At 60.5% G+C, this 57671-nt stretch carries 43 protein-coding genes (2 of these 43 running past the window's edge); 9 read left to right on the top strand and 34 right to left on the bottom strand.

Translation table 11 applies throughout. The features are described from left to right. The 5 genes from AA098_RS07640 to AA098_RS07620 all read left to right on the top strand — a co-directional run. Positions 1-88: the end of an LTA synthase family protein gene (locus tag AA098_RS07640; RefSeq protein ID WP_082916866.1), read on the top strand. The gene continues 1460 nt to the left of window position 1, outside the view; 88 of the gene's 1548 nt are visible here — the last part of the coding sequence; the start codon falls outside the window, past its left edge; its stop codon occupies positions 86-88. Positions 89-92: 4 nt separating this feature from the next. Further along, entirely contained in the window at positions 93-659 is a 567-nt protein-coding gene (locus AA098_RS07635; protein WP_054888761.1) for an N-acetyltransferase, read from the top strand. Continuing rightward, a complete protein-coding gene (locus AA098_RS07630) occupies positions 659-2803 on the top strand; it encodes a capsular polysaccharide biosynthesis protein (RefSeq protein ID WP_064614027.1) in 2145 nt (714 codons plus the stop codon). The genes AA098_RS07635 and AA098_RS07630 overlap by 1 nt, the downstream gene beginning before the upstream one ends. 3 nt (positions 2804-2806) lie before the next feature. Next, positions 2807-3850: a phytanoyl-CoA dioxygenase family protein gene (locus AA098_RS07625; RefSeq protein WP_004577660.1), complete on the top strand. Its 1044-nt coding sequence runs from the start codon at positions 2807-2809 to the stop codon at positions 3848-3850. Positions 3851-4208: 358 nt separating this feature from the next. After that, a complete protein-coding gene (locus AA098_RS07620; protein ID WP_054888756.1) occupies positions 4209-4664 on the top strand; it encodes a transposase in 456 nt (151 codons plus the stop codon). A gap of 9 nt (positions 4665-4673) precedes the next feature. Here the strand turns inward: AA098_RS07620 and AA098_RS07615 are convergent, their stop codons facing one another. From AA098_RS07615 to mtnA, 27 genes are all read right to left on the bottom strand, one after another. Further along, entirely contained in the window at positions 4674-6026 is a 1353-nt protein-coding gene (locus AA098_RS07615) for an aminotransferase class I/II-fold pyridoxal phosphate-dependent enzyme (RefSeq protein WP_054888755.1), read from the bottom strand. A 9-nt stretch (positions 6027-6035) separates the two neighbouring features. Further along, complete coding sequence (locus AA098_RS07610; protein ID WP_064614026.1) at positions 6036-13574, bottom strand: type I polyketide synthase; 7539 nt, start codon at positions 13572-13574, stop codon at positions 6036-6038. Positions 13575-14410: 836 nt separating this feature from the next. Continuing rightward, the gene (gene rfbA, locus AA098_RS07605; protein ID WP_004577194.1) at positions 14411-15292 is read right to left on the bottom strand and encodes a glucose-1-phosphate thymidylyltransferase RfbA; all 882 of its coding nucleotides are present in this window, start codon (positions 15290-15292) and stop codon (positions 14411-14413) included. Then, entirely contained in the window at positions 15289-16194 is a 906-nt protein-coding gene (gene rfbD / locus AA098_RS07600; RefSeq protein WP_064614025.1) for a dTDP-4-dehydrorhamnose reductase, read from the bottom strand. The genes rfbA and rfbD overlap by 4 nt, the downstream gene beginning before the upstream one ends. Beyond that, positions 16191-17261 carry a dTDP-glucose 4,6-dehydratase gene (rfbB, locus tag AA098_RS07595; protein WP_064614024.1) on the bottom strand — a complete coding sequence of 357 codons (1071 nt, stop codon included), beginning with the start codon at positions 17259-17261 and terminating at the stop codon, positions 16191-16193. Before rfbB ends, rfbD begins: the two co-directional genes overlap by 4 nt. Before the next feature lie 144 nt (positions 17262-17405). Then, positions 17406-19403 (bottom strand): nucleoside-diphosphate sugar epimerase/dehydratase, encoded by a 1998-nt coding sequence (locus AA098_RS07590; protein ID WP_064614023.1) that lies wholly within the window; start codon positions 19401-19403, stop codon positions 17406-17408. 65 nt (positions 19404-19468) lie between these two features. Continuing rightward, positions 19469-20479, bottom strand: coding sequence for a glycosyltransferase family 4 protein (locus AA098_RS07585; RefSeq protein WP_064614022.1), 1011 nt, complete (start codon positions 20477-20479; stop codon positions 19469-19471). Then, the gene (locus tag AA098_RS07580) at positions 20476-21441 is read right to left on the bottom strand and encodes an SDR family oxidoreductase (RefSeq protein ID WP_064614021.1); all 966 of its coding nucleotides are present in this window, start codon (positions 21439-21441) and stop codon (positions 20476-20478) included. The genes AA098_RS07585 and AA098_RS07580 overlap by 4 nt, the downstream gene beginning before the upstream one ends. Further along, complete coding sequence (locus AA098_RS07575) at positions 21441-22691, bottom strand: glycosyltransferase family 4 protein (RefSeq protein WP_064614020.1); 1251 nt, start codon at positions 22689-22691, stop codon at positions 21441-21443. Before AA098_RS07575 ends, AA098_RS07580 begins: the two co-directional genes overlap by 1 nt. A 14-nt stretch (positions 22692-22705) precedes the next feature. Then, on the bottom strand, positions 22706-23836 hold the full coding sequence (wecB, locus tag AA098_RS07570) for a non-hydrolyzing UDP-N-acetylglucosamine 2-epimerase (protein ID WP_064614019.1): 1131 nt from the start codon (positions 23834-23836) through the stop codon (positions 22706-22708). 22 nt (positions 23837-23858) lie between these two features. Next, positions 23859-24977 carry a capsular polysaccharide biosynthesis protein CapF gene (locus tag AA098_RS07565; RefSeq protein WP_064614018.1) on the bottom strand — a complete coding sequence of 373 codons (1119 nt, stop codon included), beginning with the start codon at positions 24975-24977 and terminating at the stop codon, positions 23859-23861. 4 nt (positions 24978-24981) lie between these two features. Continuing rightward, positions 24982-26016, bottom strand: coding sequence for a polysaccharide biosynthesis protein (locus tag AA098_RS07560; RefSeq protein ID WP_064614017.1), 1035 nt, complete (start codon positions 26014-26016; stop codon positions 24982-24984). After that, complete coding sequence (locus AA098_RS07555) at positions 26009-27220, bottom strand: glycosyltransferase (protein WP_064614016.1); 1212 nt, start codon at positions 27218-27220, stop codon at positions 26009-26011. The genes AA098_RS07560 and AA098_RS07555 overlap by 8 nt, the downstream gene beginning before the upstream one ends. 66 nt (positions 27221-27286) lie before the next feature. Beyond that, a complete protein-coding gene (locus tag AA098_RS07550; RefSeq protein ID WP_064614015.1) occupies positions 27287-28312 on the bottom strand; it encodes an EpsG family protein in 1026 nt (341 codons plus the stop codon). Positions 28313-28315: 3 nt separating this feature from the next. Continuing rightward, positions 28316-29317, bottom strand: coding sequence for a hypothetical protein (locus AA098_RS07545; protein WP_064614014.1), 1002 nt, complete (start codon positions 29315-29317; stop codon positions 28316-28318). Between the two features lie 48 nt (positions 29318-29365). Next, positions 29366-30616 (bottom strand): oligosaccharide flippase family protein, encoded by a 1251-nt coding sequence (locus tag AA098_RS07540; RefSeq protein ID WP_064614013.1) that lies wholly within the window; start codon positions 30614-30616, stop codon positions 29366-29368. A 48-nt stretch (positions 30617-30664) separates the two neighbouring features. Next, positions 30665-31708, bottom strand: coding sequence for a Wzz/FepE/Etk N-terminal domain-containing protein (locus AA098_RS07535; protein ID WP_064614012.1), 1044 nt, complete (start codon positions 31706-31708; stop codon positions 30665-30667). Positions 31709-32101: 393 nt separating this feature from the next. Continuing rightward, positions 32102-33535, bottom strand: a complete 1434-nt coding sequence (locus AA098_RS07530; RefSeq protein ID WP_064614011.1) for an MBL fold metallo-hydrolase — start codon at positions 33533-33535, stop codon at positions 32102-32104. 102 nt (positions 33536-33637) lie between these two features. Further along, the gene (locus AA098_RS07525) at positions 33638-33901 is read right to left on the bottom strand and encodes a lipopolysaccharide assembly protein LapA domain-containing protein (RefSeq protein WP_003252676.1); all 264 of its coding nucleotides are present in this window, start codon (positions 33899-33901) and stop codon (positions 33638-33640) included. A 21-nt stretch (positions 33902-33922) separates the two neighbouring features. Next, positions 33923-34219, bottom strand: a complete 297-nt coding sequence (gene ihfB / locus AA098_RS07520; RefSeq protein ID WP_003252675.1) for an integration host factor subunit beta — start codon at positions 34217-34219, stop codon at positions 33923-33925. Between the two features lie 603 nt (positions 34220-34822). Then, positions 34823-36499 (bottom strand): 30S ribosomal protein S1, encoded by a 1677-nt coding sequence (gene rpsA / locus AA098_RS07515; protein WP_003252673.1) that lies wholly within the window; start codon positions 36497-36499, stop codon positions 34823-34825. A 124-nt stretch (positions 36500-36623) separates the two neighbouring features. After that, the gene (cmk, locus tag AA098_RS07510; protein WP_003252672.1) at positions 36624-37301 is read right to left on the bottom strand and encodes a (d)CMP kinase; all 678 of its coding nucleotides are present in this window, start codon (positions 37299-37301) and stop codon (positions 36624-36626) included. A gap of 5 nt (positions 37302-37306) precedes the next feature. After that, on the bottom strand, positions 37307-39514 hold the full coding sequence (locus AA098_RS07505; RefSeq protein ID WP_033725821.1) for a bifunctional prephenate dehydrogenase/3-phosphoshikimate 1-carboxyvinyltransferase: 2208 nt from the start codon (positions 39512-39514) through the stop codon (positions 37307-37309). A 191-nt stretch (positions 39515-39705) separates the two neighbouring features. Further along, positions 39706-40800 carry a prephenate dehydratase gene (gene pheA, locus AA098_RS07500; protein ID WP_004575796.1) on the bottom strand — a complete coding sequence of 365 codons (1095 nt, stop codon included), beginning with the start codon at positions 40798-40800 and terminating at the stop codon, positions 39706-39708. Between the two features lies 1 nt (position 40801). Continuing rightward, complete coding sequence (gene serC / locus AA098_RS07495) at positions 40802-41887, bottom strand: 3-phosphoserine/phosphohydroxythreonine transaminase (RefSeq protein WP_003252667.1); 1086 nt, start codon at positions 41885-41887, stop codon at positions 40802-40804. Positions 41888-42034: 147 nt separating this feature from the next. Beyond that, positions 42035-44806: a DNA gyrase subunit A gene (gyrA, locus tag AA098_RS07490; protein WP_003252665.1), complete on the bottom strand. Its 2772-nt coding sequence runs from the start codon at positions 44804-44806 to the stop codon at positions 42035-42037. A gap of 362 nt (positions 44807-45168) precedes the next feature. Then, positions 45169-46245 carry an S-methyl-5-thioribose-1-phosphate isomerase gene (mtnA, locus tag AA098_RS07485; protein ID WP_004575797.1) on the bottom strand — a complete coding sequence of 359 codons (1077 nt, stop codon included), beginning with the start codon at positions 46243-46245 and terminating at the stop codon, positions 45169-45171. Between the two features lie 110 nt (positions 46246-46355). Between mtnA and ubiG the strand changes: the two genes are divergently transcribed. The 3 genes from ubiG (at position 46356) to AA098_RS07470 (ending at position 48625) form a co-directional block, all read left to right on the top strand. Then, positions 46356-47054 (top strand): bifunctional 2-polyprenyl-6-hydroxyphenol methylase/3-demethylubiquinol 3-O-methyltransferase UbiG, encoded by a 699-nt coding sequence (gene ubiG / locus AA098_RS07480; RefSeq protein ID WP_003252662.1) that lies wholly within the window; start codon positions 46356-46358, stop codon positions 47052-47054. A gap of 2 nt (positions 47055-47056) precedes the next feature. Then, positions 47057-47728 carry an N-acetylmuramic acid 6-phosphate phosphatase MupP gene (gene mupP, locus AA098_RS07475; RefSeq protein ID WP_003252659.1) on the top strand — a complete coding sequence of 224 codons (672 nt, stop codon included), beginning with the start codon at positions 47057-47059 and terminating at the stop codon, positions 47726-47728. A gap of 156 nt (positions 47729-47884) precedes the next feature. Continuing rightward, a complete protein-coding gene (locus tag AA098_RS07470) occupies positions 47885-48625 on the top strand; it encodes a YciK family oxidoreductase (protein ID WP_003252656.1) in 741 nt (246 codons plus the stop codon). A gap of 105 nt (positions 48626-48730) precedes the next feature. Here the strand turns inward: AA098_RS07470 and AA098_RS07465 are convergent, their stop codons facing one another. The 7 genes from AA098_RS07465 to AA098_RS07435 all read right to left on the bottom strand — a co-directional run bounded on the left by AA098_RS07465 (position 48731) and on the right by AA098_RS07435 (position 56743). Continuing rightward, the gene (locus AA098_RS07465) at positions 48731-49516 is read right to left on the bottom strand and encodes a TenA family transcriptional regulator (protein WP_003252654.1); all 786 of its coding nucleotides are present in this window, start codon (positions 49514-49516) and stop codon (positions 48731-48733) included. 30 nt (positions 49517-49546) lie between these two features. Continuing rightward, positions 49547-52003: an EAL domain-containing protein gene (locus AA098_RS07460; protein WP_003252652.1), complete on the bottom strand. Its 2457-nt coding sequence runs from the start codon at positions 52001-52003 to the stop codon at positions 49547-49549. A gap of 288 nt (positions 52004-52291) precedes the next feature. Further along, the gene (locus AA098_RS07455; protein ID WP_064614010.1) at positions 52292-54124 is read right to left on the bottom strand and encodes an ABC transporter ATP-binding protein; all 1833 of its coding nucleotides are present in this window, start codon (positions 54122-54124) and stop codon (positions 52292-52294) included. Then, positions 54117-54749 carry a DsbA family protein gene (locus AA098_RS07450; RefSeq protein ID WP_003252648.1) on the bottom strand — a complete coding sequence of 211 codons (633 nt, stop codon included), beginning with the start codon at positions 54747-54749 and terminating at the stop codon, positions 54117-54119. Before AA098_RS07450 ends, AA098_RS07455 begins: the two co-directional genes overlap by 8 nt. Before the next feature lie 3 nt (positions 54750-54752). After that, the gene (locus AA098_RS07445) at positions 54753-55685 is read right to left on the bottom strand and encodes a rhodanese-related sulfurtransferase (protein WP_003252646.1); all 933 of its coding nucleotides are present in this window, start codon (positions 55683-55685) and stop codon (positions 54753-54755) included. Between the two features lie 226 nt (positions 55686-55911). Next, on the bottom strand, positions 55912-56208 hold the full coding sequence (locus AA098_RS07440) for a BolA family transcriptional regulator (protein ID WP_060539165.1): 297 nt from the start codon (positions 56206-56208) through the stop codon (positions 55912-55914). A gap of 10 nt (positions 56209-56218) precedes the next feature. Further along, positions 56219-56743, bottom strand: a complete 525-nt coding sequence (locus AA098_RS07435; RefSeq protein WP_003252642.1) for a DUF2059 domain-containing protein — start codon at positions 56741-56743, stop codon at positions 56219-56221. Positions 56744-56897: 154 nt separating this feature from the next. On the opposite strand from AA098_RS07435, the gene AA098_RS07430 reads away from it, so the two are divergent. Continuing rightward, positions 56898-57671 carry the 5' portion of a class II fumarate hydratase gene (locus AA098_RS07430; protein ID WP_014860619.1) on the top strand. Its footprint extends 621 nt past the window's final position, so the window shows 774 of its 1395 coding nt (coding positions 1-774); its start codon is at positions 56898-56900; its stop codon lies off the right edge, out of view.

Here is a 57671-nt window from a genome sequence, read left to right as displayed (position 1 = left end):
GCAGCAGTTGTCGAGCACATTGCTGGCCCATGCCCTGGCGCCGGCAACCCGCCAGGACACGCCCATGGCCAGTGCCGGGGTAGCCTGACAACGTGGTGCGTATCGTTTTGGGATCGGATCTGTCGCCCGAGCGTGCCGCAGACCCTGCCTTGGCCCGCTTGCTGACCGAGGGGCGGGGGTCGCTGGCGTTCCTGATTGGCAATACGGCCTGCCGCTATCGCTTGCTGGGGGCGGCTATCCACTGGGACCGTGTGCTGCTGGCTTTCGACGGCGAGCAGGCACTGGGCTTTGCCGCATTCAAGCATGGCCGGCGCGGGCCGTTTGCCTGGCACTGGCGGCCGTTCGTGCGTGAGTTTGGCCTGTTGAGCGGCTGGGTGCGGTTTATCGGGTTCTGCCTGAGCGAACTGCGCGAATGGCGCTACCCGTTCTTGCTGTACGGGCTGCGGGTCAGCAAGGCCGCACGCCAGCACGGCGTAGGCTCGGCGCTGGTGCAGGCGTGCTGCGCGCACGCCGCCGGCCAGGGCTTTACCCAGGTAGAGCTGGAGGTGCCGCTGAGCAATCATCGGGCGCAGCACCTGTACCTGCATAATGGCTTTGCCCTGCGCCGCAAGCGCTGGGTGCCGTTCCCGCCGGTGCGCAACATGTGGCGGGCCGTGTAATGCACAACACGCCTCCCTTTGTACCCCACCCGCCCGAAGGTTACTCGCCACCCGATGCCCTGGTAGACGGCACCGGCTGGGTCGGCATCATGTCGCAATGGGTGGCCTGGAAGGTCCTGCACCTGCCGCAGTTCCTCGGCCCGGAAGGCCCGCCCTTCTGGCTGTGGCGCCGTGGCCGCAAGGCGCCCAAGGGGCTCAAGGCCATTGCCGGTATCGGCTACAAGCAGTCGTCGGCCCATGCCCGGGTGCTGTGCCAGCGCTGGGGGCTGCCCTACATTGCGCTGGAAGACGGCTTTTTGCGTTCTTCTTCGCTGGGCATCGAGGGCGATACGCCAATGTCCATGGTGGTCGACCCGGTGGGCATCCACTACCTGGCCGACCGCCCTTCGCTGCTGGAAAACATCCTGCAGCAGCCCGAGGCGCTCAGCGCATACGAACTCAATTGCGCCCGCGAACTGATTGCCTTGATGCGCAGCAGCGGCATCGGCAAGTACAACAACGCCCAGGACCTGCCCGACGACGACCCGCTGGGCCGTGAACGACCGCTGGTGCTGGTGGTGGACCAAACTGCCGGGGATTATTCGATCCCGGGCGGCGGGCTATGCGAAGCCGACTATGTGCGAATGCTGGATGAGGCCCTGGCAGAAAACCCGGATGCCGACGTGCGCGTTCGCATTCACCCAGATTGCCTGGGCGGGCAAAAGCCCAGTTGTCTGCTGGATGCCGCGCGGGCCCGTGGGGTAACGCTGGAGGCGCGGCCGGTAGCCTGGGCGTCACTGGCCCGGCGTGCCCGGCGCGTGTACGTGGGTACCAGCCAGGCCGGGCTGGAGGCGTTGATCCAGGGCGTGCCGGTCACCTGCTTCGGGCTGCCGTTCTATGCGGGCTGGGGGCTGACCGATGACCGCATGGCCATTGCTCGCCGGCAGGCACGGCCAGACCTTGTGCAACTGGTGGCGGCGGCCTATGTGCGTTACTGCCGTTATGTCGACCCATTGAGCGGCCAGTTGACCGATGCCTTGACCGTTGCCCGCCAATTGGCCAGCAAGAAAGCCCGCGATGCTGCGTTTGCCGGCCCCACCACGGTGCTGGGCGTGAAGCGGCACAAGCAGCACAACATCCGGCGTTTTTTCGCAAGCCGTTGGGGGCAGCTGCGCTTCAGCGTGGACAGCCCGCAACTGATAAGCCAGGTAGCGGCCGAACAGGGTCGGCTGCTGGTATGGGCTGCGCGCGAGCCGGCCGGCCTGGCCGAACGTGCGCGCCAGGCGGGGGTGCCAGTGTGGCGGGTCGAGGATGGTTTCTTGCGCTCCACGGGGTTGGGGGCGACCAACAGCCCGGCGCTGTCACTGGTGCTGGACCGGGGTGGCATTCATTACGATGCGCAGTCTGCCAGCGACCTGGAGCAGCTGTTGCAGCATGGCGAATTTGACGCCCCATGCCTGGCCGAAGCGGCGCGCTTGCGGGCGCAGATCGTTGCCAGCGGCACCAGCAAGTTCAACCTGCGCAGCAATGTGCGCCCGGCGCTGCTGGGGCAACCGGGCCAGCGGCGGGTACTGGTGGTGGGCCAGGTCGAGGATGATGCCTCGGCGCTGTGCAGCGGTGGCGGTGCCGGGTGCAACCTGCGGCTGCTGCAACAGGTGCGCGCGCGGTTGCCGGATGCCTGGATTCTGTACAAGCCGCACCCCGACGTGGAGGCCGGCAAGCGCCGTGGGCACATCGCCCCGGCACAGCTGGTGGGGCTGGCCGATCAGGTACTGGCGGGTGTGGACATCGCCAGCCTGTATGGCCCGGTCGATGCGCTGCATACGCTCAGTTCCACCGCTGGTTTCGAGGCCTTGCTGCGCGGGCTGCCGGTGGTCACCTATGGCACGCCGTTCTATGCCGGCTGGGGCCTGACCGAGGACCATCAGCCCTTGCCCCGCCGCACCCGGCGTTTAACTCTGGACCAGTTGGTAGCCGGCGCCTTGTTGCGCTATGCGCGCTATGCCGACGTCCAGCAAGACCTGCCCTGCGATGCCTGGCACGCCCTCGCCTGCCTCAGCGCGCCCCACCCGGCGCCGGTGGCCTATCGACGAGTGGCGCCGTTGCTCAACTATACCCGGACCATGCTCGGCTGTGGCCGGCCATTGGCCCCATCAAAGGACTAGATCATGCCTGTTTCGATCAAGGACATCGGCCGTTACGCGGCACTCCCCTGGCATTGCCTGCAGTTGGCTACCCATGCCAAGTCGTTCGAGAACAACCCGGTGCTGGGCAGTGCCCGGCTCAATGCCTTGGGCCTGCATGTGCAGCGTCGTCAGCTGGCGATGGCCATGGCAGGTTACCGTCGCAATGCGCTGGCCTCGCGGCTGGATGCCGGTGAGCGCGCGCATTTTGAGCAGAACGGTTTTTTCATTCGCGAAAACGCCCTGCCTGCCGAGCAGTTTGCGGCCTTGCGCGCCGAGCTGGGTGCATTGCGCAGCACCGGCTGGGAAATGCGCCAGGGCCGCGCGGTTACCCGCCGGGTCAGCCTTGACCAGGACGTGCTGGCGCAAAACCCGGCCAGTGCGGCGTTTGTGGCGGACCGTGGGGTGCGCGACCTGATTGCCTATGCGTCGTCCAATACCGGTGGCATTACCTACCAGTTGCAGTCGATCGTGATCGACGCCGCCAATGCCGACCAGGACCCGCAGACCCGCCTGCATGCCGACACCTTTCACCCCACGGCGAAGGCGTGGTTGTTTCTGGACGATGTGGCGGATGACCAAGGGCCGTTCAGTTATGTGCCGGGGTCGCACCGCCTGACGCCGGAGCGTTTGGCCTGGGAGTACCGTCAAAGCCTGGGGGCGGCGCGCTCCGGCGAGCAGATGCACCGTGAGGGTTCGTTCCGCATCGACGAGCCCGAGCTGGCGGCCCTCGGCTTGCCGCCGCCCCGTCGCTTTGCCGTGCCAGCCAACACCTTGGTGGTGGCGGACACGTCTGGTTTCCATGCCCGTTGTGCAAGCCATCAGGCCAGCCACCGCGTCGAGATTTATGCCAGCCTGCGGCGTAACCCGTTCATCCCCTGGCGCGGGGCGCACCTGTTTGCATTGCCATGGATTGCCAACCACCACATGCGTTGGGATATCCGGTTGAAGCGGTTGATGGGGTTTGGCAAGAAGAGCCATTGGCGGTTTGTGGAGCAGTTGAATGCGTATGAGGCACCGCATATCTGACCCACGCCCAGTCCCCGGCCCGGTGGCTGGACGCAGGCCGTCGTGTAGGAGCGGGTTTACCCGCGAAGAGGCCGGTCCTGCGGGCCAATATCCCTGGCCGTTCACCGTTGCTGCCGCCACCGTATTCGCGGGTAAACCCGCTCCTACGCCGATCGGGGGGGGGCACAGATCGGTGGTTGGGCGCAGACCGTCGTGTAGGAGCGGGTTTACCCGCGAAAGGGCCGGGCCTGCTGGCCAATATCCCTGGCCAATCACCGCCCCCCTGGTCGGTGGGCACATTCTGCAATGGTTGAATCGCTGCTGGCGTCATGTGGGCGTCTACGCTGGCTCGAACTATCGAAGCCTCAAGGATGACCCCATGCAATACGCCCACGCCCACCATCTGCGCCGCCACCGGGTTTCACACCCCGGCAGGCTATACATGCTGACCACAGTCACCCACCAGCGCCGCCCCCTGTTTCACAACTTCAACCTGGCCAGGCTGGTGGTCAATCACCTGCGCCAGGCAGACCGGGAAAACAGCTGCGCCACGCTGGCCTGGGTCGTCATGCCCGACCATGTGCACTGGCTGATAGAACTGAAACAGGTGACGCTGGCCACGTTGATGCGCCGCTTCAAATCAAGGTCCAGCCATGCCTTGCACAAGGCTGGTGTAACAGCCACCCCCATCTGGCAGGCGGGCTACTGCGATCGCGCCATGCGCAAGGATAATGATCTGCTCAATACCGCCCGGTACATCATTGCCAACCCGGTCAGGGCCGGCCTGGCACCCAATGTCGGCGAATACCCACACTGGGATGCCATCTGGCTGTAAGCGTGGCCCTCACCCCAGCCGCGCCATCTCCTGCGCCACCACCGCAACGGTATGCCTGATCTGCTCTTCCGTATGCTCGCAAGACACAAAAAACCGCACCCGCGCCGAATGCTCCGGCACCGCGGGGTACAGGATCGGCTGGGCATTGATGCCACGCTCGAACAGGGCGCTGGACAAGCGCCCGGCTTTGAACGAACTGCCGGTAATCACCGGGATCACCGCCAACCCGGTACTGGTCGCCGTGTCCAGCCCAGCTTCACGCGCCAGGCGCAGGAACAGCTCCCCGCGCGCCTGCACTTGCGCTACCCGCTCGCTGTCAGCAGCCAGCAGCTTCAACGCTGCCAACGCAGAGGCCGTGACCGCCGGCGGCATGCCAACACTGTACAAGAAGCCCGGCGCCAGAAACTTCAGGTGCTCGATCAGTGCCGTGCGGCCCGCAATGTACCCACCGCAACTGGCCAGGGTCTTGCTCAAGGTCCCCATCCAGATGTCGACGTCATCGCCAGCCAACCCAAAATGCTCACGAATACCTTTGCCCGTCGCCCCCATCACCCCCAGTGAATGGGCTTCATCCACCATCAGGAAAACCTTGTGCTTATGCTTGAGCTCGACGAACCGGGGTAGCTCGGGGTAGTCGCCGTCCATGCTGTAGATGCCTTCCACCACCACCAGCACCCGCTCGAAGTGCTGGCGTTGCTCGCCCAGCAGGCGGTCCAGCGCCTGCCAGTCGTTGTGGGCAAAGCTCAGACGGCGGGCACCCGACAGCTGGATACCCTGCAACACGCTGTTGTGAATCAGCTCGTCATGCACCACCAGGTCGCGTGGCCCGAACAGGTAGCCGATGGTGGTGACGTTGGTGGCATGGCCGCTGACCATCACCACCGCATCGTCCACCTCGTACAGGCGCGCCAGTTCGCGCTCGAGTTCGCGGTGCAGCGGGCGGTCGCCAGAAACGGGGCGGCTGGCCGACACCGAGGTGCCGTAGCGGTCGATCGCCGCCTTGGCCGCTTCGGCCACGGTCGGGTGGCCGGAGTAGCCCAGGTAGTTGTAACTGGCAAAGTTGAGAAACTCGCGCTCGCCAATCTGCGTCTGAGCACCGGCGGTGCCCTGGTGCATACGGAAGAACGGGTTGCTCACGCCCAACTGCATGGCGCTTTGCTGGATTACCCGCAGTTGCTGGTACCCCGGGTGCTGATCAAAGCGATAGTGCGCTTCGGGCACCTTCAGGGCAGCCTGCTGTACCTGCTCCAGGGTGGCGCCCTGCTCGCCCTCGGCAGCCACATGGCGGCGCCGGGCGAGGGCTTGCTGGATCAGGCGTTGCTTGGCATCACCACCAAGGCCGGTCGGGGTTCTGGCTGTCATCTGGCACTCTTAATCAATCAGTCGGTTGGGTGCCGCGTTGCTGTCGGCCAAGGCTGCGTTCAACTGCGCCAACTCTTCGGCACTGTGTTCGCTGCCATGGCGGGCAAGCACATTCTGCGCCAGTTGCTCTTCGCCGCTGCTCGCTTCACCGCGCAGCAGCTCCAGCAAGCGTGCGGCAAGCTTGTCGATGCTGGAGCTGTCGCTCAGTTCCATCACCGGCAGGCGAATACCGAAACGCTCTTCCAGCGCCACCACCAACTCAACGCTCATCAACGAATCGAGCCCCATTTCCTGCAGCGGGCGCTGGGCATCCAGGCGTGCTGGCGGCAGGCGCAAAATCTCGCACACCTCGTGCTTGAGCATGTCTACGAAGCGTTCGAGCAGTTCGCCATCGTCAAGCTCCTCCAGCATGCGCTGGATGTCCTCACCGCCACCTTCATCCTCATGGTCGCCGCCATAGGCACGGGCCAGTTCGCTGAAGCGCGGTGTAGTGGCGCTCGGCAGGAAGCGCGCCAGGGCCTTGAAGTCCAGCTCCAGCACGCCATGGCCGTTATCACCCTGCAACAGCATGGCCTCGAGCTGTGCCAAGGCTGCCTCAGCCCGCAGCGCCGAGCCCCCCATGCGGCTCTGCAGGGCGTCCTTGATCTGGCTGTTGCGCGCCAGGAAACCGACATCGTCGATGGCGCCCCACAGCACGGCGGTGGCTGCCTGGCCCTGAGCACGACGGTGCCGCGCAAGGGCTTCGAGCCAGTGGTTGGCCGCCACGTAGTTGGCCTGGCCGGGGTTGCCGAACAAGGTGGTGGCCGAGGAGAACATCACGAAGAAGTCCAGCGCCAGGCCCTGGGTCAGCTCGTGCAGGTACTGCGCGCCCTTGGCCTTGGGCTCCAGCACGCGACACAACTGGTCGCCGTCAAGGTTGCGGATCAGGCTGTCGTCAATCACCGTCGCGGCGTGCACCAGGCCACGCAGTGGCCATGGGCTGGCGGCAATGCGATCAAACACCCCGCGCAGTTGCTCACGGTCAGTGATGTCGCACGCCACGGCCTGCACATCGATACCTTGGGCGTGCCACAACGCCAACTGCGGCTGGGCCTCTTCACTGGCCGGGCCACGACGGCCCAGCAACACCAGGTGACGGGCACCTTTGTCGATCAGCCACTGCGCAGTACGCAAGCCAAAGCCACCCAGGCCGCCAGTGACCAGGTAGCTGGCATCGGCGGCAAGCTTCAGTGCCCGCACCGGCTGCACGCGGGTGTCGACGGTTTGCTGGATCGGGTTGGCGTACGTCACCACGACCTTGCCAATCTGCCGCGCCTGCTGCATGTAACGGTAGGCCTCGACCACCTGGTTGGCGTCGAACTCGCGGAACGGCAACGGGTGCAGGATGCCCTGCTCGAACAGTTCCATCATCTCGGCGAACAGGCGGCGGGTGAGCGCGGGGCGCTCGCTCATCAGTTGGTCAGCGTCGATACCGAAATAGCTGATGTTGTTGCGGAACGGGCGCAAGCCAATACGGGTGTTCTGGTAGAAGTCGCGCTTGCCCAACTCCAGGAAGCGACCAAACGGCTTCAGCACCTGCAGGTTGCGGTTGATGGCCTCACCGGCCAGCGAATTGAGCACCACGTCCACGCCACGCCCACCGGTGGCTGCCAGCACCTGGTCGGCATACGCCAGCGAACGGGAGTCGTAGATGTGGCTGACGCCCAGCAGGCGCAGGAAGTCGCGCTTCTCGTCGCTGCCTGCGGTGGCGTGAATTTCTGCGCCCAGCCATTTGGCGATCTGGATGGCCGCGATGCCCACGCCACCGGCAGCGCCGTGGATCAGCACCTTCTCGCCCGGCTCCAGGCGCGCCAGGTGATGCAGCGCGTAGTACACGGTGAAGAAGGTACTCGGAATGGTCGCCGCTGCTTCGAACGACATCCCTTCGGGGATGCGTGCAACGGCGTTGGCGTTGGTGACCAGGCGGTTGGCGAAGCTGCAGGGGCCAAAGCCCACCACACGGTCACCCGGGGCGAAGTCGCCCACTGCCTCGGCGCCTTTGCCCTGCACCACACCGGCAAATTCGAAGCCCAGGGTAGGGCCGGAGAAGCCATTTTCGATGGCTTCATCCGACAGCAGGCCGAGGGCGAACATCACGTCACGGAAGTTAAGGCCCGTCGCGCGCACCTGAATGTCCAGCTCATCCGCCGCCGGTTGACGCGGCTCACGCACTTCCCAGCGCAGGTTGCGCAACTGGCCCGGCAGGTCGAAGCCCAGGCACACCCACTGCGCATCGCCCACTGCGCGGCGCGGCTGGTCGGCCAGCACGCGCAGGCGCGGCACGTAGCGACGGCCTTCGGCGTCCAGGGCCAGCTCGGTTTCGCTGTCGGCGTGCAGCAACGCTGGTACCGCCAGCTCGACCGCTGCCGCGTGGGCCAGATCGAGCAGGCGAATACGACAGTGCGGGGATTCGTTGGCCAGGGTGCGGCCAAAGCCCCACAAGGCGGCGTCGCCGATGGCCGCAACCTCAGCGGCGGTGTCGACGCTGTACAGGTGCTCGGCAGCGCCACGGCTGAACAGCCAGCACTGCGGGGCGATCGTCAGCGACTCACAGGCCTGCACCAGCGCGGCCGCTTGCATGCAGCGCTCGGCCTGGCCATCGAGGCCTGTGCCGCTGTCGAAACCGGCCAGGTGCAGCACATGCTCAGGGGGCTGGGCAAAGGCGCCAAGCTGAGCCGCCAGCGCCTGGGCGTCACCCGGCTGCAACAGGTCAACCTGCTGGCCCTGGGCGCGCAGTTGCTCTGCCAGGCGCAGGGCAGCGCCCTGCCCGGCTTCGGCGAGTACGGCCCAGCGCTGCACGGCCACGGGTGCAGCAGTGTCAGCACCGGCGGGCTTGTCCGCCAGCAACAGGTAGCTACCACAGGCGTTACCCGGCAACGCCTCCAGCGTGCGCAGCGCGGTCAGGCCATGTCGCTGCAGCTCATGGCTCCAGAACGCCGGGCCTTGCTGGCGCGACAACGCCTGCTGCGGGCCGGCCAGCCACCAATCTGGCTGGGCACCGAAGACGAAATCGGCCCAGCGCGCCGGGTACTGCCCAAGCAGCGCCAACTGGCCGTGCGGGTTGAGCCGGCCACTGGCCAGGCGCAAGGCGTCACCCACGGTACCAAGGGGGCCGAAGTCGGTAGGCACCAGGACCCAGTCGAACGTACCGGCTTCGGCCAGTTGCTCCAGACCAAGTACCTCCAACGCCGGGCAATCGTCACGCAGGCGCTGCTCAAGCTCGGGCTCGGCGACGCAGTAGGCATAATCGAGGCGATCGAAATCCAGACCGGCGTACAACAGCTCGGCAAACGAAGCGCCACCAAAGCCGAATTCCAGTACCCGCAGGCGCTGGCCGGGCGGCAGCTGCGCCAGGCGCGCGGCCAAGGTCTGGCCAATGCCGCTGAGCAGGTGCTGCTGCCCTGCCGCACCCAGCACCAGCCGCGCCAGGCTGGCGCCGCTGGTTTCGCGCGGTAGCAGGGTGTCGAAGGCCTGGCTGCCATCCAGCAACGCCGACAGATGACGGCCGATACGGCCAACGGAATGGATAATCTGGAAGTACTCGGGGTAGCTCTTGAACAGCTCTTGCCAGATAGCCTGCGATGTGTAGCTCCTGAACAGCTCTTGCCAGATAGCCTGCGATGTCGGGCGCTCGCCCTGGTCGACCAGTTGCCAGCCGCCGTCAGCGCTACGCTGCAGGCCGCCGTCGTGCTCGGCATAGCGCAACAGCATCGCCAGAAAGTCGCCCTGGCCCTGCGACCACTGCGCGACCTGCTCGGCACTGATGCGGCCGCCGGCCTGTTCCACCGCATCGAGGACAAAGCTGCTGCACAGCACATCCAGCAGTGGCTCCACTTCATTCAGGTAACGCACCTGTGCCGGCTCGTCGGCCAGGCACTGCAAGGCCTCGGCCAGCGGCGAGCAGGCCACGGCGTTACGCTGCACAGGCACAACTGCGCCTGGCGCGGCCTGCCCCACATGGGCCATACGCTTGATATCGCCACTGCGGTCGTACTGCAGGCGCACGGCACGCATGCGCGCATCCTTGATTGCCAGCACGGCAGCGCCGCTGGCATCGAACAAGGTGAAGTCGACCAGCAGCGAATGCGCGGTGCGCTTGCGCTGGCGCACCTCGGCCAGCACCGGCACACCACCAGCATTGGTAAAGGCAATGCGCCCAAGCTTGACGGGGATGAACGCCAGGCCATCGTCATGCCCCTGGCGGCTGGCCAGCAGCTCGGTAATCAGCTGGAAGGCACCATCCAGCAGCGCCGGGTGCAGGTGCAGGCTTGCCAGTTCGTGTTCAATGGCAGCAGGCACGACCAACTGAGCCAGCACGCGCGCCCCTTCCACCCAGGCTGCGGCCACCGTCTGGTAAGCGGGGCCGTAGTTCAGGCCAACCGCGCAGGTCATTGCCAGGTGCTGCTCGCCGGTGAAGTCTGCCGGGCGGGCTGGCAACGCCGGTGCCCGGGTGTCCAGCAGCACACCGCGCGCTTCGCCCGGCAAGCGTGCGACCACGTGCTGTACCCAGTCTTCGCGTTGCATCAACGTGCGCGAGCTGATGCGCAATGTGCCATCGGCCTCTTCCACCTGCACGCGCACTTTCTTGCTGACCTCGCTGCTCAGCAGCAGAGGGTTGTGGATTTCCAGCTCTTCGATATCGACGAACTCGCCCGGCTGGTGCAGTTGCGCCACCGCCAGGGCCAGCTCGGTAAAGCCTGCACCCGGGAACAGTACCGACTCACCCACCTTGTGGTCGGCCAGGGTCGGGTACTGCTGGGTATCCAGGCGGTTTTCCCAGGTCAGCGCCTGGTCCGTTACCGGGTAACCCAGCAACGGGTGCACGCGCTCGTGGCTCAGCGGGCCATAGGCCTCGGCCGTGACCGGCAAGCTGAAGTGATCGCGCTGCCAGGCGTAGTTAGGCAGGCGCAGCGGGCGCCCCGCCACCGGGAAGCGTGCCTGCCACTGTGGCTCCACGGCGGCAATCTGCAGGCGGGCTACGGTACGTTCCAGCAACAGCGGACTGTGGTCGTTGCGCTTGAGGGTGCCAATCACCTGCCCCGGTTGTTCGCACTCGACCAGCACATCGCTGACGTAGCTGCGCAGAATCGCATGCGGGCCCACTTCGACGAACAGGTTAAGGCCATTGCGCACCAAGGCAGCCAGCGCGCCCTGGAACAGCACCGGGAAGCGAATGTTCTGCCACCAGTACTGGCTGTCCAGGCGTTCGCCGTTCAACTGGCCACCAACAACAGTGGAGTAGAACGGAATCTTCGTAGCCTGCGGGCGGATATGCGCGAGGTCGTCGATAACCGCTTGCTTGATCGGGTCCATGGCCGGCGAGTGGAAGGCGTAGTCCAGGTCCAGGCGACGGGCGAATACCTGGCGCTCTTCCAGGGCCGCCTCCAGCAGTGCCAGGGCGTCGACCTCACCGGCCACAGTGGCGCCGCGGGCGCTGTTCTCGCCCGCCACCACCAGGCGGCCGTCCAGTTTCAGTTCGGCAATCAGTTGCGCCGTGGCCTCACCCGAGAGGCCGACCGCCGTCATCTTCCCGGTACCACGGGTCAGGCCCTGCAGGCGGCTGCGGTGGTAGATGACCTGGGTGGCGTCCTCCAGGCTCAACGCGCCGCTGGCCCAGGCCGCGGCCACTTCACCCACACTGTGGCCAATCACCGCCACCGGGTGGATGCCTTCGGCAGCCAGCACTTGGGTAACCGCCACTTGCAGGGCAAACAGCGCAGGCTGGGCGATTTCGGTACGTGCATAACGGCCTTCGCCGTTGTCACCCAGCAGCTCGGCGCGCAGCGAGTAGCCCGCCAAGGGCTGGAACAACGCGTCAACTTCATCCACGGCGGCGGCGAACAGCGGCTGGTCGAGCATCGCCCGGCCCATGCCCTGCCATTGCGAGCCGTTGCCGGAATAGACAAATACCGGTGCCGAGGCGCCGTCCAGGGCCTGGCCGGCCTCCAGCACTGCGCTCAGTTCGCTGAGGGTCGGGTCCTGGGCATAGTCGTCCAGCGCCTGGGCAGCTTCGGCTGCAGTGTCGCAAACCAGCAGCAGGCGATGGCTGTGCGCATCGCGACGGAACATCGCCTGGTAGGCCACATCGTAATAGTCGGCCTGCGGCTGCCCGGCCAGGTAGGCGGCAAAGCGTTCTGCGGTTGCGCGCAGGCCTTCTTCGCTCTTGGCACTGAGCAGTAACGGCACGCGCCGGGCGCTGACCGCTTGCGCTGCCGGCGCCTGTAGCTCGGGGCTTTGCAGGATGACATGGGCGTTGGCGCCGCCAAAGCCGAACGAGTTCACCCCCACGGTCAACTGGCCATCGGCCTTCAGCGGCAGGGGCTCGGTGACCACCTGCAGGTTGAGGTCGGCGAATGCGATGTTCGGGTTGAGCGCCTGCACGCCAATGGTAGCGGGCACGGTACGCTCGGCCAGGCAGTTCAGTGCCTTCATCAGGCCAGCCACGCCAGAGGCGGCTTCAAGGTGCCCGAGGTTGCTTTTCACCGAGCCGATTGGCAGCGGGTTGCCGGCGCCGCGCGCCTGGCCCAGCGCCTCGCCGATGGCGCGGGTTTCGATCGGGTCTCCCACAGCGGTACCGGTGCCGTGGGCCTCCAGGTAGTCCAACTGCTCGGGTGCGATGCCGGCCTGGGTGTAGGCGCGCTTGAGCAACGCCGCCTGGGCCTCGGCATTGGGCAGGGTCAGGCTGGACTTGCGCCCGTCGGTGTTCACCGCACTGGCCGCCACCACCGCCAAAATGGTATTTCCATCGGCCACTGCCTGGTCGTAGTCCTTGAGCAGGAACAACCCGCCGCCTTCGGAGCGGGCGTAACCGTCGCCGTTTTCGTCGAACGACTGGCAGCGCCCGGTGCGCGACAGCATGGTCGCTTTGGCGAAGATCATGAAACCGAACGGGTGCATGTGCAGGCTGATACCGCCCGTCACGGCTTGGTCGACATCACCGCTGAGGATGGCCTGGCACGCCTGGTGGAAGGCCACCAGCGACGACGAGCAGGCGGTGTCGATGGCCATGCTTGGGCCACGCAGGTCGTAGAAAAACGACAGGCGGTTGGCCGCGATACTCATGGTGTTGCCGGTCGCCGTGGCGCCATCGATGGCCGACAGGTCCTCGAGCAGGCGGTAGGACTGCTCGACACCGGCGATGCCCAGGTACACGCCACAGTTGCTGCCACGCAGGCTGGACGGCTTGACCCCGGCGTTTTCGAAGGTTTCCCAGCACATTTCCAGCAGCATGCGCTGCTGCGGGTCCATCATCGCGGCTTCACGCGGCGAGATGCTGAAGAAGCCAGCGTCGAAAGCGCTGATATCACCCAAGGTGCCTGAGGCGAAGGTGTAGCTGGTTGCAGGGCTGGCCTTGTCCGGGTGCAGGAACTCGCGTTTGTTCCAACGCGACGGGTCAACCTGAGTCACCAGGTCGCGGCCCTCCATCAGGTTTTGCCAGAAGCCCGCATTGGAAGAGCCAGGAAAACGGTACGCACAACCAACGATTGCAACCTTTCTACGCTTGATCAAAACCTATTCCTTCAAATCTCATCGGGCACCGTCCCATCCGTCGGACAGCCGGCATGCCTGGCCCGGCCACGAAACTGGCCAGTCGTTATATGTCACTGATGATTGTCTGGGTACCTGAAACTGCCATGCACGCAGGGGGCGCAAGACTCATGGTCTGGGACTCGCGTGGGAATGTTCAGATGTGTGTATGCGGATGATACGCGGGTTGCCGGGGTGGGAAAACCCTGGGGTGAGGGATGGTTCACGGCGTGGGAACGGGTTTACCCGCGAATAAGGTGGTGGCGGCGACGGTGAACGGCTGATGGGAATTGGCCAGCAGCGGCGGCCCTTTCGCGGGTAAACCCGCTCCTACACGACGGCCTGCGCCCAATCATCAATGTGTGTCCACCCCCCAATCTGCGTAGGAGCGGGTTTACCCGCGAATACGATGGCGGCGGCGACGGTGAATGGCGGGTGGAGATTGGCCAGCAGGCCCGGCCCTTTCGCGGGTGAACCCGCTCCTACACGACGGCCTGCGCCCAATCATCAATGTGTGTCCACCCCCAATCTGTGTAGGAGCGGGTTTACCCGCGAATACGGTAGCGGCGGCGACGGTGAACGACGGGGGGGAATTGGCCAGCAGGCCCGGCCCTTTCGCGGGTGAACCCGCTCCTACACGACGGCCTGCGCCCAATCATCAATGTGTGTCCACCCCCAATCTGCGTAGGAGCGAGTTTACCCGCGAATACGGTGGTGGCGGCGACGGTGAATGGCGGGTGGAGATTGGCCTACAACCTCCCCTTCCGCAAGTTGAACCGCCACTGGAATGACGGTTCCGCCCCGCCGAGGTTGTTACCTCAATAAACCGTGCCTTGAATCAAACGCAGCAGATACTGGCCATAACCATTCTTGGCCAGCGGTGCTGCCAGCGTTTCCAACTGTTGGGCATCGATCCACCCCTGCCGGAATGCCACCTCTTCCGGGCATGCAACCTTCAGCCCTTGCCGCCGCTCGATCGTCGCGATATACCCACTTGCCTCAAGCAACGAGTCATGCGTCCCGGTATCCAGCCAGGCATACCCGCGCCCCATGATTTCCACCGACAAGCGGTGCTGCTCAAGGTACGCGCGGTTCACGTCGGTAATCTCCAGCTCACCACGCGCGGATGGCCGAATGCCCTTGGCAATCTCGATCACGTCGTTGTCGTAGAAGTACAACCCGGTCACGGCATAGTTGGACTTGGGTTTGGCCGGTTTCTCTTCCAGGCTGATCGCATTACCCTGCCCGTCGAATTCGACCACGCCATAACGTTCAGGGTCTTGCACGTGATAGGCGAACACGCTGGCGCTGCCTTGGCGGTCCATTGCGCTGCGCAGCAACTGCTGGAAGTCGTGGCCGTAATAGATGTTGTCACCCAGCACCAGCGCGGTGGGGGCGTTGCCGATGAAATCTTCACCAATCAGGAACGCCTGGGCCAAGCCGTCCGGGGATGGCTGCACGGCGTAGGTGATATTGATGCCCCAGCGGTGGCCATTGCCCAGCAGTTGCTCGAAACGAGGGGTGTCTTGCGGGGTGGAGATGATCAGGATGTCGTGAATGCCCGCCAGCATCAGTGTGGTAAGCGGGTAATAGATCATCGGCTTGTCGTACACCGGCAGCAGTTGCTTGGAAATTGCCAAGGTCGCCGGGTGCAGGCGGGTACCCGACCCACCTGCCAGAATGATGCCTTTACGCTTCATAGTGGTCCTTTCTCGTGGATTTCCGTCAGCATGCGAGCCACACCCAGGCGCCAGTCTGGCAGGGTCAGGGCAAAGGCCTTCTGCAGTTTATGGGTATCTAGACGCGAGTTGGCCGGCCGCATGGCCGGCGTCGGGTAGGCCTCTGTGGTCAATGGGGTGACGTTTTCGGCATGCGCTTTCAGCGGCACACCTTGGACCGCCGCTTGCTCAAGTACATAACGGGCATAGCCGCACCAGGTGGTTTCACCCTCAGCGGCCAGATGGTACAGGCCAGCCAGGGAGGGGTTGCGGCGGGTGGCGACAATGGCGTGGGCGGTGATGTCGGCAATCAGTTCGGCGCCTGTCGGGGCACCGTGCTGGTCATCGATCACGCCCAGGCGGTCACGCTCCGTAGCCAGGCGCAGCATGGTTTTGGCGAAGTTGTTGCCGCGTGCGGCATACACCCAGCAAGTGCGGAAAATCAGGTGCTGGCAACCGGCAGCCTGGATCGCTTGCTCGCCGGCCAGCTTGCTGGCGCCGTAAGTATTCAGCGGGTCAACGCCGTCGTCTTCGCACCAGGGCTGGGTACCCTGCCCCGGGAACACATAGTCGGTGGAGTAATGTACCAGCAGTGCGCCACAGTCGGCGGCAGCGCGGGCCAGCACGCCGACGGCTTCGGCGTTTATCTTGAAGGCTTGCTCACGGTCACTCTCGGCCTTGTCCACGGCAGTGTAGGCCGCCGCATTGACGATGACATCGGGGGCGTAGACCCGGACCGTTTCAGCCAGGCCTGGCAGGTTAGCCAGGTCGCCACAGTACGCCTGGCTGCGAGCGTTCAGCGCCAGCAACTGCCCCAGAGGGGCCAGGCTGCGTTGCAGTTCCCAGCCTACCTGACCGTCCTTGCCCAGCAGCAGCACCTTCATGCAGAACGCCCTGCGTAGTTTTTTTCTACCCAGTCGCGGTAGCTGCCAGACTGCACGTTCTGCACCCAGTCCTGGTTGTCGAGGTACCAGGCCACGGTTTTGCGGATGCCGGTTTCGAACGTTTCCGCAGGCTTCCAGCCAAGCTCCTGCTCCAGCTTGCGGGCATCGATGGCATAACGGCGGTCGTGGCCGGGACGGTCGCTTACGTAGCTGATCTGTTCGGCGTAGGGCCTGCCGTCGGTGCGAGGACGCAGTTCGTCCAGCAGCGCGCATACGCGGTTGACGATTTCCAGGTTGGGCTTTTCATTCCAGCCGCCGACGTTGTAAACCTCACCGGGTTTGCCGGCTTCCAGCACGCGGCGGATGGCACTGCAGTGGTCCTTTACGTACAACCAGTCCCGAATCTGCTGACCGTCGCCATACACCGGCAGCGGCTTGCCGGCCAGGGCGTTGACGATCATCAGTGGGATGAGCTTTTCCGGGAAGTGATAAGGGCCGTAATTGTTCGAGCAATTGGTGGTCAGCACCGGCAGGCCATAGGTGTGGTAGTACGAACGCACCAAGTGGTCGCTGGCAGCCTTGCTGGCCGAGTACGGGCTGTTAGGCTGGTACTGGTGGGTTTCAGTGAAAGCCGGCTCGTCCGCAGTCAGAGAGCCATACACTTCGTCGGTAGACACATGCAGGAAGCGGAATGCCTGCCTCGCCGGCTCATTAAGGCCGCCCCAGTATGCACGCGCGGCTTCCAGCAACTGGAACGTGCCGACGACGTTGGTTTCGATGAAGGCTTGCGGGCCATGGATCGAGCGGTCGACGTGAGACTCGGCGGCAAAGTTGATGATGGCGCGGGGCTGATGGGCATTCAGCAATTCCGCGACCAGCCGGCTATCGGCAATGTCGCCGTGCGCGAAGATATGGCGCTTGTCGCCCTGCAGGCTGCTCAGGGTCTGCAGGTTGCCTGCATAGGTGAGTTTGTCCAGGTTGACCACGGGTTCGTCATCGCCGGCCAGCCAGTCCAAAACGAAGTTCGCCCCGATAAAACCTGCACCGCCGGTTACCAGAATGGTCATGTTTGTCTGCTTCCGTTGTCAGGGTCTGCTCTTCCACTTTCAGGATTCTAGACTGTCGGCGGTCGATTCGAGAGCGAAGACGATGTCAACGTGACATTCAGGCTGGAGCGGCCCTGTGGAAGCGAGTTTAGCTGCGAAGCAAGGTCAGGGCTCCAGGCGCCGCTGCTGGTAAATCCAGTCGACAATCTCGCCTTCCGGCGAATAGCCGCTCACGGTTTCGCGCAGCAACTGCCGTACCCGCACAAAGTCATCAACCGCGGCTGCCTCCATCAACTGCCGCAGGAACTCCTTGAGCGTATCCCAGGGCAGGAAGTCTTCGTTGGCACTCATGATCATCGGGTGACGGGTCGCAATGACGTTATCGCCAATCAGCAACTCTTCATACAGCTTTTCCCCCGGGCGCAACCCGGTGAACTCGATGGCAATATCACCCATCGGGTTACGCTCGGAGCGCACACTGAAGCCAGACAGGTGAATCATCTTCTCGGCCAGTTCCACAATTTTTACCGGCTCGCCCATGTCCAGCACGAATACGTCGCCGCCCTTGCCCATCGAGCCGGCCTGAATTACCAGCTGCGCGGCCTCGGGAATGGTCATGAAGTAGCGGGTGATCTTGGGGTGGGTGACAGTAAGCGGGCCGCCCGCCTTGATCTGTTTGTGGAACAGTGGAATCACCGACCCCGATGACCCCAGCACGTTACCAAAGCGCACCATGGTGAAGCGGGTTTTGTTCACCTGCGAAACGTTGCTGCTGTCGCCAAACAGCACCGGCGCCACTTCGCGACTCAGCGCCTGCAGGGTCATCTCGGCCAAGCGCTTGGTGCTGCCCATCACATTGGTCGGGCGCACGGCCTTGTCGGTGGAAATCAGCACGAAGTTGGCAACCCCGGCCTGCAACGCGGCCTGGGCAGTGTGCAGTGTGCCGATGACATTATTCATCAGGCCTTCGGTGATGTTGTGCTCCACCATCGGCACGTGCTTATAGGCAGCTGCGTGATAGACAGTGTCGACGTGCCAGGTGCGCATGATGTCGAGTAGCTGGGACTGGTTGCGCACCGAGCCCAGAATGGGTACCAGGCTGACCGTAAGGGATTCACGGGCAACGCGCTGCTCCAGCTCGGAGAGGATGCTGTAGAGGTTGAATTCACTGTGATCGAAAAGCAGCAAGTACTTGGGCGTCTGCCCCAAAATCTGCCGGCAAAGCTCTGAACCAATAGAACCACCAGCCCCGGTCACCAACACCGTTTGCTCGGTAATGCAGCGCTCCAGGAGGTCAGCCTGGGCAGGCACTGTATCCCGCCCCAGCAAGTCGCCAATGTCGACCTCCTGAATATCATCGACTTTCACCCGGCCGCTGGCCAGGTCCATGATGCCCGGCACACTGCGGACATGGAGCGGATAGCCTTCCAGGAAGTTGAGAATCTCCCTGCGACGGGTGCGCGTTGATGAAGGGATGGCCAGCAGAATTTCCTGGGCTCCCGTCACGTTGATCATCTGGTCAAGTTGTTCTGGACGGTAAACCTGCAGCCCTGCAATCACGCGATCACTGATGCTGGCATCGTCATCGATGAATGCCACTGGGCGCATGGCTCGGTCCATGCGCAAGGCGGCGACCAGCTGGTTACCGGCGGCACCTGCACCATAGATGGCGACTTTGGGCAGGCCATCGTCACGTTGGGCGAACGGTACATGTTGCGCGGCTGCGGCAAACCAGTCACCCAGGAAGTACTGGCGCATGGCCAGACGCAGCCCGCCGATCATGATCAGGCTGAGCCACCAGTAGTTGAAGGTGATTGAGCGTGGCACGACGTTCTGGTGGTTGCTGGCCCAATAAATGATGAACCCCAGAAGCAGTGCGGACAGCGTGACGGCCTTGATGATGGCAATCAGAGCGTCGTTGCCGAAGTAGCGCATGACGGCGCGATACAAACCAAAGCGGATAAACAGAGGGATGGAAACCACAGGCGCGCAAAGGAACAACCAGGTATGGTCAATCAAGGGGTTGGCCATGTCGTCGATGCCCAAACGCACCACAAATGCCATCCAAAGTGCAACCCATACCAGCACTACATCTGTCAGCACCTGCAACAGACGCTTCTGTCTACGCGGTAACCCGAGCAGTTTTTTGCGTACTTTGTTCATAGGCTCCCAGAGTTCTTTTTTCTGATTGTATTAACCGATTCTTCGACACTTCCGCTGTACAACAGCTATTCCAGGCTACCCGCGCGGTAATAAACTGCAATCAGCGCCAGAGGTACGTAGGCAACGATCAGCCCCAGTACACCGTCTAGACCCAACAACAAAACGCACAGCGCGACCGGCAGCAGCCAAAACAGATTCAATGCGGTGACCGCCAAGGTTACCGGCAGGTGCCTGCCGTGACGACGAGATGCGAACTGATAAGCATGACTGCGATGAGCTTCATAAACCTTGTCTCCGCGCAACAAACGGCGAACCAGCGTATAGCTGGCGTCGACAATGAAGACACCCAACAAGATCAGCCAGCACCAGAACAGCTGGGAAGACAGCCACGCTGCTTGTAGGGACAGCCCCCCCAGGACAATTCCAAGGAAACCACTGCCTGCATCACCCATGAAGATTTTTGCGGGCGGGAAGTTCCAGAACAAAAAGCCCGCCACAGCCGCGGCCAACAGGAGCGGCAGGGCCGTCATACTCCCCTGCCCACTCAACCAGTAAAGCAGACTGGCACCCAGGCAAACGGTGATTGCCTCCACACTCGCAATGCCATCGATACCATCCATGAAGTTGTACAGGTTGAGCAGCCAGACCAGGTATATCGCAGCCAATACTGCACCGGCCCACCCAAGGTCGAGCGACCAACCGAATACCTGCAGTGCGGGCAACCCGCCCAGCCAGAACAGAATCCAGATGGCCGCAGCAAAGTGCCCCAGCAACCGCCAACGAGCGGCGATATGCCCATGGTCATCCATAAAACCAAGCGCGGCGATCACCGCCCCCGCCCCGCCCAGCGCAACCAACGCGTCAGTCTGCCCTGCGGGTTGGAATGCCATCACTGCCAATGCGGCCAAAAACGCGACGACAATCGACACCCCACCGCCACGGGGCGTGGGGATTGAATGTGAGCTTCTGGCATTGGGGACATCGATAATGTTCTTGGCCAAAGCATAACGTCTCAATGTGCCGGTCATGGCTAACGAGCACAGCAGCACTGCGGGTAGAAGCCACCAAAGCATCATTTGTTCGACGATTCCTGAAAATGTTGGGCAGTCGCCCTGAGCGCCGCATCGACACTCACCGGAGGTTGCCAACCGAGTACCTTACGCGTTTTTTCGATATCCACTTGCAATGACCCACATAGCCTTTTGGAAAGCGCCGTCCGACCCAACAGTTTAGCGCCACCGCTGAGTATCCAGCTTGGTACGGGTAGCAACCGCGCCGGTGCGCCCAATGCTTGGGCCATACGGCGCAGAAGTGCAGTGGTGGAAAGGTCCTCTCCGTCACTTACCAGAAAAACCTGGTTTGCGGCCGCTGGGTGGTCAATGCAGGTCGTTATAAGGTCAACCAGATTGTCGAGTGCTACCAGGCTACGTCGATTGTCAATGGCCCCGAACGGCAATGGCACCCCCTTACTCAACCAACGCATCATGGCCTGGAAGTTTGCTTTGACTCCAGGGCCATACACCAGCACCGGCCGTATGATTACGACTTCCAGTCCGGACGCTTTGGCCAATGCCCACAATTCGGCCTCCGCCTCCATCTTCGAGATACCATATGGGTCTTGAGGTTGTGGGCGGTCGTGCGCGGTATAGGGCTGCCCGATTGCAGTCTCCTCGCCATTGACCTTGATCGAGCTGACAAAAACGAAGCGCTTTACTCCTGCTGCGACTGCTTGCCGGGCGAGGTTCATGGTGCCCTGCACGTTGACCTTGCGAAATGCAGCAAGCGGGTCGGCCTCGGTATCATTCATCACATGAACACGAGCTGCACAATGAATCACCGTATCGCAGCCGAACAGCGCTTCGCCCCACTGACATGCTTCTTCAAACGAATCGAAGGGCACCGCCTCTACCGCGGGCGGTAGGGGAGAACTGTTGCCACGCATCGTAGCCACGATGGGCATGCCGTCGGCCAACAGCCTTTGCAATACGGCACTGCCCACGAAGCCACTGGCTCCGGTGAGAAATACACGGTGGTTCATCAGGTTGTCCTTCGTAAGGTGGCACTGCCAAACAACTGCTCAAGACGTGTCAGCAGCACATGGCGAGCGAATTCCTGTTCATAAAAGCGCCGACCGCTATCCCCCATTGCCTGGCGCTGCTCAGGTGCAAGCATGGCCATCTTTCGCGTAATGACTGCTAACGCTTCGCCATCGCCAGATGCACAGGCGTAACCCGCACCAGACTCGTTGATGACCCGAGCAGCCTCACCATTAATCATGCCCAGTACCGGCCTACCAGAAGCCAGATAGGCCTGCACCTTGCCAGGTATGGTCTGTTCGAACACGTCGTTGGTGCGTAAGGAAACCAACAAGGCGTCAGCTTGGGCAAAGAGGGGCGGCATGGCATCAAGAGGATGGCGCCCCAACAAATGCACGTTGTCCAGACCGCGATTGCGTACCTCATCGGCCAGCCAGACGCTCATGCGGCCGTCCCCGACGATGACCCAGCGAACAGGAACCTCACCACGTAACGCCTGCGCGGCGTCAAGGACAGCCGGAAAATCTTGCGCTTCACCGATGTTGCCAGCAAAGACGACCGTAAATACCGAGTTGTCCTGAGCTATGAGCGTACAGGGCTTGTCCATCGAGGCCGAAAAGTCGTCTTCAGCCCAACTGGGGAAGTATACCAACCGGTCGTCCTCGATATTCCGTGTGCAATACCGACGCACGTTGTCGAAAAAGCCACGGGACTGCAAAAGCAGATAGTCAGTGCGGTTGTATATCCACGATACCGCCTTGCCCACCAAGCCCAGCAATCGTTGGTCGTGGATGACGTTAACCGCGCGCAATGTCTCCGGCCACAGGTCGAGAACCCAGACAAATACCGGAGCACGTTTCAACCGCCCGATTATAACAGCGGGTATGGCCGCGAGAATGGGAGAAACGGCATAGACGAAGACAGCATCGAACTTGCGCCCGCGCAACTTAAAGGCGCCCATCAAAGAGGCGAGTACGCAGAACGACAGATAGTTGAGCACCAGTTGCACACTACGTGTGCCACGGGGTACCAGCGGCACACGAACAACCTGCGCCCCCTCGTAGAATGAATAGGCTTCTGGGTTGGCTTTATAGTCTTGGAAAACACGCCCCTCTGGATAGTTTGGGAGCCCTGTCAGTACCGTCACTTCATGCCCCCTGGCAGTGAAGTCGCGGACCATATCATTGATCCGCATGTTTTCCGGCCAGAAGTACTGCGTTACAACCAGTACACGCATTTTTTCAGCAGGCATCGATAGCTTCCGGTTCAGTAGCGCTTCCATACTACGCGATTCACGTAGTCGGTATAGCTGTGCAAAATTCGCACGACCTTGTCGGAAACATTTGGCATGCTGTAATCGTAAACCAGACGCAGGTCGCGTTTAGCGCCTCGCGCCTGCCGTTCGAGAATGCCCAGGCCTTGCAGTACACGCTCTACCTCAAGACCTACCATCATCGCCGCAGCCTCTTCCATCCCTTCAGGCCGTTCGTGCGCCTCGCGAATGTTCAATGCGGGGAAGTTTAGAATAGAGGCTTCTTCGTTGATTGTGCCGCTGTCAGAAAGCACGGCGCGGGCTTCAGACTGCAGCTTGTTGTAATCCTTGAACCCTAGCGGTTTCAGCAAACGCACGTTGGCGTGGAAGTTGATACCCATGGCATCAACTCGTTTCTGCGTACGTGGGTGGGTAGAGACGATTACCGGCAGCTCGAACTCTGCCGCCACGGTATTAAGTACATCCACCAGCTTGAGGAAATTCTTATCGGAATCGATGTTCTCTTCGCGGTGAGCGCTCACGACAAAAAATTTACCCGACTCTAATCCAAGGCGTTGCAGAACGTCCGATGCCTCGATACCTATGCGATAGTGCTCAAGCACTTCGAACATAGGGCTGCCGGTTTTGACGATCTGATCGGCTGGCAGGCCTTCGCGCAGCAAGTAATCTCGGGCGATGGTGCTGTAGGTGAGATTTATATCAGCGGTATGGTCAACGATGCGGCGGTTGATTTCTTCCGGAACACGCATGTCGAAGCAGCGGTTGCCCGCCTCCATGTGAAAGGTCGGGATCTTCCGGCGCTTGGCGGGCAACACGGCCATGCAGCTGTTGGTGTCGCCAAGGACCAACAAGGCCTCCGGTTTGACCTCAGCCAGCACTTTGTCCACCGCGATGATCACATTACCGATGGTCTCAGCCCCACTCGCGCCTGCAGCGTTCAGGAAATGATCAGGTTTGCGGATGCCCAAGTCCTGGAAGAAGATTTCATTAAGCTCGTAGTCATAATTCTGGCCGGTGTGAACCAGAATATGCTCGCAGTATTCATCCAGGCGCGCAATCACGCGCGATAGCCGGATGATCTCCGGGCGGGTGCCGACAACAGTGACAACTTTCAGTTTTTTCATCAGTTCATCCTCTCGGGCCCGTTCAGGCTTCGGTGCCTACTGGCCGAGCGTAGGTATCAGGATTTTCACGGTCGAAAATTTCGTTGGCCCAAAGCATGACGATCATTTCGTCATCACCGATGTTGGTGATGTCGTGGGTCCAGCCTGGGACAGTCTCGACAATCTCCGGCTCTTCGCCAGAGGTGAACAGTTCGTGGAACGCCCCTGACACCACATGACGGAAGCGAAAACACGCCTTACCTTTGATCACCAAAAACTTTTCTGTCTTTGTGTGGTGGTAATGGCCGCCTCGGGTGATGCCCGGGTGCGCGGTGAAGTAGGAAAACTGGCCACTGTCCTTGGTTTTTAGCATTTCGACAAACACGCCTCGCGGGTCGCCATGCTTGGGCACCTTATAGGTGAAACTCTCGGGGGGCACGTAGCTCAGGTAGGTCGAATACAGGGCTCGTATCAAGCCGGTACCCACGGCCTCCGTGACCATGCTCGCACGGCTGTCGCGGAAGGTACGTAGCAGGTCTGCCAGTTCCCCCACCGTGATGCTGTACTGCGGCTCTACCTGAGCAAACGGCGTGCCGGACTTCACCCCATCTAGCACCTGGACAAATGCTTTGATTACATCATCGATGTAAACAAGGTTGATAAGCGCATGAGGGTCATTGATGGTGATTTCCAAGTCATGCACGATGTTGTGGCAAAACGTTGCCACAGCCGAGTTATAGTTCGGCCGTGCCCACTTGCCAAACACGTTAGGCAGGCGGAACAGATGCACGGCCGAGCCATGCTGCGACTGTAACTCGGACAGAGCCTCTTCGGCGCCACGCTTGCTGGCACCATAGGCGTTATCCAGTTCCGCCTGGCTCGACGAAGTATAGAGGACAGGAATCTGCCGCCCAGTTGCCTTGATAGCCCGGCACAGTTCCAAGGTCAGGTCAGCGTTGCCCACCTTGAATTCCTCGGGGTCTTTTGGTCGGTTTATGCCCGCCAGATGGAACACAAAGTCCACATCACGAACCTTTTCGGGCAGCGACTCAAGGGCATGCTCCCGAGTGAAAAGCACTACCTCGATATCCTTGCGCTCGCCAAGGTGCACCAGCAGGTTGCGCCCTACGAATCCATTTGCCCCAGTGACCAGTACTTTCATCGCTTCACTCCTCCGGGGTGGCATGCTCGCCGCGTTCGATGGCGCGAATGAAGTCGAGTTTACGCAGCAGTTGCTGCATCCCTGCAACATCAAGCCGCTGGGTGTTGTGGGAGTTATAGTCCTCGGTAATTGAAAGACGGGTCTCGCCCTCTTCCACAAACTTCGCATAGTTCAAGTCACGCAGATCTGGCGGCACACGGTAGTAATCCCCCATGTCCTCGGCACATACCAGTTCTTCCCGGCTCAGCAGGGCTTCGTAGAGTTTTTCGCCATGACGGGTACCGATGACATTGATCGGGTGCTGCGGCTTGCCCACCAGTTCGGTCAGCGCCTTGGCGAGCACTTCGATGGTGGCTGCAGGCGCTTTCTGCACAAACAAGTCGCCGTTGTTACCGTGCTCAAAGGCATACAGCACCAGGTCGACGGCGTCGGACAAGGTCATCATGAATCGCGTCATGTTAGGGTCAGTCAGTGTCAGCGCCTGACCGGCACGAATCTGCTCGATGAACAGTGGGATGACCGAACCGCGAGAAGCCATCACATTGCCGTAGCGAGTACCGCAAATCACTGTCTTTTTCTCATCGACGTTTCGTGATTTTGCAACCATCACCTTTTCCATCATTGCCTTGGAAATACCCATGGCATTGATCGGGTAGACAGCCTTGTCAGTACTCAGGCAAACAACCCGACGTACTTCGTTCTGAATAGCGGCCTCCAGAAGGTTCTCGGTACCAATCACATTGGTTTTGACCGCCTCCATAGGGTGGAATTCGCAGGATGGAACCTGCTTCAGCGCAGCCGCATGAAAGATGTAATCAACACCCCTCGTCGCGTTCAAAAGGCTCTGATAATCACGCACATCGCCGATATAAAACTTCAGCTTAGAGCTGGCATATCGCTTGCGCATGTCATCCTGTTTCTTTTCGTCCCGACTGAAAATGCGGATTTCTGCAATATCAGTATCCAGAAAACGCTTGAGAACAGCATTGCCAAACGATCCGGTTCCGCCGGTAATGAGTAATTTCTTGCCTTCAAACATAGGTTTTCCCTTTTATGGCATCCAGCACCTTGGCGATCTGAGCACTGGGCATTTTATGATCTGCAACAAATTTTTTTGCCAACAACCCCATCTCGCTGAGCTCATCGACATCGAACGAGGCCACCTTGGCTATCATCTCTTTCAGCCCCTCTGGACCGGGTGGAACCAGGTAGCAAAAACGATAATATTCTTTAGGTATACCGTCAAGCGCATACATCATGACCGGCACACCAGAAGACATGTACTCAATTATCTTTGATGGAAACGAGTACTTAGTAAACGCCGACTCATTATCACGCGGATTAATCAGCAGCGTCGCTTCCCGCTGCAACTTCAGAACCGCATTTCTGTCCAACTGCCCCAGGTATTTCACTCTACAATTGGCTGCAGAAACGCTTTCCACATTGGCACGATCATCGCCATCACCACAAATATAAAGCTCGTAATTCTCAACCTGGGATGCAAGGAATGCGTCCAGCAGTTTGCGAATACCATACCGCCTGTCCAAGGTACCGCTATACAAGAAATAGGGCTTGCGCACGGACGAAGTCGGGCGGCTGACATAATCACTGTCTGCTATACCTTCAACAACAACCTTTTTGAGTTTTGGAGAAAATACGTCAAGCATCGCATCAGTGATCGCGACGACACTGTCGGCCCCATTGACAATTCGGTATGAAATGCGCGCCAAACCCTGAAAGACAAGTTTAGTCAGGCCGGAGCGAGCTGCCATATACTCTGGAAGGTCCGGCACAATCACGCAAAAATCCACATCCTTACGCATTGCACGGATCAACCTGCACGCAAGAAGAAACGGGAGGTGCATCGAATAACAGACCAGTAACGTGCGCTCCCCTCCGCCTTTTGGCAGACTGTCTTGTATGCCCCGATAGGCAACCATCACCTTGTGCAGGTTCTTGATGATCGTCAGGTTGAAAAAGGACTTATTTTTGACGGTGGCTCCATTCATCTGTTCTAGCGCGACTGCGGGCGAATAGAACATTTCCTTATACCTTCGCGGGTACGCACCTATAAACGGAAGATTGACCACCGTTATCCCGCTGATCTCAGGACACTCGCTGAAACCACGGATATAGTTTTTCTGCAACGTGTCTGCCGCAAACTGAATGCTACCCTGCGAATAGCTGACAATTGATTCACGGTCAGCATCTGTGAACACGCCCCCCAGAAACACTACTCTCATAAATTCGCCTCAACCTGAACGTCTATCCTTGCACCCACCAGAGTCTGCTCCACTATATATGCCCCATCAACCCAACCCTAACAGCGCATTATTCTTAAACAGCGGTATCACCGAATATTCAGCCACGGGAACCAAAAAAAACAAGATGAGGTAGAGCATCAAGAACGACAAATAACACAAGACAAGAAAATAACTTTTTCTCCACATAAACAACGCATTAACGCAATGCAATAAATTGAAGAAAAGCACAAAACGGAGTAACCGAATAAAAATCTCGGACTCAAAATACAGGGGAATAAAAAGCAGCGACAAACAATTGACATTACAAATGAAAATCAATTCCCTATCACGCTCATCAGCCGCTATACCACGCAACAAATACTTCCGCTCCCCCAGCGCAACGACCATCAAAGACAGCACCGAAAGCAAATGAACAGCCGAATTGAAAAGCGAGCTTTTCAATGAAGTAGCGTAATAACTAAAGTGCGCAGCTATTGAATCTGGAAGCGTTACAAAATAACGAACCATCACGTAAGCAGATATAAAAATACAGTAGAAAGAAATAAGGCGTGCCAACGGTAGCACCCGCCCCAGAGGCACCACCACGAACACCATGTAAACAAGTGAAGACTGATGGATACTGGTCGCCAGCAAAATCAGCAACGCGTAGGCGAGGCGGCCCCGCCAGCCCCCTTCATACAAATACAACATCGCCTGTAAACATATGGCAAACGCTAGAAAATTTCGCATCAAAACAAAATCTAACGCGAAGAAGCAAACAAAATAAGCCAGCATTGATGCCACGGGTGCAATAGCTTTTTTCAGGACGTAGCGATATACAAGCAGCAGCGTCACCAGTGAGAGGGCAACCTGGAACTGACCAAATGATATTCCCGCCTGCTTCGCTAGTATATTGAGATAGCCATATCCAACTTCCTTACCCCAACTAGCCAGGGTAACACGCGTGTTATAATACAACTCATAACCTTCACGATCACCATTCCAGGTATTCCACCCGTACAGCGCCCACATCAGCAGGAATACTGGGACGGACAAAATAATCGAGAGATACCTGCTCTGTATCGTCGCCATGGCTCAGGCAAACTTGCTCTTTAAGTAACCAAGAATACTTTCTGTCTTACGAATACCAAGCAGTTTTCGAACAGCGCGGGAAAGCCTTGATTTTGCGGAGAAAAACTTCGGGTGGAGAATGATTTTGGCAACGGCAACCTCAAAGGCATCATCAACCAACAATGCCTTCGGATGCCTTAACGGAAACTCCATAGGCCGTGTTGGCAAACCGCAGAATCGCTCGGTCATTACATCCTCCATTGATGTGCCGCCGTGCGTCGAATGATTATCTACTCCAATATTGGTAATCTGATTGTACGCCGGAACAATGCCGTACAAATTGTGGGCACGAATGGAAAAACTCATTTGGTAGTCCCATGAATAGAACCGTCCAGTCTTGGCCTTGGCATCCAATTCATACTCAACATTGTACCGATCCTGATAGTAGAGCTTCTCGTATAGATATTCCTTACGAATACGATCACGCACATAGGGGTCTTGCCACAGGGCAAGCTCACCGTCATAGAAGGGTATGAACTTACTCGCCCATGACGCCCAACCACATGGCATCATGTTCTTGGTAAATACATAACTGGAACCATCTTGTGGCGCATACGTCTTTAAATAGTTTGTACCGCAGATCCACAAGACTCGCGTATCGTTTTCGTATCTTTTTAATAGCTCTTTGCAGAACTGAAAAAAGGTAATCTCCGGAAAATTATCGTCTTCCAAAAAAATGGCAAACGGCTCTCGCTGCAGCACCCACTTGGCGCCGCCAGCAATATTTTCGTAAACACCAACGTTCTGAGCCTCATATTTTTTTACGACTTCGCACTCCCAGGTAATGGCGCGCTCAATCGCGTCACGACACTCAGCTACCTGACTCCGCTCGTCGTCGGTTCGCCCACCATCAGAGAGCAGGTAAAGACGCGCAGGAGCGATTTTGGCAAGCTGCTTGATGATTTCCAGGGGTTTGTCGATGCGCTTGAACAAGAACAAAGCCACCGGAACGTCGAATCTTTCCATAAAATCGCCTACCTTTCACTTCTTGACCGGGCGTCAAATCCAGACAACCTATTGATATTCAGGCACTTTTTTTACAAGACTGTAGCTGTATGCGATCTCAAGCATGGCTGAGCTCACCAAACCGAGCACAACAGAACTTATATCCCAATGGACGCTCAAGTAAAGCGCACAAAAGCAATAGAATGAGATGATCGAAACGATCTGATTTTTTAGCACAAGACTATAACACTGGTTTGGCACATAGATAAAATAAATATGACTACCGACAATGAGGTAGGTCAAGATACTGATGCTGAGCAGGATCGATAGGTAATAGGCCTGCTCCATGCCTGGCGGCGCAATAAACGCCACCACCCAATACCCACCAACCACAACCGACAAGATGCACAGCAGGCCGACGCCGAGCTCAATCTTTATAATCTTGTTAATCAATTCACGTCGTGCACTGCGAATCAGAGCAGGGAACAATGCCGCATTAATATTTGACGCCAACAGGCTCGGCACCGAAAAAATCTTGTTCGCAAGGTCATAGATCGCAACCTCTCGCATACCGAAGAGACTACCAATAATAATTTCAATACTTTTCTGCTTAAATGTGTTGGCCGCTGTAGACCAGAAAAACGGCTGCACCTCCAACAACAATGCCATTACCTCCTTACCAGCCGGAAACGCAGGGCGCTCGCACCCCCGACTTGCAACTAGAAATGCCAGCAGGCTGGCAAGCACGTTGACCCCGACAGTAATCGCAGTGTAAAACACTACGTCTCCTTCTTGGGTAACTAGCAGAAAGATTAACGGCAACGACAACAGCTTCAACACCAGCTGAATAGTCGTCAACACCTTCATCTTCTGCATACCATGGAAGTACCACTGCGGCAGGAGCACACTGGACAATACATTGGCATAGGCCAGGGCAAACACCTGCCAATGCTCACGCATAAACTCGAAAACCATCATCAGCAGCAAGAATATTGCCGTGGCGACACAGACTAACCAGCTTTTGGCCAACAACACGCGAGCCATCAGGCTGCCATGCCCGAGTTTGTTATCTTGCTCAAGCGATACTAGCTTTGCTGCATGAATATCGAAGCCAAAATTCACAAGCACCATGAAATACATGGCGACACCGGATGCAAATACATACAGCCCAAAATTTTCTACCCCAAGCCGATGAATAACATAGGGATAGATGAGGAGGTAAAAGAAAGAGTTCATGACCTGCAATGCCGTCATATGCAGGTAATTACTAACCACTTTCAGGTTGTTTTTATAAAGTATTTTAACCTGACTCAAGTTCAATTTACGCCCCTTTTACCACATCAGCCAGCACCTGAGCCAAGCCATTCGTTAAGCAAATCGCTCTTTCTTTCCACGCACGAAAAACCGAATCAGCGCAATGAATATTCCCAGACCTAACCCCAGCAAGAGCCCACCGAATACAATCAACAACTTTCTTGGCTTAATGGGTTGATCGGGCAACGCAAGCACGCCATCTCGCCGATAAACACGAAAGGCATCCTCGTTCACATTAAAGTTTCGATAAAATGCCATACGCTCTTCAAGCTGACGCAAGTCATCAATATAGGGGTCGTCCGAGTTACGCTTCTCCATATTATCTATTTCGGCCTGAATAGCATCACTGCCACGCATATATGCGAGATCTCCATCCATTCGCGCCGATAACTCCGAAGCACTCCCCGTAATGATAGGAGGCTTCTTTAAGCCCACAGCCAAGGCAATTGCCAGCGCTTCTCTCAACTTACTCAGCCGATCCTCCCGTTCCTTGCGCGCCACCTCACGTTTGCCAGAGATCTCTCTATCCAACATGACGGCACGCAAGGAAGCATCTGAAACGGCATTTTTCACCAACTCGTTCTTGGTCATTTCAGCGGCGGTATCCGCCAGTGCATCTGCCCACTTAACCGCTACCGCTGGCTCAGAATAAGAGACGCTGATTACATAGCGTGCAGCCGCATCATCACCTGCTTTTCTGATTACAAACGAGCGAGAAAATTGACTGAACATTACATTCTGAGACATCGTTTTTTCGCTTTCAGGAAGCGAGGGAAGATAAATCTCTTCAAACACTTGGCGTCGCGCATTTTCCGAATATAGCAATCGCGCATATAAATCATATACATCTCTAACGGAAATTAACGGTAGGCCAACTGCTTCACCGCGCCCATAATTAATGGCAGAAATATCGTTATGAGAAGGCGCAACGATTGCAAGATCAGCCTGATAAATAGGCTGGCGCGTAAAAGCATAAATTACTGCCAACAACAACAATGCGATCGCTAATCCGAGTATCAAAACCTTTTGTTCTAACAAGCTTTTGAATAGCTCGCTTAGATCAACTTCCTCGCCACCACGGTATCGCTCGCTAGCCATTCGATTGTTTTCCTTATTTTCACTTGCACTGCTGCATTCGCCCCTCCCCAACCACCTAGCCAGCAACCAAAAAAACGAGGGGTAAATAAACACAACGGATGTCGAACAGCATCCGCAGGGGGGGAAATTTTACTACCCCAAAAGTGCTGCACGAGGTACTCCTCATACCAGCAAGCTCTTCAGCGCTAGGATATCCCATACGAAAGCAATAGCAAGAGTGACGGCAATGCACCTCCATACAAATGCGAATAAATGTCAATTGAACAGCCTTGGATTTTGACTATACAATCAATATAAAATCTGGTAGCCCGTTTTCAGGACGGTCGTTTAGGCTTGAAGTAGAGATCGCTCGGCTCCAAAAGTTCCGGCGAAAAATGTCATTAGTATGCTCTACTATTTTGGTATACCAACTTCCAATGCGACGCTCGAAGCAGCAGCGCTGCTGCGCAATGACTGTAGTAGTTGCCGCTTGGCCCTTGCCTCACCATGAACAAGTAATACTCGTCTTGCAGGTGACTGCCCCTGCAAAGCGAAGCGCACGAGCCCAAGCTGATCTGCATGCCCTGCAAAGCCAGCGATAGTCATGATCTTAAGCCGTACCTCATACATCCGCCCATCCAGATCAACCTGCACAAAGCCTTGCGCTCCTTCGCTAGCCTGTATCACCGCCCCCGGCGTCCCCTTAGCCTGGTACCCCACAAACATCACCTCATGCCGCGAATCCCCCAGCATGGCCTTGAGGTAATTGACGATGCGCCCACCCGAACACATGCCATTGCCGGCAATCACGATCGCCGGTCGCCCAGTGCTCTTGAGGTAATTGACCACCTGCTGGTGGCGGGCATGGGTGTCCACACTGATCAGTTGGCTGAAGCCAAGTGGATCGCGCCCTGCTGCAACACGCGCCCTGGCTTCTGCATTCCAGTATTCGTGCAGCTCCCGGTACACGCGGGTGATGCGCTGAGCCAAGGGCGAATCGAGGATGATGGGCAACTGTGACCAGTCGATTGGCTCACCGTCCGGAGCCGGACCGGTAGTGTTCAGTAGGGCTTTGCGGTGCAGAATGTCTTCCAGCTCGTACAGCAGCTCCTGCGTACGACCAAGACTGAATGCGGGAATCAGGAGGGTGCCCTTGTCGGCGAGGGCTCGGTCGATGGCGTCCTCCAGCCGCTGACGGCGGTCGCCTGCCCGTGGGTGCAGGCGGTCGCCGTAGGTGCTTTCCAGCACCAGTACATCGGCACGCTCCGGAGGTTGCACCGGGCGCAGCAGCGGGTTGCCACAAGCGCCCAGGTCACCAGAAAACACATACCGGGCGTTGGTGTGCTCATGCTGCATATCACACTCGACATAAGCGGAACCCAGCAAATGCCCTGCACGCTGCAGGCGAATACGGCAGGCAAGACCAGGGTACTCAACCACCGTGTGCCACTGCTCAAAGGGCAGCGGCACGATCAGGTCACGGATGAAGTCGAGATAGCGCGCCACCTGCGCAGGCTCGCTGCTGATGCTCAGCTTGTAGGCGTCTTCCAGTACCAGCGGCAGCAGCCGGGCCGAGGGCTCGCTGCACAGGATAGGGCCACGGTAACCCGCTGCCAGCAGCGCAGGGATGCGCCCAACATGGTCGAGATGGACATGGGTGATGACCAGGGCCTGAATACCCTGGATATCAAAAGCGAGGGGGGCGGATTCTGCACCGGGCGGCGCATCACTTCCCTGCTCCAGCCCGCAGTCGACCAGCAAACTGGTGGATGGGCCGAGGTGCAGCTGGTGACAGGACCCGGTGACACCCCGGGTACCACCGTGATGGGAAAGGCTGGGATATTCCATGCTGCGCACACTCGCCTGGACCGAAAATGAAGTGGGCTATTACTCCATGACAGCCGACGCATGCATAGGTGAACCTTTCTTTAATAGGTGTAGGAAATTTCCTTAGTTGCCGTTCAGTGCCGCCTGACGGGCAGAAGCCCTGATCTTGCGCTTGCTGCGCTGCACGCCGTAAGCCCCCAGCAATGGCCCGACCGCCAGGCCAATGACCAAGGCAGCCAATACCAGAACAGCAACCGGCATGGCTGGCGTAGCCCAACCGAACAGGACCAATGACACGGCTTGCTGGTTCTCCAGCACGAAGAACAGCACCACAGCCGCCAACAGCAGCACGAACACTGCCGCCAGGGCGCGCTTGAGGTTACGCATCAGAATTCTCTCCTTGGTAGATCAGGCTTCAGCCTCGTCTTCTTCATTGACCCGATCACGCAGCTCTTTGCCGGGTTTGAAGTGCGGCACGAACTTGCCTTCGAGGCTGACCGACTGGCCGGTCTTCGGGTTACGGCCCACGCGGGGGGCGCGATAGTGTAGCGAGAAGCTGCCAAAACCGCGGATCTCGATGCGATCGCCGGTAGCCAGGCATTGCGACATCTGCTCAAGCATGGTCTTGATGGCCAGCTCCACATCCTTGGACGAGAGCAGCCCCTGATGGGTGACAATACGTTCGATCAGCTCCGACTTCGTCATATTTTTCCCTTCGTTATCAAGCAGCTAGATCATTGCTTAACCAGTTTGTAGCACGCTGGGAAGGATTTGAACAGGGTGGATCTTGACTTAATAAAAAAATTCAAGATTGAAGTAATTCAAGAATGGTCTACCACTCAGGCAGGCCAGCGCTGCCTGATTCGCGGGCAAGCCCGCTCCTACAACGGGGCGTGTCAGCCTGAGGCGAGTGTGATCCAGCGCCATCGATGTAGGAGCGGGTTTACCCGCGAACACCGGCGAAGCCGGTGCCATCCACCGCGCTGCCTGATTCGCGGGCAAGCCCGCTCCTACAACGGGGCGTGTCGGCCTGAGGCGAGTGTGATCCAGCGCCATCGGTGTAGGAGCGGGTTTACCCGCGAACACCGGCGAAGCCGGTGCCATCCACCGCGCCGCCTGATTCGCGGGCAAGCCCGCTCCTACAACGGGGTGCGTCGGCCTGAGGCGAGTGTGATCCAGCGCCATCGGTGTAGGAGCGGGTTTACCCGCGAACACCGGCGAAGCCGGTGCCATCCACCGCGCCGCCTGGTTGCGGAGCATAAAAAAAGGGCGACCCGAGGGTCGCCCTTTTTACCGATCAAACAGAACTCAGTTCTGCTTGGCCATTGCTTCGCGCAGCAGCGCAGCCATGGTGGTGTCGGCAGCAGCTTCCGGAGCGTTTTTCAGGCTCTGGATAGCTTCGCGCTCTTCAGCGTCGTCTTTCGATTTGATCGACAGGCTGATAACGCGGGACTTGCGGTCAACGCTGATGATCTTGGCTTCGATCTCTTCGCCTTCCTTCAGAACGTTACGCGCGTCTTCAACGCGGTCACGGCTGATTTCGGAAGCTTTCAGAGTGGCTTCGATGTCGTCGGCCAGGGTGACGATGGCGCCTTTGGCGTCAACTTCTTTCACGATGCCCTTGACGATAGCGCCCTTGTCATTGACAGCAACGAAGTTGGAGAACGGATCGTCTTCCAGCTGCTTGATGCCCAGGGAGATGCGCTCGCGCTCTGGGTCAACCGACAGGATGACAGTTTCCAGCTCGTCGCCCTTCTTGAAACGACGCACGGCTTCTTCGCCGGTTTCGTTCCAGGAGATGTCGGACAGGTGAACCAGGCCGTCGATGCCGCCGTCCAGACCAATGAAGATACCGAAGTCGGTGATCGACTTGATGGTACCGGTGATCTTGTCACCCTTGTTGAACTGGCCGGAGAAGTCTTCCCATGGGTTGGACTTGCACTGCTTGATGCCCAGGGAGATACGACGACGCTCTTCGTCGATGTCCAGAACCATGACTTCCACTTCGTCGCCAACCTGAACGACTTTCGACGGGTGGATGTTCTTGTTGGTCCAGTCCATTTCGGAAACGTGTACCAGACCTTCAACGCCTTCTTCCAGCTCAGCGAAGCAGCCGTAGTCGGTCAGGTTGGTAACGCGAGCCTGTACGCGAGTACCTTCTGGGTAACGGGCAGTGATAGCTACCCACGGATCTTCGCCCATCTGCTTCAGACCCAGCGAAACGCGGTTGCGCTCACGGTCGAACTTCAGAACGCGTACGTCGACTTCGTCGCCAACGTTAACGATTTCCGATGGGTGCTTGATGCGCTTCCAAGCCATGTCGGTGATGTGCAGCAGGCCGTCGATACCGCCCAGGTCCACGAATGCGCCGTAGTCGGTGAGGTTCTTGACGATACCTTTGACTTGCTGGCCTTCCTGCAGGGTTTCCAGCAGGGCTTCGCGCTCGGCGCTGTTCTCGGCTTCCAGCACGCTGCGACGGGAAACGACAACGTTGTTGCGCTTCTGGTCCAGCTTGATGACCTTGAATTCCAGCTCTTTGCCTTCCAGGTGGGTGGTGTCGCGCACTGGGCGGACATCAACCAGGGAGCCCGGCAGGAACGCACGGATGCCGTTAACGTCGACAGTGAAGCCGCCCTTAACCTTACCGTTGATAACGCCCTTGACCACTTCTTCGGCGGCGAAAGCTGCTTCCAGAACAATCCAGCACTCGGCGCGCTTGGCTTTTTCACGGGACAGCTTGGTTTCGCCAAAGCCGTCTTCGACCGCGTCCAGCGCAACGTGAACTTCGTCACCGACCTTGATGGTCAGCTCGCCAGCTTCGTTGTAGAACTGCTCGAGCGGGATGACGCCCTCGGACTTCAGGCCAGCGTGTACGGTAACCCAGTCGCCGTCGATGTCGACAACGATACCGGTGATGATCGCACCCGGCTGAAGATTGAGGGTTTTCAGGCTTTCTTCAAAGAGTTCTGCAAAGCTTTCGCTCATTTTAATTCCTGTAGATTCGGGCGAAACAGACGCCCATAACCACATTCCAGACAATGTGGGTTCGTTTTAAGTAAAGGAAAGCCGGCAGGACGTTGACTGGTGCCCCTGCCTGCTTTCCTGGCTATCAGATAAGGTCGCGCTGGGCGATCTCGCTTCTGATACGTTGCAACACCTGCTCGATGGACAACTCGGTAGAGTCCAACTGAATGGCATCGGCCGCTGGCTTCAGCGGGGCCACTGCACGTTGGGTGTCACGCTCATCACGCGCACGAATCTCATCCAGCAGACTCGACAGACTAACATCTTCACCCTTGCCCTTCAACTGCAGGTAGCGGCGACGTGCGCGCTCCTCCGCGCTGGCGGTGAGGAAGACCTTCAATGGCGCATCCGGGAACACCACGGTACCCATGTCGCGACCGTCAGCAATCAGCCCCGGCACTTCGCGGAACTCACGCTGACGCACCAGCAGCGCATCACGCACTGCCGGCAACGAGGCCACCATCGATGCACCAGCACCGACGGTTTCGGTACGGATGACGTTGCTGACGTCCTCACCCTCAAGGATGATCTGTTGCAGCTTACCGGGCTCGGCAGCAATGAACTGCACATCCAGATGGGCGGCAAGTTTGGTCAGCAGCTCTTCGTTGGTCAGGTCGACGCCATGGTTGCTGGCATTGAATGCCAGCAAGCGATACAGCGCGCCGGAGTCCAGCAGCTTCCAGCCCAGCTCGCGGGCAATCAGCCCAGCGACCGTGCCCTTGCCCGAGCCGCTTGGCCCGTCGATGGTGATAACCGGTGCCATTGAATTCACGACTTGCCCTCTTCTGCCACGCGAATCCCCACTTCGGCGCACAGCGCCAGGAAGTTGGGGAACGAGGTGGCGACGTTGGCGCAGTCGTGAATGCGAATTGGCGCACTGGCGCGCAGCGAAGCCACGCTGAAGGCCATGGCGATGCGGTGGTCACCATGCCCATGCACTTCGCCGCCGCCCAACTGGCCGCCGTCGATGATGATACCGTCCGGGGTCGGCTCGCATTTGATGCCCAAGGTGGTGAGGCCATCGGCCATCACCTGGATGCGATCGGACTCCTTCACCCGTAGCTCTTCGGCGCCACGCAGCACGGTACGCCCTTCAGCGCAGGCAGCGGCCACGAACAATACCGGGAATTCGTCGATGGCCAGCGGCACCAACGCTTCAGGAATGTCGATACCCTTCAGCTTGGCACCGCGCACACGCAGGTCGGCCACGGGTTCGCCGCCCACTTCACGCTGGTTTTCCAGGGTGATGTCGCCGCCCATCAGGCGCAGGATGTCGATCACGCCGGTACGGGTCGGGTTGATGCCGACATGCTCCAGCACCAACTCGGAGCCTTCAGCGATAGAGGCTGCGACCAGGAAGAACGCTGCCGAGGAAATGTCAGCCGGCACTTCGATCCGGGTAGCGGTCAGCTTGCCACCGGACTGCAGCGAGGCCACCGGGCCATGGCTGTCGACCGAGTAGCCAAAACCGCGCAGCATGCGCTCGGTGTGGTCACGGGTAGGTGCAGGCTCAGTGACAGTGGTCTTGCCTTCGGCGTACAGGCCGGCCAGCAGCAGGCAGGATTTGACCTGGGCGCTAGCCATCGGCAGCGTGTAGGTCAGCCCTTTGAGCTTGTGGCCACCGCGGATGGTCAGCGGCGGACGGCCGTCCGGGCCGGTCTCGACCACAGCACCCATTTCGCGCAGCGGGTTGGCCACACGGTTCATCGGGCGCTTGGACAGCGAGGCGTCGCCGGTCATGGTGACATCGAACGACTGACCGGCCAACAGGCCCGACAGCAGGCGCATCGAAGTACCGGAGTTACCTACGTACAGCGGCCCAGGTGGCGGCTTGAGGCCATGCAGGCCCACGCCGTGAATGGTCACACGACCGTGGTTGGGGCCTTCGATGACCACACCCATGTCACGGAATGCCTGCAGGGTCGCCAGCGCATCTTCGCCTTCGAGGAAGCCTTCGACCTCGGTAGTACCTTCGGCCAGCGAGCCGAGCATGATCGAGCGATGGGAAATCGACTTGTCGCCCGGTACACGGATCCGCCCGTTCAGGCGGCCACCCGGTTGGGCCTGGAAAATCAGATCGTTGGCGTTCATAGCGTCCACATAGGCCCGGCGGGCCAGGATTTTACTGAAATGCTCGCGGGCAACCCGTGCGCGGGTGAATACACCCAGCAGTTGGTGCCCATCCCCTTCAGCGATCGCGTCGCGCAGGGCGTCGAGATCGCTGCGATATGTATCAAGCGTGCGCAGGACAGCGTCGCGGTTGGCGAGGAAGATGTCATGCCACATGGTCGGATCGCTGCCGGCGATTCTTGTGAAATCGCGGAATCCACCCGCAGCGTACCGGAAGATCTCGAGGTTTTCATTGCGTTTGGCCAGTGAGTCGACCAGGCCAAAGGCCAGCAGATGTGGCAGATGGCTGGTGGCGGCCAGTACTTCGTCATGGCGCTCGACCGACATGTGCTCCACATCGGCATCCAGCGCACGCCACAGGCGGTCAACCAGGGCCAGCGCGGCGGGGTCGGTTTCGGCCAGCGGCGTGAGGATGACCTTGTGCCGGCGGAACAAGGTGGCATTGGAGGCTTCTACCCCGCTCTGCTCGGAACCGGCAATGGGGTGGCCCGGGACGAAGCGCGGCAGGCGATCACCGAAGACGGCACGCGCTTCCCGCACAACGTTGCCCTTGGCGCTGCCGACGTCGGTGATGATTGCATCACCCAGGTCGAGCTGGGCCAGGCGCGCGAGGACTTTCTCCATGGCCAGGATCGGTACGGCCAGCTGAATGACATCGGCGCCCACGCAAGCGGCGGCGAGGTCTTCTTCGCAGCGGTCGACCACGCCCAGGGCCACGGCCTGCTTGCGCGAGGGGGCATCCAGGTCGACACCGACCACTTCGCGGCACAGGCCGCTTTCACGCAGGCCCTTGGCGAACGAGCCGCCGATCAGGCCCAGGCCGACCACGACCAGGCGGTCGATGATAGGTGCGGGTTTGGTTTTTGCTGCATTTACCACTGGTGCGAACCCTGTTCTGAAATCTGGACAGCCGGTAAGAGCCATTGGGGCTGCTTTGCAGCCCATCGCGACGCAAGGCCGCTCCCACAATGCGCTACACCTGTGTGGGAGCGGCCTTGTGTCGCGATGGGGCGCGAAGCGGCCCCAACAACCTCAGATCAAAGCACCGCCTTCGGATACGAGCCCAGCACCTTCAGCGCCACAGCCTCCTGGCTGATCTGCTCGAGCACCGCCTTGATCAGCGGGTCGCGGTGGTGACCGACGAAATCGATGAAGAACACGTAGGTCCACTTGCCGCTGCGCGACGGGCGGGTCTCGATGCGGGTCAGGTCGATGCCGTTCTGATAGAACGGCACCAGCAACTCATGCAACGCACCTGGCTTGTTGCTCATCGAAACGATGATCGAGGTCTTGTCGTCGCCGGTCGGCGGTACTTCCTGGCTACCAATCATCAGGAAGCGCGTGGAGTTGTCCGGGCGGTCTTCGATCTTCTCGGCCAGACGGGTCAGGCCGTACAGGTTGGCCGCCATATCGCCGGCGATCGCCGCCGAATTCCACTCACCCTTGACCCGCTTGGCCGCTTCGGCATTGCTCGATACGGCCACGCGCTCCACGTTCGGGTAGTGCGCGTCCAGCCACTTTCGGCACTGGGCCAGCGACTGGGCGTGGGAGTAGATGCGGGTGATGCTGTCGGTCTTGGTGTTCTCGCCCACCAGCAGGTGGTGGTGGATACGCAGCTCGACTTCACCGCAAATCACCATGTCATGCTCGAGGAAGCTGTCCAGGGTGTGGCTGACCGCACCTTCAGTGGAGTTTTCCACCGGCACCACACCGAAGTTGACGGCACCGGCCGCCACTTCACGGAACACTTCATCGATGGCCGCCATCGGCCGACTGATCACCGCGTGGCCGAAGTGCTTCATGGCCGCCGCCTGGGTGAAGGTGCCTTCAGGGCCGAGGTAGGCGATTTTCAGCGGCTCTTCCAGGGCCAGGCACGACGACATGATTTCGCGGAACAGCCGCGCCATCTCTTCGTTGCCCAGCGGGCCCTTGTTGCGCTCCATCACGCGCTTGAGCACCGCAGCTTCACGCTCAGGACGGTAGAACACCGGCTTCTCGCCTTCCTTCAGCGAGGCCGTCTTGACCCGGGCTACTTCTTCGGCGCAGCGGGCGCGGTCGCTGATCAGCTCGAGGATTTTCTCGTCGAGGCTGTCGATGCGCACGCGCAGCGCCTTGAGCTCCTGTTCGGACATGTCAGCCATGCTCCTTCTCGAATTCAGCCATGTAGCCGACCAGCGCTTCTACCGCTTCCAGCCCCAGGGCGTTGTAGATGGAGGCGCGCATGCCGCCCACCGAACGGTGGCCCTTGAGGTTGAGCAGGCCACGCGCATCGGCGCCAGCGAGGAAGGCCTTGTCCAGGCGCTCGTCAGCCAGGCGGAACGGCACGTTCATCCACGAACGGGCGTTGACGCTGATTGGGTTGGTGTAGAACTCGCTGCGGTCGATGAACCCGTAAAGGCGCTCTTTCTTGGCACGGTTGCGCTGCTCCATGGCCTCAACACCGCCCTGCTCTTTCAGCCACTCGAAGACCAGGCCAGAGAGGTACCAGGAGTAGGTGGCCGGGGTGTTGTACATCGACCCGTTGTCAGCCGAAACCTTGTAGTCGAGCATGGTCGGGCAGCTGCTGCGGGCATGACCCAACAGGTCTTCGCGCACGATCACGACCACCAGGCCGCTTGGGCCGATATTCTTCTGCGCGCCGGCGTAGATCAGGCCGAACTGCGACACATCGATCGGGCGCGAGAGGATGTCGGACGACATATCGACCACCAACGGCACGTCACCGGTTTGCGGCACCCAGTCAAACTGCAGGCCACCGATGGTCTCGTTGGACGCATAGTGCACGTAGGCAGCGTTTTTGGTCAGGTTCCACTCGTTCTGGCCGGGGATGGCCAGGTAGTCGTAAGGCTTGGCAGTGGCGGCGACGTTGACGTTGCCGAAGCGGCGCGCTTCCTCGATGGCCTTTTTCGACCAGATACCGGTTTCGATGTAATCGGCCGTGCCGTTTTCCGGCAGCAGGTTCAGCGGGATTTCAGCGAACTGCTGGCTGGCGCCCCCTTGCAGGAACAGCACCTTGTAATTGGAGGGGACGGACAGCAGGTCACGCAGGTCCTGCTCGGCCTTTTCGGCGATGGCCACGTAATCGTCGCTGCGATGGCTCATTTCCATCACCGACAACCCCTTGCCACGCCAGTCCAGCATCTCGGCCTGTGCGCGCTGCAGGACAGCGTCAGGAAGCGCGGCAGGGCCTGCGCAGAAGTTAAAGGCTCGTTTGCTCACATCCACTCTCGCTCTGCCAAATAGAACAAAATCGTAATTCGGTGGCCACATTCCATGCAGGATCGGTGGCGCCTGCATCGCGGGCAAGCCCGCTCCTACACAGTCAAACGGGGCGACCTTGGTCGCCCCGCTCGGGTTTACGCTCGCTTACTCTTGCGGGGCCTCGTCGGCACCCGCAGCTTCTTCATTTTCATTGTCTGGCGCTGCAGCCTCGACACCCTCCTCGTCCGTCTCGATCACTTCATCGAGCTCGTCCTCGGATGGCTCCTGGATACGCTCCAGGCCCACCAGTGTCTCATCGGCCGCCAGCTTGATCAGCGTAACACCCTGGGTGTTGCGGCTCAGGCTGGACACCTCGCCAACCCGGGTGCGAACCAGCGTGCCCTGGTCGGAAATCAGCATGATCTCCTCGCCTTCCTGCACCTGGATAGCCCCAATCAGCAGGCCGTTGCGCCCCTTGGTACCCATGGCGATCACACCCTGGCCACCACGGCCGCGACGCGGGAACTTGGACAGCGGGGTGCGCTTGCCAAAGCCACGCTCGGAGGCGGTGAGGATCTGCGAGCCGGACTCCGGGATCAGCATCGAGATGATCCGCTGGCCTTTGCCCAGTTTCATGCCGCGAACACCACGGGCGTTGCGACCCATTTCACGCACGACGCTCTCGGCAAAGCGAATGACCTTGCCAGCGTCGGAGAACATCATGACTTCCTTGGCGCCATCGGTGATGGCCGCGGCAATCAGAGTGTCGCCTTCCTTCAGCTTCAGGGCGATCAGGCCGTTGGAGCGCGGACGGGCGAACTGCACCAGCGGGGTCTTCTTGACGGTACCGGACGCGGTCGCCATGAAGATGTACGCGCCGGTCGGCTCTGCAACCCACTCCGGGGTGTCGCCGTCTTCTTCGTCGACTTCCTCGGCCTCCACCAGCTCACCCTCGAGCACGGTGTCATCAGCCTCGTCCAGTTCTTCGTCGAGGTCGGCATTCTGCTGCAGCGCTTCGAGGTCGATCTGCAGCATGGCGGTGATGCGCTCACCCTCCTCCAGCGGCAGCAGGTTGACCAGCGGACGACCGCGGGCAGCGCGGGACGCTTCGGGGATTTCGTAGGTCTTCTTCCAGTACACCTTGCCCTTGCTGGAGAACAGCAACAGGGTGGCATGGCTGTTGGCGACCAGCAGGTGCTCGATGTAGTCCTCGTCCTTCACGCCGGTCGCCGACTTGCCTTTGCCGCCGCGGCGCTGGGCCTGGTAGGCGGACAATGGCTGGGTCTTGGCATAACCACCATGGGAGATGGTGACCACGCGCTCTTCTTCCGGGATCATGTCGCCGTAGTTGAGGTCGTGGCTGGCATTGAGGATTTCGGTGCGGCGCACATCGCCGTACTCGGCACGGATGGCCTCCAGCTCCTCGCGAATCACTTCCATCAGGCGCTCGGCGCTGCTGAGGATGCGGATCAACTCGCCGATCTGCTCGAGGATTTCCTGGTACTCGGCCAGCAGTTTCTCGTGCTCCAGGCCGGTCAGGCGGTGCAGGCGCAGGTCGAGAATGGCCTGGGCCTGTTCCGGCGACAGGAAGTACTTGCCGTCATGCAGGCCGTACTGCTCCGGCAGGTCCTCAGGGCGGCAGGCGTCGGCGCCGGCGCGCTCGACCATGACCTGCACGGCACTGGATTCCCACGGCGTCGAAACCAGGGCTTCCTTGGCTTCGGACGGCGTCGGCGAGGCCTTGATCAGGGCAATGACCGGGTCGATGTTGGACAGCGCGACCGCCTGGCCTTCAAGGATATGGCCGCGTTCACGGGCCTTGCGCAGCTCGAATACAGTACGGCGGGTCACCACTTCACGGCGGTGGCGGACGAACGCTTCGAGCAGGTCCTTGAGGTTGAGCAGGCGCGGACGGCCGTCGACCAGGGCCACCACGTTGATGCCGAATACGCTCTGCAGCTGGGTTTGCTGGTAGAGGTTGTTGAGCACCACCTCCGGCACCTCGCCGCGACGCAGCTCGATGACGATGCGCATGCCGTCCTTGTCGGACTCGTCGCGCAGCTCGGTGATGCCTTCGATCTTCTTCTCTTTGACCAGCTCGGCGATCTTTTCGATCAGGCGCGCCTTGTTCAGCTGGTACGGCAGCTCGGTGATCACGATCTGCTGGCGGCCGCCAACCTTGTCGATGTCTTCGATCTCGGAGCGGGCGCGCATGTAGATGCGGCCACGGCCGGTGCGATAGGCCTCGATGATGCCCTGGCGACCGTTGATGATGCCGGCAGTCGGGAAGTCCGGGCCAGGGATGAACTGCATCAGTTCATCGATGGTGACTTCCGGGTTGTCGATGAGCGCCAGGCAGCCATCGATGACCTCACCGAGGTTGTGCGGCGGAATATTGGTCGCCATGCCCACGGCAATACCGCTGGAGCCGTTGACCAGCAGGTTGGGAATACGCGTCGGCATGACCGCCGGGATCTGCTCGGTGCCGTCGTAGTTGGGCACCCAGTCGACGGTTTCCTTGTGCAGGTCGGCCAGCAGCTCGTGGGCCAGCTTGGTCATGCGCACTTCGGTGTATCGCATGGCGGCAGCGTTGTCGCCGTCCACCGAACCGAAGTTGCCCTGGCCGTCGACCAGCAGGTAGCGCAACGAGAACGGCTGGGCCATACGCACGATGGTGTCGTAGACCGCAGTGTCGCCGTGCGGGTGGTACTTACCGATCACGTCACCGACCACACGGGCGGATTTCTTGTACGGCTTGTTCCAGTCGTTGCCCAGTTCGCTCATCGCATAGAGAACGCGGCGATGCACGGGCTTCAAGCCGTCACGCGCATCGGGCAGCGCTCGCCCGACAATCACGCTCATCGCGTAGTCGAGGTAAGACTGTCTCAGTTCGTCTTCGATATTGACCGGGAGGATTTCTTTGGCCAGTTCGCCCATGAGAAGCCTGATTCCTTTTTCTGGTGAAACTTCGCAGCTCCATCAAGGGCCGAACGAAGCTCGCCGCCGCAGCGCATAAGGGTGCGACGACTTACGACAAATCAATGAGTTGTGCCATGGATCTGCGCAATGAAGGCCGCCACTTTGGGCGGTCTTGGAAACTGCCGGATATTATCACAAAGGCGGGGGCGGTGGGGAGATCTGTACGGCAGTGCACGGTCATTGTGGGAGCGGCCTTGTGTCGCGATAGGGCTGCACAGCAGCCCCGGCAATTTTTGCTTCTTCGCCGACATCCCGGGGCCGCTTTGCGGCCCTATCGCGACGCAAGGCCGCTCCCACAAAGCACGCGTTCTACCGGGGTATCAGTGCAGGCGCTTGCGGCAAATCAACTGGGCCAGTTTGGCGGTATCCGGGCGCTCGACAACACCCCGTTCGGTCACGATAACGTCAATCAGGTCGGCCGGGGTCACGTCGAACACCGGGTTGAATACCTGCACATCCCGTACCGCAGGGGCACCGCCAAAGTCCAGCCACTCGTCGGCGTCACGCTCTTCCAGGGGAATATCCTCGCCGGTTGCCAGGTTCAGGTCGATGCTGGTGCTCGGCGCCACCACCATGAAGCGCACACCATGGTGCATGGCGCTGACCGCCAACTGGTAGGTGCCGATCTTGCTGGCCACGTCGCCATTGGCAGCGATGCAGTCCGCGCCCACCACCACCCAGGTGATGCCCTTGGTCTTCATCAGATGCGCCAGCGCCGAGTCGGCGCACAGGGTCACCGGAATTCCCTCGTTGGCCAGCTCCCAGGCCGTCAGGCGCGAGCCCTGCAGCCAAGGGCGAGTCTCACCGGCATAAACCCGCTCGACCATGCCTTCCAGGTAGCCGGCACGGATCACCCCCAGTGCGGTGCCAAAGCCGCCACTGGCAAGGGCGCCGGCGTTGCCGAAGGTGAGCAGGGCCTGGGCATTGCCCTGATGACGACGGATCAGCTCGATACCCTGCTGGGCCATGGTCAGGTTGGCCTCACGGTCGCTTTCGTGAATGGCCACCGCTTCGGCCTCCAGCGCCGCCAGAACGTCTTCTTCCGGACGCAGGCGCAGCAGACGCTCGCGCATGCGGTTAAGCGCCCAGAACAAGTTGGCGGCGGTAGGACGCGCTTCGGCGAGGGTGAGAAAGTCGTCTTCCAGTTCCATTTCCCAATCGCCGCCTTCGGCCAGCCGCTCTTCAAGGGCCAGCACCAGGCCGTAAGCTGCGGCAATACCGATCGCCGAGGCGCCGCGCACTGCCATGTCACGGATGGCTGCGGCCACCTGCGCAACATTGTCGCAGGCCAGCCAACGCTCCTCCGACGGCAGCAGGCGCTGGTCGAGCAGGTGCAAGGCGCCGCCCTGCCAGCGGATCGCGGTCACCTTCTCCGCCGCCAAAAGTCGCTCGCGCATCGCCTCTCCCCGTCATTCGGATATCAAAAACCGGCGATTATAGCGACCCTCGCGGCCAAGCGCTCGGGTATACTCCGGCGCAATTTTGCGAAGTTTCAGAGGACTGTTCAATGAGCAACGTCGACCGCGCCGAAATCGCCAAGTTCGAAGCGCTGGCCCACCGCTGGTGGGACCGCGAAAGCGAGTTCAAGCCGCTGCACGAAATCAACCCGCTGCGCGTCAACTGGATCGACGAGCGCGTCAGCCTGGCCGGCAAGAAAGTGCTGGACGTGGGTTGCGGTGGCGGCATCCTCAGCGAAGCCATGGCCCTGCGCGGCGCCACGGTCACCGGTATCGACATGGGCGAGGCGCCACTGGCGGTGGCTCAGCTGCACCAGCTGGAGTCCGGCGTGCAGGTGGAATACCGGCAGATCACCGCCGAAGCCCTGGCCGAGGAAATGCCCGAACAGTTCGACGTGGTCACCTGCCTGGAAATGCTCGAGCACGTGCCCGACCCGTCTTCGGTGATCCGCGCCTGCTACCGCATGGTCAAGCCGGGCGGCCAGGTGTTCTTCTCCACCATCAACCGCAACCCCAAGGCCTACCTGCTGGCCATCGTCGGCGCCGAGTACATCCTGAAGATGCTGCCGCGCGGCACCCATGACTTCAAGAAATTCATCCGCCCGTCCGAGCTGGGCGCCTGGAGCCGCGATGCAGGCCTGCAGGTGAAGGACATCATCGGCCTCACCTACAACCCGCTGACCAAGCACTACAAGCTCAACAGCGACGTCGACGTCAACTACATGATCCAGACCCTGCGCGAGGAATAAGCATGCGTTTGCGAGCAGTACTCTTCGACATGGACGGCACCTTGCTGGACACGGCGCCGGACTTCATCGCCATTTGCCAGGCCATGCTCGCCGACCGCGGGCTGCCGGCCGTTGACGACAACCTGATCCGTGGCGTGATCTCGGGTGGCGCCCGCGCCATGGTCGCCACTGCGTTCGCCATGGACCCGGAGGCTGACGGCTTCGAGGCCCTGCGCCTGGAATTCCTCGAGCGTTACCAGCGCGACTGCGCGGTGCACAGCAAGCTGTTCGAGGGCATGGCCGAGCTGCTGGCCGACATCGAGAAAGGCAACCTGCTGTGGGGCGTCGTCACCAACAAGCCGGTGCGCTTCGCCGAGCCGATCATGCAGCAGCTGGGCCTGGCCGAGCGTTCGGCGTTGCTGATCTGCCCGGACCACGTGAAAAACAGCAAACCCGACCCCGAGCCGCTGATCCTGGCCTGCAAGACGCTGAACCTGGACCCGGCGAGTGTGCTGTTCGTCGGCGACGACCTGCGCGACATCGAGTCTGGCCGCGACGCAGGTACCCGCACGGCGGCGGTGCGCTACGGCTATATTCATCCAGAGGACAACCCCAACAACTGGGGTGCCGACGTGGTGGTGGACCACCCACTGGAACTGCGCAAAGTGATCGACAGCGCGCTGTGCGGCTGCTGAACCCAGACCGATGACCGGGCACCGTCTCTTTGTAGGAGCGGGTTCACCCGCGAATGCGCCAGCCCAGACAACACTGGCGCCTGATCGGACGCATTCGCGGGTAAACCCGCTCCTACAATATGCCCGGCCGCCCACACGAACTCGAAGGACAGAACCATGTTCGACTACACCGCCCGCCCCGACCTGCTGCAAGGCCGGGTCATCCTGGTTACCGGTGCCGGCCGTGGCATTGGTGCCGCGGCTGCCAAGGCTTATGCCGCACTGGGTGCCACCGTGCTGCTGCTGGGCAAGACCGAGGCCAACCTGAACGAGGTCTACGACCAGATCGAAGCCGCCGGCCACCCGCAGCCGGTGGTCATCCCGTTCAACCTGGAAACCGCCCTGCCACACCAGTACGACGAGCTGGCGGCCATGATCGAAGGCCAGTTCGGCCGCCTCGATGGCCTGCTCAACAATGCGTCGATCATCGGCCCGCGCACGCCGCTGGAGCAGCTGTCGGGCGACAACTTCATGCGCGTGATGCACATCAACGTCAATGCCACCTTCATGCTCACCAGCACCCTGCTGCCGCTGCTGAAGCTGTCGGAGGACGCTTCGGTGGTGTTCACCAGCAGCAGCGTCGGGCGCAAGGGCCGGGCTTACTGGGGCGCCTATGGCGTGTCGAAGTTCGCCACCGAAGGCCTGATGCAGACCTTGGCCGATGAACTGGAAGGCGTGGCGCCGGTGCGCGCCAACAGCATCAACCCAGGCGCCACGCGCACGGCAATGCGGGCCCAGGCCTACCCTGGCGAGAACCCGCAGAACAACCCGCTGCCCGAAGAGATCATGCCGGTGTACCTGTACCTGATGGGGCCAGACAGCACAGGGGTGAACGGGCAGGCGTTCAACGCCCAATGATGTTTTGCCTGTACCGGCCCTTTCGCGGGTGAACCCGCCCTACAGGGGATCGCATAACCCGGTAGGAGCGGGTTCACCCGCGAAGAGGCCGGTGCAAGCGAACGATCAGCCCGCAGCCAACGCCGGTCGCATACGGCCTTGCTGGCGCCCTTCCAGCTGCATGCAGCGTTCCAGGAACAGGAACATGCAGTCGTAGCTCTTGCAAATAGCCCTGCGCAGTTCGTTGCGCAACCCCAGGGTGGGGTTCTCACCGGCCAGGGTACAGATGATTTCCAGCGCCTCCCACGGGTGCGCATCGTCATACTGGGCATGCATCTTCAGCCACTTCATCGCCCGCTTGCGCCCTTCTTCAGGGAACCCCTGCGCATAGGTGTCAGTCGAGCACACCACCGCCGACCATTCACCGGTCGCGCCTTCGATGGCGTAGTTGGTCGCCGCCATGGAAATGGCCAGGTTCTCGGTGGCGCACACCCGCCAGCACCAGTCGTTCAGGCCGTTCAGCTCGGGCGGCACCTCTTGCGCCTGCAACTCGTGCAGGTGCACACCGTGCGCCTGGCACCAATTCACCCAGTAGTCGGCATGGTTGAGCTCGACGCGGATGTTGCGCATCAGCCAGCGCCGCGCCATGTCCTCGCCCTGATGCCGGCCATAGCGGGTCTTGGTCAAGTTATGCGCCATGTACAACGAAAACTGCTCCACCACCGGCCAGCCACCGATCAAGTACTGACGGATGGTCGATTGCTTCAGCTGGCCATCGCGCAGACGTGCATAAAACTCATGCTCAACCACCCGGCGCTTGCTCTCGCGGCAGTCTTCAATCAGTTGCTGGGCCCATTGGGGGTAACTGGCGGGGTCCATCAAAGGCCCGATACGAACGAATGCGTCAATCACTTTCAGCTCCTTGATCCTTGTGATTTCCAACTAGCGAAACGTGCCAGGTGCTCGCTGCAACAGAGGCCGGGCGGCGATCCGTTGGCGCTGCAGACTGTCACAGGTGAACACCTGGGGGCGTTCGATCAGGTAGCCCTGGGCGTAATCCACGCCTATTTCCTGCAAGGCCTGCTCGATCAAGGGTGTTTCGACGAACTCGGCGATCGTGCGCTTACCCATCACATGGCCGATATGGTTGATGACCTCGACCATGGCCCGGTTGACCGGGTCGTCGAGCATGTCCTTGACGAAACTCCCGTCAATCTTCAGGTAGTCCACGGGCAAATGCTTGAGATAGGCGAACGAGGACATGCCGGCGCAAAAATCATCCAGCGAGAAACGGCAACCTAGCCCTTTCAACTCATTGATGAAGCGAATGGCGCTGCCTAGGTTGGCAATGGCGCTGGTTTCGGTAATTTCGAAACAGATCATTCGCGGCGGAATGGCGTATTCGACGAACAACCGCTGGAGGTATTCAAGGAACTTGTCGTCGCCAATGCTGGACCCTGACAGGTTGATGGCACAAGTCGACAACGGCCCTTCACGCCCTTCTTCCAGGCACTGGCGTATGACCATGAACACATTGCGTACCACCCAGCGGTCCAGCGCGGTCATCAGGCCGTAGCGCTCGGCCGCCGGGATGAAGCTGCTGGGCAGGATGGTGCGGCCGCTTTCGTCGTGCAGGCGCAACAGAATTTCGATATGGCCCGGGCCCTCGAAGGTTTTGAGCGGGGCGATTTCCTGGGCGTAGAGGCAAAAGCGGTTTTCTTCCAAGGCCACATGCAGGCGCTGGATCCAGGCCATTTCGCCAAAACGCATGGACAGCTCGCTGTCGTCGGCGTGGTACACCTGTACACGGTTTCGGCCCTTTTCCTTGGCCATGTAGCAGGCCATGTCGGCGGCGCGCAGCGAAGCCTCCAGGGTACCGGGGGCCTGGGCCATGTGCACCAGGCCAATGCTGACCGTGGTCACGAACGGCCGCCCTTTCCATACGAAGTGCAGGCTCTGCACCATCTGGCGCAATTGTTCGCCAATGCGCTCGGCCTGGTCGGGCGGGCAGTTTTCCAGCAGCACGCCAAACTCATCGCCGCCCAGCCGCGCCAGCGTATCGCCCTCACGCAGGCCGGACTGCAGCACCGCGCAGATATGCCGCAGCAACTCATCGCCGGCAGCGTGGCCACAGGTGTCGTTGACCAGCTTGAACTGGTCGAGGTCGAGGAACATCAGCGAATGCCGCCCGGCCTGACGCGCCAGGTCGTTGAGCGCCTGCTCCAGGCGGTACTCGAACTCGCGGCGGTTGGCCAGCCCGGTCAGGGCGTCGTGGGTTGCCTGCCAGGACAGATTGGCGATGTACTGGCGTTCCTGGGTCATATCGTGCAGCACCAGCACGATGCCACTGACCTGGCCGTCATTGACGATCGGCGAGCCTACCAGGTTGATCGACACGGTACTGCCGTCCAGGCGCTGGATCAGCCGGGCATGCTCGGAGCCGCCCTTGAGGCTGCCGCTGAGCACCTGTTCGACCAAGCTGCGCCCGTCCTCCTCGGCGTGTTCGTCCACCAGGCTGAACAGCGCCGACAGCGGCAGGCCCTGCGCCTGCCCGGATTGCCAGTGGGTCAATTGCTCGGCGGCCGGGTTCATGTAGCCGATACTGCCTTCGACATCGGTGGTGATCACCGCATCCCCGATGGCCTGCAGGGTAATCTGCGCACGCTCTTTTTCTTCCTGCAGGGCGCTGGCAAAGGCTTGGCGCTGGGCCAACAGCTTGCTGGAGCGGCGCCAGGCAATGGCGATCAGGAACATCGCGGTCAGCAGGTTGGTGATCAGCAGCACCCGCAGCAACATGCGCGAGCCTTCGCCCAAGGCATCACTGAACGCCTTGGCCGCCGGGGTCACGCCTTCGTTGATGGCGACAATGCGGGCCTTCCAGTCGCTGACGGTGTCGGCATCCACCGGGCCATCGGCAAAACGCTGGCGCATTTCACCGGCCAGTACATCCAGCTTGGCCAGATAGTCGTCACCGATGTCCCAGTAATCGATGGCTGTCTGCATATAGCTGACATGGCGAAAGTTGCGGTAGAACCAGATGATCCGCTCGACATCGTCAGGGTGGTTGCCACCTTGCAGAACCGCCTGTCGCGCGGCGTCCAGATCAGGGCTGGGGTGGTCGAGCACTTCGCGCAGACGATGGTCACCCTGCGGTACGGTAATGGCCTGGCGATAGCGTTGGTAGGTGCTGTCGTCCTGCGTCTCGCCGTACAGACTGAGGTAATAGATGGCATCTTTCTGCGCCTTGGACCACAGGCTTTCGCCCGCGACATAGGCGCGCACGGCCGAGAGCGTATAAAGGCTAAGGCTGCCCAACGCCACCTGAAGGACCACGACGGCGATGAAAGGCCATGTGATGCCGAGCAACTTTGGCGCTTCGAGTGTGCGATTTCCCTTCATGGAGTCCCTGTCACAGAGCAGATAAGGCGTAAATCGACCCAGACAAGCACAGCGTAGGCCATTTGCCATCGCTGTGAAGGGGATTTTTATGACAAGGAATCGAGGAATTTGTACAGCGTATGCGCTGGCCATTGTAGGAGCGGGTTTACCCGCGAAGAAGACACCGCGGTGGATGGCACGGGCTTCGCCCGTGTTCGCGGGCAAGCCCGCTCCCACAGGGATCGCACCAGCTTTTAGAAATTGAGCAAGACAGTTGCTCCCATAAGCCCGGTGAAGGCAGCCAGATAGTCAGCTCTGCTGCAGATGCCCATAAAGCTTGGCGTATAACCCACCCTCGGCAATCAGCTGCTGATGGTCGCCGTCTTCGGCCACGTGCCCGCCATCGAACACCAGCACCCGGTCGGCCTGTTTCACCGCCGACAAGCGATGGGCGATGATCAGCGTGGTGCGGCCGCTGAGGAAGCACGCCAAGGCCTGATGCAGGTTGTACTCGGTGGCGGCATCCAGGGCTGAGGTGGCCTCGTCGAGGATCACTACCTTGGGCTCAGCCAGTACCATGCGGGCAATGGCCAGGCGCTGGCGCTGGCCACCGGACAAGCGCACGCCTGAACGCCCTACCACACTGTCCAGGCCCTGCGGCAAGGCGGCGATGGTGGCATCCAGCTGGGCGATGCGCAGCGCCTGCCAGCACGCATCATCGCTGCAGTCGCGGCCCATGGTCAGGTTGGCACGCACGCTGTCGTTGAACAGCGACGGGTGCTGCAACACCACCGCGACATTCTCGCGCAGGGTTTCCAGGCCGATTTCCTGCAGGCTGGCCCCGCCAAAGCGGATGGTCCCGGCCTGGGCGCTGTATAGGCCCAGCAGTAGCTGCACCAGCGTGCTCTTGCCGCCGCCGCTGGCACCGACAATCGCCACCTTCTCACCCGCGGCGATAGACAGGTCGAGGTGCTCGAGCACCGGCTCGTCGGCATAGGCAAAGCGCAGGTCGCGCACGTCAATGCCCACCGTTTCGCGGCCGGCGAACGGGTCGCTGGCGGCCGGGTATTGCGGCTCGTCGGCACGCGCCAGCAGCTCGTTGAGGCGACTCAGCGCACCGCCGGCGGCGTAGTAGGCATATTGCAGATTAAGCAGTTGCTCCACCGGACCGATCATGAACCACAGGTAGCTGAACACTGCCAGCATCTGGCCGATCGACAGATCGGAAAACAGCACGGTCAGCATGGCCGCCGCGCGGAAGATGTCGATGCCGAACTGGAACAGCAGGCCACTGGCACGGCCACTGGCATCGCTTTTCCATTGCGAGTCCACGGCGTAATCGCGCACCTCGCGGGCACGCAAGCCCAGGCGGCCAAGGAAGTAGCCCTGGCGGTTGCCGGCGCGGATTTCCTGGATGGCATCGAGGGTTTCCGCCAGCGCCTGGGTAAAGCGCGCGGTGCTGTCGTTTTCGAGCTTTTTCAGGTGTTTGACCCGCTTGCCCAACTGCACCGTGAAGTAGATCACCAGCGGGTTGAACAGCAAGATCAGCAAGGCCAGCTGCCAGTGCATCCAGATCAGGATGGCCGCCGTGCCGGTCAGTGTCAGCATGGCCACCAGGAAGCGGCTGAGGGTTTCGCCAACGAACTTGTCGAGGGTGTCCAGGTCGGTGACCAGGTGGGTGGTCACCGTGCCGCTGCCCAGGCTTTCGTACTCTTTCAGCGAAATACGCTTGAGGCGCTCGATCAGGCGGATGCGCAGGCGGTAGACGATGTCCTTGGCCAGCCCGGCGAACAGCTTGGACTGGATCACGTTGAAGGCCAGCGCAGCCAGGCGCAGGCACAGGGTGAGCGCCAGCATCAGGCCGATGTAGCCGGCTGCTACCTGCCAGTTGGACGGCAGCAGGTGGTTCATCCACTTCAGCGCGGCATCGCCATGGCCGAGCAGTACTTCGTCCACCAACAGCGGCAGCAGCAGCGGAATGGGCACACTGCAACACGCCGCCAGTAACGCAATGAGGTTGGCGGACCAGAGGTTTTTCTTGTGATGCAGGGCCAGGCGGCGGATTTCCGCCCAGCTCAGTCGATCGCCCGCAGTGTATGGCTTGCCCGGTACCGGGTCGGGTGACCCTGGTACATCAAGCACAGGCGGCCTGCTGCAGCCAGCGGCCGAGCAAGGGTTGCAGGCGCTCCAGCGGCTGGTAGCCGTTGGTCAGCAAGGCCAGTTGGCCATTGCGCTCGGCCAGCAAGGTCGGGAAACCGGCAATACCCAGGTCCTGGGCCCAGGCGAAGTCGGCCGCGGTGGCGGCGCGGGTATCGGCACGGGCGAAGGTTTCGGCGAACGCGGCACGGTCGAAGCCACTCTGGGAGGCCAGCTCGACCAGCTGCGGCGCGGTGGTCACATCGGTACCCTGCTCGTAGAACGAACGCTGGATCAACGCCAGCAGCGGCCAGACGCGCTCGGCATCCAGCTCGCGGGCCGCGACCAGGGCGCGACAGGCCGGCTCGGTGTCGTAGACGAAACCGTCAGGCATGGCCCCCTCGAAGCGGAACGGCTGGCCGGTAGCATCAGCCACCGCCTGCCAGTGTTCCAGGATGTACTTGCGAGTGGAGCTGTCCAGGGCGCTGCCGCCCGTACGCAGCCCGCCCGTTACCAGGCGGGCAGGCACGCCTGCCTCACGCGCCTGGGCGATCAGGGCCGCGGCCACTGGCGCAAACCCCCAGCACCAGGAGCACATCGGGTCCATCACATAGATCAGGCGTGCAGACATGCTTCAAGCCTCGGCTTTGTAGTTGTAACCGATCGGGTGCGGCAGGTTGCGGGCCTTGGCCAGCTCGATCTGCTTCTGCCGGTCGATGGCACTGCGCCGGGTCTTCTCGCTCAGGCTGTCCCAGCAATGCGGGCAGCTGACACCTGGCGAATAGTGCTCGGACGCGCGCTCCTCTGCATTGATCGGATGGCGGCAGGCGTGGCACTGGTCGTACTCACCTTCGCTCAGGTCATGGCGCACCGTAACCCGGTTGTCGAAGACGAAGCAGTCGCCGTCCCACAGGCTTTCTTCCTGAGGCACTTCCTCGAAGTATTTCAGGATGCCGCCCTTAAGATGATAGACCGACTCGAAGCCTTCACCGAGCATGTAGCTGGAGGCCTTTTCGCAACGGATGCCGCCGGTGCAGAACATGGCGACCTTCTTGTGCTTGCTCGGGTCGAAATTGGCCTTGATGTACTCCGGGAACTCACGGAACGTTTCGGTCTTCGGGTCGATGGCGCCCTTGAACGTACCGATGGCCACTTCGTAGTCGTTGCGGGTGTCGATCAACAGCACTTCCGGGTCGCTGATCAGGGCGTTCCAGTCCTTGGGCTCGACATAGGTACCAACGGCCTGGTTGGGGTCTACGCCCGGCACGCCGAGGGTGACGATCTCTTTCTTGAGCTTGACCTTGGTGCGGTAGAACGGCTGTTCGTCGCAGTACGACTCTTTATGGTCGACATCGACCAGGCGCGGGTCGTTGCGCAGCCAGGCCAGCAGGCCATCGATGCCTTCGCGGGTGGCCGATACGGTGCCGTTGATGCCCTCGTGGGCCAGCAGCAGGGTGCCTTTGACGTTGTTGTCGAGCATGGTCTTGAGCAGCGGCTCACGCAGCTCGACGTAGTCTTCCAGGGTGACGAACTTGTACAGCGCCGCGACGACGATGGCTTGAGACATGTAACGGAATCTCCAGGTGGTTGCCCTCGTAAGGGGCGGACCGGGTTTGACGGTATAGAAAAGCATGGGGGCGCTTTGCGCCCCTTTCGCGACACAAGGCCGCTCCCACAGGGGACCGCGTAACCTGATGGCTAGTGCGGTTTTTGTGGGAGCGGCCTTGTGTCGCGAAAGGGCCGCAAAGCGGCCCCCGGATTTTGCAGGATTCTACCAGAACAACAGAAAGGTTTCAGTGCCCGCCGCCGGCGCACACCGGCGAGGCCGGTGCAACGCCGACCTTGGCCCACTCTTCGGCGGTGTAGGTGTGGATGGCCAGGGCGTGAATCTCGCCCATCAGCTCACCCATGGTGGCGTACACCTTCTGGTGGCGCTTGACGCTGTTCAACCCGGCGAACTGCTCGCTGACGATCACGGCCTTGTAGTGGGTCTCCTGACCACGACTGTGCATGTGACTTTCGTTGAGCACTTGCAGGTGTTGCGGCGCCAGCGCGGCCAGTTGCTGTTCGATACGTTGTTGCATGATCATTGCGGCGTACTCACTTCTTCGCGGGTGCGGCGGCCTTGCCTGCGTTCGGGTCCAGCTCTTTGGTCATGTCTTCCAGCAGCTTGTTCACCACCGGTACTGCGGGCTCCAGGCTCTGCTGGGTCAGCTGTGCCGACTGCTGAGTGACCTTGGGCATTTCACGCAGCACTTTCTTGCCCAGCGGCGATTCGTAGAACTTGACCAGGTCTTTCAGCTCCTGCTCGGTGAAGGTCTGGGTGTACAGGTCGACCATCTTCGGCTTCAGCTTGTTCCAGCCGATGGCGTTGTCCAGGGCGGCATTGGCCTTGGCCTGGTAGCTTTCCAGCACCGGTTGCTTGGCGGCCGGGGCCTTGGTCTGGGCGAAACGCTGGGCGAACATCTGCTGCACTTGCATGTACACCGGGGTGCCCAGCTTGTCGGCGTTGGCCAGGGTCAGGAATTTCTCGGCAGCAGCGTTGTGGCTGGCGGTGGCAGCGAGTACCTGGCCACTGGCGCAAACCAGGGCAACGGCGGCACAAAGGACACGGAGACGGGTCATTGCATTTCCTTCAAAGAGAGGGAGGCGGGCACCTCAGAGTAGAGCATTCTGCGCCGTGGTGGCGATGTGCTCAAGTGGCACGACGAGCGACGGAACCGCTCGGTCGAATCAGGGCCTAAACTGCGATTTCGAACTACACAGGAGTGAGTACAGAATGAGCCGTATCGAGACAGACAGCCTGGGTCCGGTCGAAGTTCCGGAGGACGCCTACTGGGGTGCGCAGACCCAGCGTTCGCTGATCAACTTCGCCATTGGCAAGGAGCGCATGCCCCTCGCGGTGTTGCACGCCCTGGCACTGATCAAGAAGGCCGCGGCGCGCGTCAACGACCGCAATGGCGACCTGCCGGCCGACATCGCCCGGCTGATCGAACAGGCCGCCGATGAAGTGCTGGCTGGCCAGCACGACGATCAGTTCCCGCTCGTCGTCTGGCAGACGGGCAGTGGCACCCAGAGCAACATGAACGTCAACGAGGTGATTGCCGGACGCGCCAACGAACTGGCCGGCAAAGGCCGTGGCGGCAAGGCGCCGGTGCACCCCAATGACCACGTCAACCGCTCGCAGAGCTCCAACGACTGCTTCCCCACCGCCATGCACATTGCGGCAGCCCAGGCGGTGCAGGAAAAGCTACTGCCGGCCGTGACCGAACTGTCTTCAGGGCTGGCCGAGCTGTCGATGCGTCACCACCAACTGGTAAAAACCGGTCGCACACACATGATGGACGCCACGCCGATCACCTTCGGCCAGGAAGTGTCGGCCTTCGTCGCCCAGCTCGATTACGCCCAGCGCGCCATCCGCGCCACCCTGCCGGCGGTGTGCGAACTGGCCCAGGGCGGCACTGCCGTGGGTACCGGGCTGAACGCCCCGCAGGGGTTTGCCGAGGCCATCGCTGCCGAGCTGGCGGCGCTGTCCGGCCTGCCGTTCATCACC

This window comes from Pseudomonas sp. JY-Q (genome assembly GCF_001655295.1).
In the GTDB taxonomy this organism is placed as follows: domain Bacteria; phylum Pseudomonadota; class Gammaproteobacteria; order Pseudomonadales; family Pseudomonadaceae; genus Aquipseudomonas; species Aquipseudomonas alloputida.
Note: the sequence above shows the minus strand (reverse complement) of the source record. Positions and strands in the feature narration are given on the sequence as shown.

Coding starts and splice junctions, on each gene's coding strand:
- AA098_RS07630 (WP_064614027.1), top strand. CDS start 659: ATGCACAACACGCCTCCCTTTGTACCCCACCCGCCCGAAGGTTACTCG.
- AA098_RS07625 (WP_004577660.1), top strand. CDS start 2,807: ATGCCTGTTTCGATCAAGGACATCGGCCGTTACGCGGCACTCCCCTGG.
- AA098_RS07620 (WP_054888756.1), top strand. CDS start 4,209: ATGCAATACGCCCACGCCCACCATCTGCGCCGCCACCGGGTTTCACAC.
- AA098_RS07615 (WP_054888755.1), bottom strand. CDS start 6,026: ATGACAGCCAGAACCCCGACCGGCCTTGGTGGTGATGCCAAGCAACGC.
- rfbA (WP_004577194.1), bottom strand. CDS start 15,292: ATGAAGCGTAAAGGCATCATTCTGGCAGGTGGGTCGGGTACCCGCCTG.
- rfbD (WP_064614025.1), bottom strand. CDS start 16,194: ATGAAGGTGCTGCTGCTGGGCAAGGACGGTCAGGTAGGCTGGGAACTG.
- rfbB (WP_064614024.1), bottom strand. CDS start 17,261: ATGACCATTCTGGTAACCGGCGGTGCAGGTTTTATCGGGGCGAACTTC.
- AA098_RS07590 (WP_064614023.1), bottom strand. CDS start 19,403: ATGAACAAAGTACGCAAAAAACTGCTCGGGTTACCGCGTAGACAGAAG.
- AA098_RS07585 (WP_064614022.1), bottom strand. CDS start 20,479: ATGATGCTTTGGTGGCTTCTACCCGCAGTGCTGCTGTGCTCGTTAGCC.
- AA098_RS07580 (WP_064614021.1), bottom strand. CDS start 21,441: ATGAACCACCGTGTATTTCTCACCGGAGCCAGTGGCTTCGTGGGCAGT.
- AA098_RS07575 (WP_064614020.1), bottom strand. CDS start 22,691: ATGCCTGCTGAAAAAATGCGTGTACTGGTTGTAACGCAGTACTTCTGG.
- wecB (WP_064614019.1), bottom strand. CDS start 23,836: ATGAAAAAACTGAAAGTTGTCACTGTTGTCGGCACCCGCCCGGAGATC.
- AA098_RS07565 (WP_064614018.1), bottom strand. CDS start 24,977: ATGAAAGTACTGGTCACTGGGGCAAATGGATTCGTAGGGCGCAACCTG.
- AA098_RS07560 (WP_064614017.1), bottom strand. CDS start 26,016: ATGTTTGAAGGCAAGAAATTACTCATTACCGGCGGAACCGGATCGTTT.
- AA098_RS07555 (WP_064614016.1), bottom strand. CDS start 27,220: ATGAGAGTAGTGTTTCTGGGGGGCGTGTTCACAGATGCTGACCGTGAA.
- AA098_RS07550 (WP_064614015.1), bottom strand. CDS start 28,312: ATGGCGACGATACAGAGCAGGTATCTCTCGATTATTTTGTCCGTCCCA.
- AA098_RS07545 (WP_064614014.1), bottom strand. CDS start 29,317: ATGGAAAGATTCGACGTTCCGGTGGCTTTGTTCTTGTTCAAGCGCATC.
- AA098_RS07535 (WP_064614012.1), bottom strand. CDS start 31,708: ATGGCTAGCGAGCGATACCGTGGTGGCGAGGAAGTTGATCTAAGCGAG.
- AA098_RS07530 (WP_064614011.1), bottom strand. CDS start 33,535: ATGGAATATCCCAGCCTTTCCCATCACGGTGGTACCCGGGGTGTCACC.
- AA098_RS07525 (WP_003252676.1), bottom strand. CDS start 33,901: ATGCGTAACCTCAAGCGCGCCCTGGCGGCAGTGTTCGTGCTGCTGTTG.
- ihfB (WP_003252675.1), bottom strand. CDS start 34,219: ATGACGAAGTCGGAGCTGATCGAACGTATTGTCACCCATCAGGGGCTG.
- rpsA (WP_003252673.1), bottom strand. CDS start 36,499: ATGAGCGAAAGCTTTGCAGAACTCTTTGAAGAAAGCCTGAAAACCCTC.
- cmk (WP_003252672.1), bottom strand. CDS start 37,301: ATGGCACCGGTTATCACCATCGACGGGCCAAGCGGCTCGGGCAAGGGC.
- pheA (WP_004575796.1), bottom strand. CDS start 40,800: ATGTCCGAACAGGAGCTCAAGGCGCTGCGCGTGCGCATCGACAGCCTC.
- gyrA (WP_003252665.1), bottom strand. CDS start 44,806: ATGGGCGAACTGGCCAAAGAAATCCTCCCGGTCAATATCGAAGACGAA.
- mtnA (WP_004575797.1), bottom strand. CDS start 46,245: ATGCGCGAGCGACTTTTGGCGGCGGAGAAGGTGACCGCGATCCGCTGG.
- ubiG (WP_003252662.1), top strand. CDS start 46,356: ATGAGCAACGTCGACCGCGCCGAAATCGCCAAGTTCGAAGCGCTGGCC.
- mupP (WP_003252659.1), top strand. CDS start 47,057: ATGCGTTTGCGAGCAGTACTCTTCGACATGGACGGCACCTTGCTGGAC.
- AA098_RS07470 (WP_003252656.1), top strand. CDS start 47,885: ATGTTCGACTACACCGCCCGCCCCGACCTGCTGCAAGGCCGGGTCATC.
- AA098_RS07460 (WP_003252652.1), bottom strand. CDS start 52,003: ATGAAGGGAAATCGCACACTCGAAGCGCCAAAGTTGCTCGGCATCACA.
- AA098_RS07450 (WP_003252648.1), bottom strand. CDS start 54,749: ATGTCTGCACGCCTGATCTATGTGATGGACCCGATGTGCTCCTGGTGC.
- AA098_RS07445 (WP_003252646.1), bottom strand. CDS start 55,685: ATGTCTCAAGCCATCGTCGTCGCGGCGCTGTACAAGTTCGTCACCCTG.
- AA098_RS07440 (WP_060539165.1), bottom strand. CDS start 56,208: ATGATCATGCAACAACGTATCGAACAGCAACTGGCCGCGCTGGCGCCG.
- AA098_RS07435 (WP_003252642.1), bottom strand. CDS start 56,743: ATGACCCGTCTCCGTGTCCTTTGTGCCGCCGTTGCCCTGGTTTGCGCC.